The sequence below is a fragment of the Streptomyces sp. NPDC048392 genome, assembly GCF_043200575.1.
Classification (GTDB): Bacteria; Actinomycetota; Actinomycetes; order Streptomycetales; family Streptomycetaceae; genus Streptomyces.
In genome coordinates, this window is record NZ_JBICYB010000022.1 from 56974 (window position 1) to 113798 (window position 56825).

Sequence of the window (56825 nt, forward strand, 5' to 3'; positions counted from 1 at the left end):
AGCCCCTGCTCGAAGGGCAGTTCGATGCCAAGGCCGACCGAGGTGCCCTCCGCCTCGAGGGCGCCCTTGTTGGCCGCCTCCATGGCCCCGGGCCCGCCGCCGGTGATGACGGCGAAGCCCGCCTCCACCAGACCGCGGCCGAGGCGCACGCCCGCGGCGTACTCCGGGGAGTCCACCCGGGTGCGGGCGGAACCGAAGACGCTGATGGCGGGCGGGAGTTCGGCCAGCGTGCCGAAGCCCTCGATGAACTCCGACTGGATGCGCAGGACGCGCCAGGGGTCGGTGTGCACCCAGTCGGTCGGAGCACGCTCGTCCAGCAGCCGCTGGTCCGTGGTGCCCTGCTGGACCTGACCCCGCCGCCGGAGGACGGGGCCCAGCCGCTGTTCGTCCGGTGGCTGCTTCTTGCCCTCGGGGTTGCCGGTAGGCATGGGCGCTCCCTCCAGTCGCGGGTTCGGTTCTGCCACCTCAGCGTAGATCCACGCGGGTTACGTACGAGGGACCTCAGCATGTCCGCCACGCAGCGGCACAAACCCGCCGCGGATCATGCCGTCAGCCACGACCGCAGCCGCTCCTCCCCCGCCAGGACCTTCGCCGCCTCGACCCGCTCGTCGCGCTTGTGCGCCAAGTGGGGGTTGCCGGGGCCGTAGTTGACCGCCGGGACGCCGAGCGCGGAGAAACGCGACACGTCCGTCCAGCCGTACTTGGGCTGCGGGGTGCCGCCCACCGCCTCGATGAAGGCCGCCGCGGCCGGGTGGGACAGGCCGGGCAGGGCCGCGCCGCTGTGGTCGTCGACCACGAACTCCGCGACCCCGCAGTCCGCGAAGACCTCGCGCACGTGGGCGAGGGCCTCCTCGGGGCTGCGGTCGGGGGCGTAGCGGAAGTTGACCGTGACCACGCACTCGTCGGGGATGACGTTGCCCGCGACCCCGCCCGCGATGCCGACCGCGTTGAGGCCCTCGCGGTACTCCAGGCCGTCGATCACCGGGTAGCGGGGCTCGTAGGCCGCCAGGCGGGCGAGGACGGGGGCGGCGGCGTGGACGGCGTTGGCGCCCATCCAGCTCCGCGCCGAGTGCGCCCGCTCCCCCGTCGTCTTGAGCAGCACCCGCAGGGTGCCCTGGCAGCCGCCCTCCACCTGGCCGTCGGACGGTTCGAGGAGCACCGCGAAGTCGCCCTCCAGCCAGTCGGGGTGCGCCTCGGCGATGTGCTTGAGGCCGTTCAGCTCGGCGGCGACCTCCTCGTTGTCGTAGAAGACGAAGGTCAGGTCGCGGTTGGGGGCCGGGACCGTGGCGGCGATGCGCAGCTGGACGGCGACGCCCGCCTTCATGTCGCAGGTGCCGCAGCCCCACAGGACCCCGTCCTCGTCCAGCCGGGAGGGCACGTTGCCGGCGATCGGCACCGTGTCGATGTGGCCGGCCAGGATCACGCGTTCCGCGCGGCCCAGCTCCGTACGGGCGACGACGTTGTTGCCGTACCGCTCGACCGACAGGTGGGGCAGGGCCCGCAGGGCGCTCTCGATCGCGTCCGCCAGGGGCTCCTCGGTGCCGCTCTCGGACGGGAGGTCGACGAGCCGCGCAGTAAGCTCCGCGGCGTCCAGCGTCAGGTCAAGCGGGGTATCGGCCATGGCCCGACCCTAACGCCCCTGCTCCTGGGGGCAGTGTGCGTACCCGGCGTACACAGAACCCTACCCTCCAGTACCTTGTACGCGTGCTTCAGCCGCCTCCACCTCGCAAACGCCGTGGCCGCCTCGCCCGTTCCGGCGCCGCTTCCATGGCCCTGCTCGCGGTCGCCGGATATCTGACGGTGCAGTACGTCGCCGGAGGCGCGGGCGCCCCGGGCTGCAAGGTGGCCGCCGTCGCCGGTGACGGCACGCGGACCACCTACGAGTTCACACCGGAGCAGGCGGTGAACGCGGCGACGATCACCGCCGTCGGCACCGCGCGCAGGCTGCCGGAGCGGGCCGTGGCGATCGCGCTGGCGACCGCGTTGCAGGAGTCGGCGCTGCGCAACCTCGACCACGGCGACCGGGACTCGCTCGGCCTGTTCCAGCAGCGGCCCTCGCAGGGCTGGGGCACGCCCCGGGAGATCATGGACCCGGCGTACTCGGCGGGCCTGTTCTACGACCGTCTGGTCGAGGTGCCCGGTTATCTGGACCTGCCGCTGACCGACGCCGCCCAGCACGTGCAGCGCAGCGGCTTCCCGTACGCGTACGCCAAGCACGAACCGGACGCCGAAGTGCTCGCCGCCGCACTCACCGGACGCTCCGCGGCCACGCTGACCTGCGACGGGCGGCCCGGCGCGACCCGAAAGAAGGGGCCGGACGCGGTACGCGCGGCGCTGGTACGGGACTTCGGGCACGCCGTGCTCCAGCCGGCCGGCGCGGAGGTGGGCGGCGACGCCGCCTCCCCCCGGCCCGCGGCCCCCTCCGACGAACGGACCGTGACGCTGCCCGTGACCGGCGGCACCGGTCCGGGAGCGGAGCGGGAGACCGGGCGGCGCGGCTGGCAGCTGGCGCACTGGGCGGTGGCCAACGCCTCCTCGCTGCACATCCAGCGGGTCTCCTACGCGGGCCGGGCGTGGACCGCGGGCAGCACCGACAGCAAGTGGACTCCGGCGGGCGCCGAAGGCACCCATGGCGCGGAGCGGGCGGCGGGGCCGGTGCGGATCACGTCCACGTGGTAGGGCTCGCCCGTACGAGCCGTCACCCCTGAGAGTTACCCGCGTCGGCCTGGGTCCGGCGCCGGGCACACCTTTGCGCGGCGTCACCCCCGACTGCGCCGGAGCCCGGGAAAATCAAGGGACGTAAGGATTCAGCAGACTTTCCGACCGGCGCCCTTTTGCCCGTTTTTATGGGCACCTGATAATGCGACGCATTACCAACTCTTTACGTCGGGCCGCCGCAACCTTCGTGGCTCTCGAGCGGTAGTCACTGCGTCCGGGCCCGGTCGATCATTCGCCGGGCACGGTGGCAGTACCCATCGTTGACTTCCGTCGAAGGAGCATCATGTCCCTCCCCCTGACCCGCCGGATCGCCCGTGCCGCGCTGCTCGTCGCCGCGGGAGCGGCTGCCGGGGTCGGTGCGGCCGGCTCCGCCAGCGCGGCTCCCGAACTGCCGGCCACCCCGAACCTCGGGGGACTGACCGCCCTGGACGGGGCGAACGTCGGCACCACCGTCGACTCCGCCGCCCAGAACGTCACCGGGACCGCGGGCGACACCGGCGGCAAGGCCGTCAAGAAGGCCGTCCCGGCCGCCGGCAAGACCGGTGGATCGGTCGTCAAGAAGGCCACGCCGGCGGCGCAGAACGCCGCCGGTGACGCGGCGGGCTCCGCCGGGGACCTCGTCGGTGACACGACGAAGACCGCCACGAAGGGCGGCCTGCCGACCGACGCGCTGGGCAAGGGCGGCCTGCCGGTCCAGGGCCTGCCGCTCGGCTGACGGCGGCCGCGCCGGACTTGTGCGGCGCCGGGGCCCGGGGTTCGTTCCCCGGACCCCGGCGCTTTGCGTGACGGCTACAGGCGCCGCACCGCCGCGGCGACGCGTTCGTCCGTCGCCGTGAGGGCGACGCGGACGAAGTCGGCGCCGGCCGGGCCGTAGAAGTCGCCGGGGGCCACCAGGATGCCGCGTTCGGCCAGGTGGGCGACCGTGTCCCAGCAGGACTCGTCGCGGGTGGCCCAGAGGTAGAGGCCGGCGTCGCTGTGCTCGATGCGGAAGCCGTGGCCGAGCAGGGCCTCGCGCAGGGCCGTGCGGCGGGCCGCGTAGCGCTCCCGCTGGACGCGTACGTGCTCGTCGTCGCCGAGGGCCGCCACCACGGCCGCCTGGGTCGGCGCCGAGGTCATCATGCCGCCGTGCTTGCGGATCTCCAGGAGCGGGCCCAGGACCGCCGGGTCGCCGGCCAGGAACGCCGCCCGGTAACCCGCGAGGTTGGAGCGCTTGGACAGGGAGTGGACGGCGACCAGGCCGTCGTACGAACCGCCGTTGACGTCCGGGTGCAGGACCGAGACCGGGGCGGCCTCCCAGCCCAGCTCCAGGTAGCACTCGTCGGAGACGACGAGGACGCCGTGCTCGCGGGCCCAGGCCACGATGCGCGTCAGGTCGGCCTTGGACAGCACCCCGCCGGTCGGGTTCGACGGGGAGTTGAGCCACAGGAGCTTCAGACCCGCCGGGTCCAGCTCGGTCGGGTCCTCGTACGCCTCGTACTCCGCGCGGGCCAGCCGGGCACCGACCTCGTACGTCGGGTAGGCCAGGCGGGGGAAGGCCACCCGGTCGCCGGGGCCGAGGCCCAGCTGGGTCGGGAGCCAGGCGACGAGTTCCTTGGAACCGACGATCGGGAGCACGTGCCGATGGGTGACGCCGCGGGCGCCGAGGCGGCGCTCCGCCCAGCCGGTGATCGCGTCGCGCAGCGCCGGGGTGCCCCAGACGGTCGGGTAGCCCGGGGAGTCCGCCGCGTCGGCCAGGGCCTTCTGGATCAGCTCGGGGACCGGGTCGACCGGTGTGCCGACCGACAGGTCGACGATGCCCTCGGGGTGGGCTGCGGCCGTCTTCTTGTACGGCTCCAGCTTGTCCCAGGGGAACGCGGGAAGACGCTCGGAGATCGCGGACACGGTGGGTGGCTCCCTTTCGTCGTGAGCGCCCGGCGCGGCAAACGCCTCGGTCCCGTGCGGCGCGGATCGGGTGATCAGGCCGTACGGGACCGAGGCGGCGCGTGTGCGGGCCGCTCTTACTGGTTCTGCGGCGGCAGCGCGGCGACGAAGGGGTGGTCGCGCTCGATCAGCCCCAGCTTGCTGGCACCGCCGGGCGAGCCGAGCTCGTCGAAGAACTCGACGTTCGCCTTGTAGTAGTCCTTCCACTCCTCGGGAGTGTCGTCTTCGTAGAAGATCGCCTCGACCGGGCAGACCGGCTCACAGGCACCACAGTCGACGCATTCGTCCGGGTGGATGTACAAGGACCGCTGGCCCTCGTAGATGCAGTCGACCGGGCACTCCTCGATGCACGCCTTGTCCTTCACGTCGACACAAGGCTGCGCGATGACGTAGGTCACGCTGTCGTTCCTCCTCGATTGGGCGCTGGCGGGCCTCCTCAGGCTCCGCCGCCTGGCGCGCGGGAGCGCGGCGTCGTCGATGCCCGCCCCTAGTATCTCCGTTCTTGGGCATGATCCGAACAGGAGGGGTGGACAGACCTGTGGAAATCTCTGCCGCCGGGCGTCTTGAGGTCCGTATCACCGCTGCTGACGTGGGCAAACGAGTCTCCGTACGGCGCTTGAGCGAACCTGGTGTCGCGGATGAGAAGTTCACCGACACGGTCGGCGTTCTCACATCATGGACCGACGGTGTGCTGCTGATCACACGGAAGAGTGGTGAAACCGTCCGTGTCGCGGAGTCGGCCCTCATCGCCGGAAAGGTCGTGCCGTCCGCGCCCGCCCGCCGTCGCGGTCCCGCCGCGTCCTATGAGGAGCTGGCGCGGGTCGCCGCGCGGGCCTGGCGTCCGGTGGAGAGCGAGCTGCTCGGCGCGTGGGAGCTGCGGGCGGCCGCGGGCTTCACGCGACGGGCCAACTCCGTACTGCCGCTCGGCGATCCGGGGCTGCCGCTCGACGACGCGCTGGCGGCCGTACGCCGCTGGTACGGCGAGCGCGGGCTGCCCGCGTACGTCCAGACCGCCACCGGTGCCGCCGGCACGCAGGAGCTGCTGTGCGCGGAGCTGGAACGGCGGGGCTGGGTCAGGGAGGTGACGGCCGAGGTGTGGACCGGTGGACTGGCGCCGGTCGCCGATCTGGCCGAGGGCACCGGCGTGGTCCTGTCCCGGCGGGCCGACGAGGCCTGGCTGGCCCGGTACGGGCGCGAGGGCGTGAGCGAGGTCGCCCTGCGGGTGCTCGGCGAGGGGCCGTCCGTGTGGTTCGCCACGGTGCCCGGGGCGCACGCGCCGGCGGCGATCGGACGCTGCGTCGTGGACGGGCGGTGGGCCTCCTTCGCGGCCGTCGAGGTCGACCCCGCGCAGCGGCGCCGCGGGCTGGCGACCGCCGTGCTGGCCGCGCTGGCCCGGCGTGCGCTCGACGAGGGCGCGTCGGCGGCGTGGCTCCAGGTGGAGACGGACAACACGGGGGCGCGGGCGCTGTACGCCGGGGCGGGCTTCGCGGCGCACCACGCCTACCACCACTACCGGGAGCCCGGGAACGCCGGGACGGACCGGTAACCGATCGTCGCGAAAGGGCACGATCCAGTCATGCGTCACTTGCCACCCCCGCGCCCACCGTCGCCGGAGCGCTCGGCCGAACTGCGGCGACGCTTCGCCGAAGAGGCGCGGTCCGAGCGGCCCGACCTGTCGACGCTGTGCCTCCTGGTGGGCGCGGTGGCGGACGCGGCCCTGGACGACACGGGCCTGGACGCCGCGCAGGTGGAACTGGACCGGCTGGCCGGAGAGCTGCCGTTCCGGCCGGGTACGCCGCGGGCCTGGGCGGCGGCACTGCGGGACCTGCTCGGCGAGCGGTACGGGTTCCACGGGATCGCCGCGGACTACCAGCGGCTGGAGTCGTCGTTGCTGCACGAGGTGCTGCGGCGGCGGCGCGGGCTGCCGATCCTGTTGTCGGTGGTGTGGCTGGAGGTCGCCCGCCGGGCGGGGGCACCGGTGTACGGGGTCGCGCTGCCGGGGCACTTCGTGGTCGGGTTCGGGCCGGAGTCCGGGCCGCAGCAGGAGCGGGTGCTCGCCGATCCGTTCGACGGGGGGCGGCTGCTCAGCGGGAAGGACGCGGAGGTGCTGGTCGCCGGGGCGACGGGGGCGGAACTGCGGCCGTCGATGCTGGAGCCCGCGGCGCCGTTGGAGGTGGTGTCGCGGATCCTGAACAACATCCGGGCGTGGGCGGCGGGCCGGCCGGAGCAGTCGGCGGCCGGGCTGTGGGCGATCGACCTGGCGCTGCTGTTGCCCGCGCATGCGGCGCGGTTGCGGTACGAGCGCGCGCTGTTGCTGGTGCGGCGGGGCGAGTTTCTGGCGGGGGCGCGGGAGTTGGAGGCGTACGCGGAGGTGGTGGCGGCCGTGGACGAGGCGGTCGCGGAGGAGGTGCGGGGGGAGGCGCGGACGGCTCGGGCGATGTTGAACTGAACGTCGGCCGGCACGGGCCGGGCGCGGATCTCGCCCGCCCGGCCGGTACGGGGAGCCGCGTCGGCCGGCACGGGGAGCCGCGTCCGCCGGTACGGGGGGCCGCGTCGACCGGTACGGAAAGCCGCGTCCGCCGGTACGGGCCGGGCGCGGGTCGCGCGGGCCGGCCGCTACGGAGCCTCCCGGTGCCTGAGCGGCCTGGGAGGCACCTCCCTCGCCCACCGTGCCGTCCCGGCGGGACGCCTGCCCGCGGCCGGGGCGGCACGGCGGCCGCCCGCGGCCGGGCGGGGCGTGCGTCTACAGCCAGCCCTTCTCTCTCGCGATCCGGACCGCTTCCGCCCTGTTCCTGACCGCCAGTTTCTGGATGGCCGTGGACAGGTAGTTGCGGACGGTGCCCTGGGAGAGGTGGAGGGCCGTGGCGAGTTCGGCGTTGGTGGAGCCGTCGGCCGCGGCGCGGAGGAGCTCGCGTTCACGGTCGGTGAGGGGGTTGGCGCCCTCGGCGAGGGCCGCCGCCGCCAGCGTCGGATCGATGACCCGCTCCCCCGCCAGCACCTTGCGTACCGCTTCGGCGAGTTGGGCGGCCGGGGCGTCCTTGACCAGGAAGGCGTCGGCGCCGGACTCCATGGCGCTGCGCAGGTGGCCGGGGCGGCCGAAGGTGGTGAGGACGATCAGTTTCACGGCCGGGAGTTCCCGGTGGAGCAGGGCCGCCGCCTCGATCCCGGTCGCGCCGGGCATCTCGATGTCCAGCAGGGCCACGTCCACGCCGTGGGTACGGGCGGCGCCCAGCACCTCGTCGCCGCGGGCCACCTGGGCGACGACCTCGATGTCCTCCTCCAGGCCGAGCAGGGCGGCCAGTGCCTCGCGGACCATCGCCTGGTCCTCCGCCAGGAGTACCTTGATCGTGCGGCTCATGCCCCGGATCCTACGTCGGCCGCGAGACCGGCGGGGACGCGGGCGACCAGCCGGAATCCCCCGCGGAACCGTCCCGTCTCCAGGGCGCCGCCCACCTTCTCCAGGCGCTCGGCGAGACCGGTGAGGCCGTTGCCGGGGGCGTTCGAGGGGGCGGGGCCGCCGGAGCCGTTGTCCTCCACGGACAGTTCCAGCACCGCCCCGTCCAGCGTCTGGCGGCCGAGCAGCTCCACCACGCACCGCCGGGCGCCGCTGTGCCGTACGACGTTGGTGACCGCCTCGCGCAACGCCCAGGCGAGGGCCGCCTCGGATTCCTCGGGGAGACCGGCCAGGTCCGGTTCGTCGGGCAGCTCGGCGACCACCCCCGCCGCCGTCAACGCGACCTTGGCACCCGCGAGTTCGGCGGCGAAGCGAGGCCGGCGGTAGCCGGTGACGGCCTCCCGGACGTCGACGAGGGCCTGACGGCTGACCTGTTCGATGTCGGCGACCTGCTGGGCGGCCTTGTCGGGGTGGGCGGGGAGCATGCGGCCGGCCAGCTCGCTCTTCAGGGTGATCAGGGAGAGCGAGTGGCCGAGCAGGTCGTGCAGGTCGCGGGCGAGGCGCAGCCGCTCCTCGTTGGCGGCGAGCTGGGCGACCGTGGCGCGGGCCTCGCGCAGTGCGATGGTGGTGCGGATCAGCTCCCGCACGCCGGTCATGGCGAAGCCGCCAAGCAGCGCCGGGAGCAGCAGGCCGGCGATGAAGGAGGTCCCGCCGGGCACCGCGAACGCGAGTGCCGTCAGCAGTGCCGAGGCGCCCGGGATCGTCCAGCGGGCCAGGCGCGGCGGCAGGGCGGCACCGGAGGCGATCGAGACGTACACGAAGAGGACCAGCCACTCGCGGCCCAGGGTGAGGGCGAGGATGGTGGACTGGGCCGCGAGGACGGCGAGGGAGCCGAGGACGACGTTGATCCGGTCGCCGCGCCCGGTGCGGAAGAGCAGCAGCATGTACCAGACCACGAAGACGACGAGGCCGAGCCAGCCGAGGACCTGGACCCCCGCCGGGTGACCGCCGTGCAGCAGGTCGCTGACGGGGGCGCCCAGGTAGGCCAGCCAGATGGCGGTCCACATGACCTTGACGGTCTTCTGCCTGCGATTCTCCGGGCGCTGCCCGATGCCGACGCCGCTCACGCCTTCAGCGTGTCCTTCCGGTACAGCCAGGCCGCGCCGCCCGCGAAGAGCACGAAGTAGACGGCGAGGACGGCGAGGTCCTGGGCGTGCGGGGCGTGACTCTGTTCGATCGACTGCCCCAGGCCAGCGTACGCGTGGGTGGGCAGCCACTCGGCGATGTCCCTCAGCCACCGCGGGAAGGTGGTGGTGGGCATCCACAGGCCGCCGAGCATGGAGAGGCCGAAGTAGACGATCATCGTGATCGGGCGGACCGCGTCCCCGGTCGCCAGATAGCCGATGGCGACGCCGAGCGCGGCGAAGACCAGACTGCCGGCCCAGATCACGCCGGTGAGGGCGAACCACTGCCAGGCGTCCAGGCGTACGTCCTTCACGGCCGCGGCGACGACGAAGACGACGACGATGGAGGGCAGGCTGACGACGGCGGCGCTCGCGGTCTTGGCGAGGACGTAGCCGCGGCCCGGCAGGGCGGTCAGCCGCAGCTGCCGCACCCAGCCGCTCTCGCGCTCCTTGGCGATGCGTTCGCTGTTGCCCATGAGTACGGCGGTCAGGGCGCCGAAGGAGGCCATGGAGACCATGAAGAAGGTGGGCAGGGTCAGCCCGGTGCCGTCGACCTCGCCGGTGCCGTCGGCGCTGCCCGCGATCAGCAGGAACAGGGCCGAGGGGTAGATCACCGAGAAGAAGAGGAACTTGCGGTTGCGCAGGGCGCGGGTGAGTTCGAGTCCGATCAGGCTGTTCACGGCTGCTTGGCCTCCTCGGCGGCGGTGAGGGCGACGAAGGCCTGCTCGAGTCCGAGGCCGGCGACTTCGAGGTTGCGGGGGTAGAGGCCGAGCCCGTACACGGCGTGCACGGTGGCGTCGGCGTCGGCGCTCTGGATGCGCACGGTCCGGCCGGACACATCGAGGGAGGTCAGGTGGGGCAGGGCGCGCAGGGACGGCTCGTCGGCGGGGTCGGCCAGGTCGAAGGATATCCGGCGGGCTCCGGCCCTGGCCTTGATCTCGGCGGCGGTGCCGTCGGCCAGCAGCCGGCCCCGGTGCAGGACGAGCACCCGGTCGGCGATGGCGTCGGCCTCCTCCAGGTAGTGCGTGGCGAACAGCACGGTGCGGCCCTTCTCGGCCTGTTCGCGCAGGGTGGCCCAGAAGGCCCGGCGGGCGGTGACGTCCATGCCGGTGGTGGGTTCGTCCAGGACGATCAGGTCACTGTCGCCGGCGGTGGCGAGGGCGAAGCGGACCCGCTGGGCTTGGCCGCCGGAGAGCTTGTCGACCCTGCGGTCGGCGATCGTCGTGAGTCCGGCGCGGGCCAGCACGTCGGCGGCCGGGTAGGCCCTGGGGTGCAGCGCGCAGGCCAGCCGGACGAGTTCGGCGACCGTGACCTCGTCCATCAGGCCGCCGCTCTGCAGCATGGCGCCCACCCGTCCGGCGACGATCGCCTCGCGCGGTGCGGTGCCGAAGACCTGAACGGTGCCGCCGTCGGGGCGCCTCAGGCCGAGCAGGAGGTCGAGCGTGGTCGACTTGCCCGCCCCGTTCGGGCCCAGCAGGGCCACGGTCTCCCCGGGGCGCAGGGCGAGAGTCAGCCCGTCGACGGCCCGGACGTCGCCGTAGCTCTTGGTCACCTGGTCGAACCCGACCACCGCTGTCCTCGTCATGGCACCATCGTGGCCGCGACGGGCACGCACCCGGCAGTGCCGGCGGTCCCGAGTGCCGGATGACGGATGTCATTCGGCCGTCATTCGGCCGTCGTACGGCCGTCGTACGGCCGTCGTACGACGAGCGGGGCGTCCGGCGAGTGCCGGGCGCCCCCCTCGTGGTGCGACGTCAGCTGGGGTCGGTCTCGATGACCGCCACCCGATCGGTCTTGCTCTTCAGGGCCTGGCGCAGGGCGCCGTAGACGTCCTGGGGTGTGACGGGCGTCTTCTCGCCGTTTGCCCGGGTGATGCGGACGCCGTCGAACGTCCCGCCGTACAGCTCCTTGAGGGCGTTGAGGTCGGGCTTGTCGACGAGCCTGCCGTCCACGGCCGTGACCCTGAGGAACTTCCACAGCGACTTCTCCGGGCTCATCGGAACGGAGTGCGCGGCGTCGGTCTGCACGGTCACCTTGGCCGACATCGCCGGCTCGGCGAACTCCTTGAGCATCCGGTCGACCTCGGCCTTGGAGACCGTGGGCTGCCGCGTGGTCGTCGGCACGTTCACCGAGGTGGGGGCGCCCGTCTCGACCTGCGCGCGGTACGCGGCCTGCACGGCCTCGGTCGACTTGGCCACGTCGATGCCCTTGCCGGGCCTCCCGTACACGGGGACGGCCCTGCCGGACTCGAACTCGATGGTGCCCTCGGTCACCGACCCGGCCCCGCCGGCGGCGTTCCCCAGGGCGGCGTGCAGCTTCTCCTCGTCGACGGGCATGACCGGGTCGACGACCCGCTTCCGGCCGAAGAGCGAGCCGATGACGGACATCGGGTTGTAGTCGCTCGTCGCCGCGGCGCTGGCGGTGGCCTGTGTGTCGAGCTGGAGCCCCGCCTGGTCCGGCTTCAGGGACACGGTGTCACCGCCCACCGTGAGCTTGAGCGGCTTGGCCGCGCGGGCGCCGAGGGCGTCGTCCAGCTTCTCGACGGCGTCGTCACGCGTGCCGCCCCCGATGTCGACGCCGAGCACGGTGGTGCCCTTGGGCACGTCGGAGCGGTTCATGAGCAGGCCGGCGCCGTAGGTGACACCGGCGACGACGACCAGGCCGCCGACGAGCAGCGGGAGCTTCCTGCGCCCCTTCTTCCTGGCGGGTTCGGCGGAGCCAGCCGGGGGCGTGGAGACCGGCTCGGGCAGCCTGGGCGGCGTGTGCGGCAGCGGTCCGTCGCCGGACGCCCCCGGGAACGGCGCGTTGCGCTCGCTCGGTACGACGGGGATGCCGCTGGTGACGGTGTTGCCGGAGACGTTGTCCGGGTTGCCGCGGCCGGGGGAGACCGGGCGCTGCGGGGTGAGGATCGCGGTGTCGTCGCTGAGCCCGCCGCCGGGGCCGGGGCGGGCGGCGTCGGGGCCCGCTGCGGAACCGGGGCCCTCCGGCCTGCCGGGGCCGCCCGGGCCGCGCAGGCCGTTCGGTGCGGGCCCGCGCTGCCCGCCCGGGGCCCCGGGGCCACCGGACGTCGTGAGTCCGCCGAGATCGCCGCGATCGCCGGCCGGCGGCGGCGTCAGCCGGCTGTCGCCGGTGGCCGGGCCGCTCGTCGGGCCGGCGGGGCCCTGGGGGCCCCCGCCGTACGGGGACTGGCCGTTCGGGCCGCCCTGCGGGTTCCGAGGGGCACCGGTGCCCCGGTCGGCCCGGCCCTCTCCCGCGAAGTACGGCAGGTCGTCGCGGATCGGCTCGGTGCCGGCGCCGCTGTCCGGCCGGATGCCGTTGCCGCCCAGGGGACCGGCCGTCAGCGCCTCGGTCACGTCGAAGGACCCGGTGCCGCCGCCGTGGCCGGGTGCCACGGGCCCGCCGGTCGCGCCGGAGCGGCCCGCGCCGTCCGCGGCCCCGGGCCGGGAGCCGCCGGGTGCGTTCATGGAGCCGACGACACCACCGGGACGGCCGCTCCCGCCGCCCGGTCGCGCACCGGCACCGGTACCTGAGGGACCCGCGCCCGGTGTGCGGGGGGCGCCCGGGCCACCGGCGGCCGCCGCCGGACCGCCGGGCAGACCGGCGCCGTTGGTGGAACCGCCGCCCTGAGTGCCCTTGCCTGGACCGGACTTGCGGGGCGCGAACCAGTCGCTGGTCGGCTTCCCGTCGGCGGGCTGAGCGGGTTCGGCGGGAGCCTCGGGGACGCCCGTGGGCGCGGCGGCGCTGGGCGCGGGCGCGGGCCGCTCGGCCGTCGTCCCCGTCTCACGCGCGGCGCCCTCGGTGTCCGCGACGGGCTTGCGCACGACGACCGGCGGAATGGGCCGCGACCCGGGGATGTTGATCCGGATCCGGGTCGTCAGCGTCGTCTCGGTCTTGCGCTCCTCCGGCCGCGCGGCCGAACGGCCCGCGTCCGCACCGGCGTCGGAAGCCGCGGGTGTCCCGTAGGGCGGGGTGCCCGACGGGTACGCGGCTCCGCCGCGCCCGTGGGGCCCGGAGGACGGACTGTCAGTTTCACGACTCAAGGCAGGTTCTCCCGGTTGGCTCCGCCGCCCGGCACACCAGCATGCGGGCGGCTCGGCGGCGCGCACCACCATACTGGCCACTTCTCGCGCGTATCCCGTGACCGCCGGGGAAACCCACACCGGACTCGCACGCCCGCGGCACGGCGAAGTGGTACGTCACTTGCGAAGTCGGGCGGAGCCGCCGTCCGGTTGCCGCACCGGCGCGAGGGTGGCGCAGATCACAGCGATGGCGATACCGCCGATCAGGAAGAGATAGGAACCAGCCCCTGCGGCGAAGAGGAAGTCGCCCTCCGGACGGCTCGTGGTGAGCAGCACCACGGCGAGCGCCCAGCCGAGGGCGGGCGCGACGGCCCCTCCCCGGCGCCCCGTGGCCCGGCCCGCACCGACGCACAACCCGGCCTCGGCGGCCAGCGCGAGCAGCAGCCCGCCCGGGAACCAGGCCGGCTGCACCAGCGCGCCCGCCGCCCCGAGGACGGCGCCGAGCGCGAAGAGCCCCACGTACAGGACGGCCCGGCCCGCCGAGGGCGGACGCAGCGGCTGGGCGAGCGCGGAGCTCGCCGGCTCCTCGCGGCCGCTCACGACGCCGCCCCGGTAACGGAGGTCCCGGCGGTTCCGGCGGTTCCGGTGATCCCGGCGGTTCCGGTGATCCCGGCGAACAGGTCGCTCTCGCGCCCGTCCCCGCCACGTTCGCCGCGCACCAGCTCGTAGTACTCGGTGGTGAGGATCGGCTGGGCCAGGTCGTTGGAGAGGACGAAGTACGGTTCGGCGACCGTGATCTGCGTCGCGTGCGCGCGCATGGCGGCGGCCTTGGCGGCGGCGTGCGCGGTGCCCTCGCCGTGGATCTCGGTGGTGATCCGCTCGTCGTCGACGACGCCCGGTACGTCCTCGACGCCGGCCGCCTTCTCGAAGGGCAGACCGGGCAGGTCGGCCCCGAGCCGGGCGAAGGCGTCCTCGGCGTGGGAGCGCGGCACGCGGTTCCAGTAGACCTTGGCGATCGGGCACCCGGCCTCGGCCGCCAGCTCCACCGCCCGCATGGCGATGCGGTGGGCCTGGATGTGGTCGGGGTGGCCGTAGCCGCCGTTCGGGTCGTAGGTGACGAGCACCTGGGGACGCAGCTCGCGGATCACCTCGACGAGCAGCTCGGCGGCCCGGTCGACGTCCGCCTGCCAGAGACAGCCGGGGTCGTCGTTGTCCGGCAGCCCCATCATCCCGGAGTCGGCGAACCGTCCCGGCCCGCCCAGCAGCCGGAAGTCGTCGACGCCGAGGGCGCGCATCGCGGCCGTCAGCTCACCCCTGCGGTGCCCGCCCAGAGCGGCTCCGGACAGGTGTGCGAGCTCCGGCGGGATGACCTCGCCACGCTCGCCGAGGGTGCAGGTCACCAGCGTCACGTGGGCACCCTCGGCCGCGTACCGGGCCATGGTGACGCCGTTGTTGATCGACTCGTCGTCCGGGTGCGCGTGCACCAGCAGCAGACGCCGGGCGGGGAGTTCCGTCATGGGGCCACCCTATGAGGCCCGGCCCCCGTCCTCACGCCCGCCCGGGCAGTACGGAACCGTCCAGCGCTTGTCCAGTGCCGTCGGCACCGTCGACGGCGTCGCTCCGGGGTAGGGCACGGCCGTGCGAGGCGGGACCACGGAGGTGCGCGACCGGTTTCCGAGCCCAGGCAGCTGCGTATCTGGAACTCCGGTAGGGCATCGTCCGGGCGCAGGCCCTCACACCACGTGAGCCCGCCTCGTCCAACGAGCAACTGCCCGGGGAGACATGAGCCGCAAGCCCGCGTCCCGGGAAACCTCCGTCCTGGCGCGGTTCAAGAGCAGCTACAGCAGCAGCGAGGGCGACTCGTGCTGGAGGTCGCCCTCGAGCCCCGGCACCGTCCACGTCCGCGACTCCCAGTGCGCCGCCTCCGGCCCCCGGCTCGCGCCGGCGCCGGAGGCCTGGGGCTGCTTCGTGGCCGGCGCCGTCAGAAGTTGATGCTCCCGATCATCCCCGCGATGTTCGTCGTCACCTCACTGATCGTGGGCGCGACGGTCGAGGAGGCCAGGTAGAAGCCGAGGAGCATGCACACCACCGCGTGCCCCGCCTTCAATCCTGACTTCTTGACCAGCAGGAAGACGATGATCGCCAGCAGCACAACCGCCGAAATCGAGAGTGCCACGGCGGCTCACCTCCAAAGAACCCAGGGACAGGGGAAGGTCGGACGCGGTCGGACTGTCGGAACGCTTCAGTACGCAGGAGCAGATAAATCCACGCAGCGGGCACCTGGTTGATACCCACTATGCGCTAGTGATCATAACTATCCGTGCGCGCGCATCTCTCGGCGCACGGCCGCACAAGGGGGCGCATGGCCAATATGGTCAAGGCATGACGACCGAGTCCGACTCCTTTCCCAAACGGCACGCCCGCACCCAGCGGTTCACGCTCGGCGCGCCGCGTTCGTTCACCGTGGCACCCGATGGTTCACGGGTCGCCTTCCTGCGCTCCGGTACCGGCACTGACCGGGCCAATTCACTGTGGATCCTCGACGTCGAGAAGGGCGCGGAGCGCGTCGCCGCCGACCCGCGGGCCCTTCTGGGCGGCGCCCGGGAGCGCCTGTCGCCCGAGGAGCGGGCCCGGCGTGAGCGCAGCCGCGAGGGCGGCTCCGGGATCGTCGGCTATGCCACCGACTCGGCGGTCGAGCTGGCCTCCTTCGCGTTGTCTGGGCGGCTTTTCGCGGCCGAGCTGCGGGCCGGCACCGCGCGTGAACTGCCCACCCCGGGTCCGGTGATCGACCCGCGCCCCTCCCCCGACGGCCGGCACATCGCCTACGTCGCCCAGGGCGCACTGCGGGTCGTCGGCGCCGAGGGGGACGGGGACAGGGCGCTGGCCGAGGCGGACGGCGAGGGCGTCTCCTACGGGCTCGCCGAGTTCATCGCGGCCGAGGAGATGTCGCGCACCCGGGGCTTCTGGTGGAGCCCGGACTCGGACCGGCTGCTGGTGGCCCGCGTGGACGACACGCCGGTGCAGCGCTGGTGGATCTCCGACCCGGCGCAGCCCGGACGTGCTCCGCAACGCGTGCCGTACCCGGCGGCGGGCACCGCCAACGCGGACGTACGACTGTTCGTGACCGGTCTCGACGGGGGGCGCACGGAGGTCCTGTGGGACCGCGCGCGGTATCCCTATCTGGCGCGAGTGCACTGGTCAGCGGCGGGCGCGCCGCTCCTTCTCGTACAGGCGCGCGACCAGCGCAGCCTGCTGTTCCTGGCCGTGGACACCGAGTCCGGCGCGACCCGGATGGTGCACGCCGACGAAGATCCAGTTTGGCTGGAACTCTTCCCCGGCGTGCCCTGCTGGAGCCCTTCCGGACAGCTGGTGCGGATCGCCGACGAGGGAGGCGCGCGCGTCCTGGCGGTCGGTGAACGGTTGCTCACCGGTGCCCAGTTGCATCTGCGGGCGGTGCTGGACGTCGGCGCCGACGACGTGCTGGTTTCCGCGTCGGCGGGCGAGGAGGCGGCCGACGCGGAGACCGGCGAGGTGCACGTCTACCGGGTGAACGAACTCGGTGTCGAACGCCTCTCGCAAGAGCCCGGCGTGCACTCGGCGGTACGCGCCGGGGGTGTGACCGTGCTCGTCTCCGCGACGCTCGACCGGCCGGGGACGCGGGCGCAGGTGCTGCGGGACGGCGGCCGGAAGGAGGCGGGGGCACCCACGGCCGGAGGCTGCGGGGAGGTGGCGACCGTCGCCTCGTATGCGGAAGACCCCGGTTTGACCCCGCGCGTGACGCTCACCCAGGGGGGCGCACGCCGTGTCCCGTGCGCCGTGCTTATGCCAACGGACTACCACGGTGACACCCCCCTCCCCGTCCTCCTGGACCCGTACGGTGGCCCGCACGGCCAGCGCGTCGTGGCCGCGCACAACGCCCACCTCACCTCGCAGTGGTTCGCCGACCAGGGGTTCGCGGTGGTCGTCGCCGACGGGCGGGGCACTCCGGGGCACTCCCCCGCCTGGGAGAAGGCCGTCAAGGACGACGTGGCCGCCGTCGTGCTCCAGGACCAGGTGGACGCGCTGCACGCCCTCGCCTCCGACTTCCCGCTGGACCTGGACCGCGTCGCCATCCGGGGGTGGTCCTTCGGCGGCTACCTGGCCGCCCTGGCCGCGCTGCGCCGTCCCGACGTCTTCCACGCCGCCGTCGTGGGCGCCCCGGTCACCGACCTGCGGCTCTACGACACCCACTACCAGGAGCGGTACGTCGGTGACCCGGTCGAGCAGCCCGACGTCTACCGCCGGAACTCGGTGATCGACGACGCCGGGCTGGTCGACGCCGCCGAGCCGCACCGGCCCATGATGGTCATCCACGGGCTGGCGGACGACAACGTGGTGGTCGCCCACTCGCTGCGCCTGTCCTCGGCCCTGCTGGCGGCCGGCCGCCCGCACGAGGTGCTGCCGCTGTCCGGCGTCACGCACATGACCCCGCAGGAGTCGGTCGCCGAGAACCTGCTACTGCTCCAGGTGGACTTCCTCAAGCGGTCGCTGCCCGCGCCGTCGTAGCGTCCTGCGCGTCACCCGTACGCCAACGGCCTTAACAAGCGGGCAACTTCAGCGACGCCGTGCCGGTATACGGACGCGCGACGCTGATCCGCGTACGGCCGTGCGGGTGCCGTGAGCGGGCCGGGGTGCGCCATGTCGCCCCGGCCCGCTGCCGTGTCAGCCGCCCTTGCCGTCCTCCCGGTGCGAACCGTGCGGGCCGTGCGGTTCGGGCGGTTCGGGCGGCCGGGCCGGGCCGGGTGGCGGGCCGTGCGGTTCGGACTCCTCGGGCGGCACCACCTGCTTCTCCTCCGCGAAGTGGCACGCCGAGTCGTGGGCCGCGGGGCCGGAGACCGAGCGGAACTCGGCGGGGACGGCGAGGGCCGGCACCTCCAGCGCGCAGCGCTCCCGGGCCTTCCAGCAGCGGGTGCGGAAGCGGCAGCCGGAGGGGATGTTGGTCGGGGACGGGACGTCACCCGCCAGGATGATCCGCTCGCGGTGCTCCCGGGCCTCCGGGTCGGGCACCGGCACGGCGGACAGCAGCGCCTGGGTGTAGGGGTGCGTGGGATGGTCGTAGATCTCCGCGTCCCTGCCCGTCTCCACGATGCGGCCCAGGTACATGACGCCGACCCGGTCGGAGATGTGCCGGACGATCGACAGGTCGTGGGCGATGAAGATGTAGGAGAGGTCGAACTCGTCCTGGAGGCTGGCCATCAGGTTGATCACCTGGGCCTGTACGGAGACGTCGAGGGCCGAGACCGGCTCGTCGGCCACGATGATCTCCGGGCGCAGCGCCAGGCCGCGCGCGATGCCGATGCGCTGGCGCTGGCCGCCGGAGAACTGGTGGGGGTAGCGGTTGATGTACTCCGGGTTCAGGCCGACCACGTCCAGCAGGTCCTGCACCCGCCTCCGCCGGTCGCCCTTCGGCGCCACCTCCGGGTGGATGTCGTAGGCCTCGCCGATGATGTCGCCGACGGTCATCCGGGGGTTGAGGGAGGTGTAGGGGTCCTGGAAGACCATCTGGATGTTGCGGCGTACGGCCTTGAGGGCCCTGCCGGACAGCCTGGTGATGTCCTCGCCCTTGTAGCGGATCTCGCCCGCCGTCGGCCTCTCCAGGTTGACCAGCATCTTGGCGACCGTGGACTTGCCGCAGCCGGACTCGCCGACGATGCCCAGTGTCTCGCCGCGGGCCAGTTCGAAGTCCACGCCGTCGACGGCCTTCACCGCGCCGACCTGCTTCTTGAAGAGGATGCCGGAGGTCAGCGGGTAGTGCTTGACCAGTCCCCTCACCTCGAGGATCGGCTCAGGCATGCAGGCACTCCCTCCAGAAGTGGCAGGCGCTGCCCCGCTCGGCGCCGGACTCGGTGACGTCGTAGAGGGGCGGCACGTCGGTGCGGCAGACGTCCTGGGCCATCGGGCAGCGGGGGTGGAAGGCGCAGCCGGGCGGGATGCGGGTGAGGTTGGGCGGCAGGCCCTTGATGGCGTAGAGCTCGTGGCCCTTCTGGTCCAGGCGCGGGATCGACTCCAGCAGGCCGCGGGTGTAGGGGTGGGCCGGGGCCTTGTAGATGTCGTGGACGGGGGCGGTCTCCACGATCCGGCCCGCGTACATGACGGCGATCTTGTCGGCGACGTCGGCGACCACCCCGAGGTCGTGGGTGATGAGGATCAGGCCCATGTGCAGCTCGCGCTGCAGCTCCGCGAGCAGGTCCATGACCTGGGCCTGGACGGTGACGTCGAGAGCGGTGGTCGGCTCGTCGGCGATGATCAGCTTGGGTTCCAGGGCCATCGCCATCGCGATCATGATGCGTTGGCGCATGCCGCCGGAGAACTGGTGCGGGTACTGGCGCACCCGCTCCTTCGCGGCCGGGATGCGGACCCGGTCCATCAGCTCGACGGCCTTGGCCCGCGCGTCCTTGCGGGACATGCCGCGGTGCACGGTGAACATCTCGCCGAGCTGGTCGCCGACGGTCAGGACGGGGTTCAGCGAGGACAGCGCGTCCTGGAAGATCATCGCCATCTCGGCACCGCGGACCTTCCGGCGTTCCTCCTCCTTCAGCTTCAGCAGGTCCCGGCCCTCGAAGAGGACCTCCCCCGCGGTGATGCGGCCGGGCGGGATGTCGAGGATGCCCATGACGGTCTGCGCCGTGACGGACTTGCCGGAGCCGGACTCGCCGAGCACGGCGAGGGTCTCGCCCGCGTCCACGCCGTAGCTGACACCGTTGACGGCCTTGGCGACGCCGTCGCGGGTGTGGAACTCCACGTGCAGGTCGCGCACTTCGAGCAGCATGCGGCGGCTCACCTCAGCTTCGGGTCGAGGGCGTCGCGCACCGCGTCGCCGAGCATGATGAACGCGAGGACCGTGATGGCGAGCGCCCCGGACGGCCACAGCAGCGCGTGCGGGGCGTTGCGGACGTAGGGGGCGGCGGCGGAGATGTCGATGCCCCAGGAGACGCTGGGCGGTTTCAGCCCGACGCCGAGGAAGGACAGGGTCGCCTCCAGGGCGATGTAGGTGCCGAGCGCGATGGTCGCCACGACGATGACGGGCGCGACGGCGTTGGGCGCGATGTGCCGCAGCAGGAGCCGGGAGTTGGACGCGCCGAGGGCGCGGGCGGCCTGGACGTAGTCGTTCTGCTTGGCGGTGATGACGGAGCCGCGGGCGATGCGGGAGATCTGCGGCCAGCCGAGCAGCACGATGAAGCCGATGACCGGCCAGACGGTGTTGCTGGTGATGACGGAGAGCAGGACCAGCCCGCCGAGCACGACGGGGATGGCGAAGAAGATGTCGGTGATCCGGGACAGGACCGCGTCCCCGGCGCGGCCGAAGAACCCGGCGAGGCCGCCGAGGACGCTGCCGAGGACGGCGACGCCGAGCGTGGCGAGGATGCCGACCGCGACCGACGTGCGGGCACCGTAGACCGTACGGGTGTAGACGTCGCAGCCCTGGCCGTTGAAGCCGAAGGGGTGGCCGGACTGGGAGCCCTCCTGGGCCTTGGCCAGGTCGCACTTGAGGGGGCTGCCTGAGGCGATCAGGGACGGCCACAGGGAGATGACGACCAGGAAGAGGATCACCAGCGCCGAGATGATGAAGACGGGGTTGCGGCGCAGGTCGTGCCAGGCGTCGGACCAGAGGCTGCGCGGCTTGTCCCGCGGGTCCGCCCCGTCCGGCCCCGGTGGCTGTTCGAGGGTGACCGCCTCGCTGGTGCCGAGGTCCATCGTGCCGCCCATGCCGGTGCCGGCGATGGCGCGTTCGGGCTCGTAGGGCTCCTGCTCAGGCATAGCGGATCCTCGGGTCGAGTACGGCGTACAGGAGGTCGACGACGAGGTTGGCGACGAGGAAGACGAGGACCAGGACGGTGACGAAACCGACCACGGTCTGGGTGTTCTGGCGCAGGATGCCCTGGTAGAGCTGGTAGCCGACACCGTGGATGTTGAAGATCCGCTCGGTGACGATGGCGCCGCCCATCAGGGCGCCGATGTCGGTGCCGATGAAGGTGACGACGGGGATGAGGGAGTTGCGCAGCAGGTGCCGGGTGATGACCCGGTGTCTGGGCAGGCCCTTGGCGATGGCGGTACGGACGTAGTCGGAGCGCCGGTTCTCCGCGATGGAGGTACGGGTGAGGCGGGTCACGTAGGCCAGTGAGACGGAGGCGAGGACCAGGCCGGGGACGATCAGCTCGCCGAAGAGCGCCTCGGAGGAGACGGCCGGATCGATCCAGCCCCACTTGACGCCGAGCAGCAGCTGGAGCAGCAGGCCGGTGACGAAGGTGGGCACGGAGATGACGACCAGGGTGAGCAGCAGCACCCCGGTGTCGACGGGCCGGCCGCGGCGCAGACCGGTGACGACGCCGAGGACGATGCCGACGACGATCTCGAAGAGGATCGCGACGAGGGTGAGGCGGATGGTGACGGGGAACGCCGTGCCCATCAGCTCGGTGACCGGCTGGCCGTTGAAGGCGGTGCCGAAGTCGCCGGTGAAGACGTTGCCCATGTAGGTGGCGTACTGCTGCCACACGGGCTGGTCGAGGCCGAACTCGTGCCGCAGCTGGGCGGCGGTCGCCGGGTCGCACTCCCGGTCGCCGCACAGGCCCGCGATGGGGTCGCCCATCACGTTGACCATCAGGAAGATCAGCAGCGTGGCCCCGATGAAGACCGGGATCATCTGGAGCAGCCGCCGGACGACGTAGCGTCCCATGGCGCCCCCTCAGCCGACCTTGATCTCGTTGTAGACCGGGACGCTGAACGGGTTGAGCTTCACGTTGGAGAGCCGGTCCGAGTAGCCCGCGCTGCCGTTCTGGTACCAGAGCGGGATGGCGGCCATGTTGTCGCGGACGACCTCCTCGGCCTGCTGGAAGGTCTTGACGGCCTCGGCGGTGTCGGTCTGGCCGTTGGCCTTGTCGATCAGGTCGTCGAACTTCTGGTTGGACCACTTGCCGTCGTTGGAGGAGGCGTTGGTGTAGTAGAGCGGCTGGAGGAAGTTCTGGATGAGCGGGTAGTCCATCTGCCAGCCGGCGCGGAAGGGGCCGCTCATCTTCCGGTCGGTGATCTGGTTGCGGAAGTCGGCGAAGGTGCCGACCGGGTTGCCGGCGCAGGCGCGGTCGTTGTCCAGGGCGTTGTTGATGGAGTTGCAGACCGCGTCGACCCACTGCTTGTGGCTACCGGTGTCGGCGTTGTACGTGATCTTGACCTGGCCGCCGGGCAGACCGCCGCCCTCCTTGATCAGCTTCTTGGCCTGGTCGGGGTTGTACTCGCAGGCGTCACCGCACAGGCCAGGCTTGTAACCGCCCTCCTCGCCGAGGACCGGCGAGGTCCAGTCGGTGGCCGGGGTGCGGGTCTGCTGGAAGATCGTGTCGGTGATCTGCTTGCGGTCGATCGCCATGGACAGGCCCGTGCGGACCTTTTCGGAACCGGACTTGTTCCAGTCGTTGTCGTAGAACGGGAAGGCGAGGGTCTGGATGATGCCTGCGGGGGTGTTGATGTACCGGTCGTCCAGATCGTTCCTGACGTTCTTGAGCTGCGCGGCCGGGACGTCGTCGACGAGGTCGAGGTTGCCCGCGATCAGGTCGGTGTAGGCGGTGTTGTTGTCGGTGTAGACCTTGAGGTCGACGCCGCCGTTCCCGGCCTTGTCGTCACCCGGGTACTCCTCCCACTTGCGCAGGGACATCCGCGAGCCGCGGGTGTAGTCGTCGACCTGGTACGGGCCGTTGCCGACCGGCTTCTTCAGCCAGGCGTCGTGGTTGTCGAAGAACGCCTTGGGCAGCGGCGCGAAGGCGGCGTAGCCGAGGGTGTCGGGGAAGCTGGAGAACTTCTGGTTGAGCCTGATGGTGAAGGTGCGGGGGCCGGTCGCCTTCAGCCCGGAGAGCGTGTCGGCGCTCTGCTTGCCCCCGTCCTCGGGGTGCGCCTTGTCGTAGCCGTCGATGTAGGCGAAGAAGTACGCGTTGCGCTGGTTGTTCCTGAGGCTCGCGCCGTAGTTCCAGGCGTCCACGAAGGACTGGGCGGTGACCTTCTCACCGTTGCTGAAGGTCCAGCCGTCCTTGACGGTGACGGTGAAGTTCTGCGAGTCGGAGGTCTCGATCTTCTCGGCGAGCATGTTCTTCGCCTCGCCGGTCTCGGGGTCGTACTTCTTCAGACCCCGGAAGATCATGTCGAGGACCTTGCCGCCCTGCACCTCGTTGGTGTTGGCCGGCTCCAGCGGGTTCTGGGGGTCGCCCCAGGAGGAGCTGAGCACGGCGCCGCTGTCTCCGCCGCTGTCCCCGCCCCCGCCTCCGCAGGCCGTCGCCGCGAGGGCTACCGCCGCCGCGCAAGCGGCCCGTCTGGCGTGCGTGGCTCCGCGCATGGAGTGCCTCCTCGTGCCCTGACTCTTCCGCTGGTCCGTTCCCGGTCAGCTTCGGGGGGCGTACTCCGTGGCGCACACCCGTCCGGTCCATACGGGTTGCGGGTGTCCTCCGGACGGGTGCGGGGACGAGGCGGCGGGGAAAAGACCGCCGGCATGCCGAAGGGCGGCGGCGGGATTCCTCCTCCCGCCGCCGCCCGTCGTGCCGGTTCAGCCCTTGGAGACCGCCGTGCTGCCGTCGGCGTCGTCCTCCAGCGCCTTCAGGCCCAGGTCCATGACGACCTCCTCGGCCCTGGCCTGCGTCGTGGGGCCCTCCGGGAAGTGGCAGGCCGTCAGGTGGCCCTCACGGTTGCCGGAGAGTCGCACGAGCGGCGGCTCCTCGGTCGCGCACTTGTCCTGCGCCTTCCAGCACCGGGTGCGGAACCGGCAGCCGGAGGGCGGCGAGATCGGCGAGGGCACGTCGCCCTCGAGCCGGATCCGCTCCCGCTTGTCGGCGTCGAGGTCCGCCTCCGGCACGGCCGACAGCAGGGCGTGCGTGTACGGGTGACGGGGGCGGTTGTAGAGCGAGTCGCGGTCCGCGATCTCCACGATCTTGCCCAGGTACATCACCGCGACGCGCTGCGAGAAGTGCCGCACGATCGCCAGGTCGTGGGCGATGAAGACGAACGCGATCCCCATCTCCCGCTGCACCTCCTGCAGCAGGTTCACCACCTGGGCCTGGATCGACACGTCGAGGGCCGAGACCGGCTCGTCGGCGACGATCAGCTTCGGCTCCAGGGCGACGGCGCGCGCGACGCCGATGCGCTGGCGCTGACCGCCGGAGAACTCGTGCGGGAAACGGTTGTAGTGCTCCGGGTTGAGGCCGACGATCTCCAGGAGCTCCCGGACCCGCCTCTCCCGGCCGCCGGGCGGGTTGATCCCGTTGATCTCCATCGGGCCCGAGATGATCGTGCCGACGGTCTGCCGCGGGTTCAGCGACGCGTAGGGGTCCTGGAAGATCATCTGGATCTCGGACCTGATCGGCGCCAGCTGTCGCCGGCTGGCGCGGCTGATGTCCTGGCCCTTGTACTCGATCGTGCCCTGGGTGGGCTCGTACAGGCGGGTCAGCAGCCGGCCGGTGGTCGACTTGCCGCAGCCGGACTCGCCGACGAGGCCGAGGCTCTCGCCCGGGTAGACCTCCAGGTCGACGCCGTCGACGGCCTTGACGTGGCCGACGGTGCGCTTGATCGGGAAGCCGCCCTTGATCGGGAAGTGCTTCGCCAGGCCGCTGACCTTGAGGAGCGGCGTGGCGTCGCCGTCCCGCTGCTGCGGGAAGGTGCCGGCCACCGCTGTGGTCGTCTTGCTCTTGTCGCTCATGGTGATGCCCCAGTCGCCGGTTTCCGCTCAGCCCAGCCGGGGCTGAATCTTTTCGATGAACACCTGCTGCCGCTGGTCCCCCGTCAGGTGACAGGCGGCGGCGCGGCCCTGGCCGAGCAGCGGGCGCTCGCCCGAGCAACGGCTGCCGGAGACCAGGTCGGTGAAGCCGCACCGCGGGTGGAACGCGCATCCCGAGGGCGGGTTCATCAGCGAGGGCGGCGACCCCGGGATCGGCATCAGCGGCTCGTTGACGTCTGAGGTGAGGTTCGGCATCGAGCTGAGCAGACCCCAGGTGTACGGGTGCTGCGGCGTCTTGAGCACCTCGCGCACCGTGCCGCGCTCGACGGCCCGGCCCGCGTACATGACCATGATGTCGTCGGCCATGTTGCCGACCACGCCCAGGTCGTGGGTGATCATGATGATCGCGGAACCGAACTCCTGCTGCAGGTCCTTGAGCAGGTCGAGGATCTGCGCCTGCACGGTCACGTCGAGCGCGGTGGTCGGCTCGTCGGCGATGAGCAGGTCCGGGTTGCACGAGAGCGCCATGGCGATCATCGCGCGCTGCCGCATACCGCCGGAGAACTGGTGCGGATAGTCGTCGACCCGCTGCTTCGGGTGCGGGATGCCGACCTTCTGCAGCAGGTCGATGGCGCGCACCCGGGCGTCCTTCTTCGACGCGCCGTTGTGCTTCATGAACGGCTCGGCGATCTGCCGGCCGACCGTGTAGTACGGCGACAGCGCGGTCAGCGCGTCCTGGAAGATCATCGCCATCTTCTTGCCGCGCAGCTTCTCCAGCTGCTTCTCGCCGGCGTCGGTCAGCTCCTGGCCGTCCAGGGTGATCGATCCGTCGATCGCGGTCCTGCGGCGGTCGTGCAGGCCGAGGACGGCCAGGTTGGTCACCGACTTGCCGGAGCCGGACTCGCCCACGATGCCGAGGGTCTTGCCTCGCTCCAGGTCGAAGGAGAGTCCGTCCACCGCCTTGACGACGCCGCCCTCGGTGGAGAAGTGGACCTTGAGGTCGCGCACCGAGAGAAACGCGTCCCCCGCGGCGGCGGCCGGGGCCTCTTCGGGCTTGGTCTGAGTGGTCACGGTGGTTCTCCTAGGACAGGCGCACGCGCGGGTCGATGACGGCGTACACGGCGTCCACGATCAGGTTGAAGACAATGATGAGCGCGGCACTGACCAGCATGACGCCCATCAGCATCGGCAGGTCCTTGTCACGGACGGAATCCAGGGCGAGCCGGCCCACCCCGGCCAGGCCGAACGTCATCTCGGTCACCATGCCGCCGCCCATCAGTGCGGACAGGTCCATACCGAGGATGGTGACGATGGGGACGAGCGAGCCGCGCCACGCGTACCGGAAGAACGTGTAGTTGGCCGACATGCCCTTGGCGCGGGCCGCCCTCACATGTTCTTCCTGCAACTGCTCGATCATCGAGGAGCGGCTCATACGGGTGTAGTTGGCGGTGAAGATGGTCGCCATGACCACCCAGGGGATCAGCAGCCCCATGAACCAGCCGCCGAGGTCCTCGGAGAACGGCACGTACTTCGGCTTCTCCAGCCAGCCGGTGCTGTAGACGAACGCCAGCAGCACGAGCGGGCCCAGGAAGTAGATCTGCAGGGAGCTGACGACCAGCGACCCCGAGCTGAACACCTTGTCGATCCAGGTGCCGCGGTTCTTCGCGGCCAGCAGGCCGGCGCCGAGACCGAGGACGAGGAAGACCACCAGGGAGCCGACGGTCAGCGAGACGGTCAGCGGGAAGCGGTCGAGGATCGTGTCCCAGACGTTCTGGTTGTTGGCGAAGGAGACGCCGAAGCAGGGCGCGCTGCAGTGGCCGACGGCGAAGTCCCGGCCGGCGAAGATGCCCACCAGGAAGTCCCAGTACTGGACGGGGACGGGTTTGTCGAGGCCGAGGTTCTGGTGAATGATCGCCAGCGCGTCCGGAGTGCAGTTCTTGCCACAGGCCAGCAGGGCCGGGTCCTGCGGGATCGCGAAGAACATGAAGAAGGTGAAGGCACTGATCAACACCAGGATCAGCACCGCGCCGAAGGACCGGCGAATGAGGAATTGAAGCATGGCAGACAGCTGCTCTCAGGACTGCGGCAGTCGGATGGGGAGGTCTGTGAGGGTTCCGGGCCCGGTGGTGGGCGCTCCGCCGCGCGCCCACCACCGGTTTCCCGACCGGACGGACTACTTCTTGAGGAAGATCCGGGTCACGTCCACGTAGCTCGAGTCCGAGCTGTAGCGGATGCCGCCGATGTTCGAACCGAAGATCTGGAAGACCTTGGTGTAGTAGATCGGGGCGGCCGGGTTGATCTCCTTGGAGATGTACTCGTTCAGCTCGGCCCACGCCTTGGTGGCCTCGGTGGTGTCGGCGATCTGCTGGATGCGCTTGATCTCCGAGTTGACGTGGTCGTCGTTGATGTGCGAGTAGTTCGACGCGCCGTCCTGGATCTGCGTGCCGTCGTACACCGGCGGGATGACCGTGGAGGCGGACGGCCAGTCCTGGCCCCAGCCGGTCATGTACAGGTCGTAGCCGTTCTTGACCTTGCCGACCTGCTCGTACCAGGTGGCGGAGTCGATCTCCTTCTTCTGGATGTCGAGGCCGATCTTTTCCAGCGCGTCGGTGATCAGGACGGCCTGCTTCTGCCGGGTCGGCGTGTTGCCGTAGGCGTACACCAGGCTCTTGCCCTCGAAGCCGCCTTCCTTGATCAGCTTCTTGGCGGCCTCGATGTCACCGTTCGGCTTCGTCAGCCGGTTGAACGGGTCGAACTTGCCGTCGTAGCCCGGGGTCGTGGGCGACATCAGCGAGTTGGCGACCTCACCGCCGTAGGCACCGCCGTCGGCCTGGAAGACCGCCTTGGACGGCAGGGCCAGGGTGATGGCGTCGCGGAGCTTCTTGTCCTTGACGCGGTCCAGGTTGAAGTTGAGCTGCCACACGTAGGGGGCGTAGCCCTGGATCGTGCGGTTCTGCATCGCCTGCTTGTCGCCGACGACCTTCTGCAGCTGGGTGGTGGCGACCTGACCCGTGAACATCATCGCGTTCTTGGCATCGCCCTGGTCGGCGAGGAGGGTCTTGGTCTGGTCCTCGTCGTCGTGGTTCATCGAGATGTTGAACCCGTCGACGTACTGGTGGCGCACCGAGTCGGACTTCGGGTCCCACTGGGCGTTCTTCACCAGCTTCATGGACTTGCCCGGCTTGAACTCGGCGATCTTGTACGGGCCGACGGCGACGGGAGCGGAGTCGTACTTCTCCTTGGTGTCCGTCTCCTCCGGGACGACGCTGTAACCGGGCATGGTCAGCATCTGCGGGACGTCGGGGCGCGCGGTCTTGAAGTGGAAGACGATCGTCTTCTCGTCCGGCGTCTCCAGGACGTTGTCGGGCAGGTGCTTGCCCTTGTCCGGGCCCGCGTAGGCGTCGCGGTAGGTGGTGCCGTCACCGGACAGCCACTGCTGGAGGTAGGTCGGGCCGTCGGTGATGTAGTTGGCGTACAGGCGCTCGACCGTGTGGCGGATGTCCGCCGAGTTGATCGGGTTGCCGTTCGCGTCCTTCAGGTTGTCCTTGAGGGTGTAGGTCCAGGTCTTGCCCCCGTCGGACGCCTTGCCCGCGTCGGTGGCGAGGTCGCCCACGACGGTCAGGTTGCCGTTCTCGTCCTCGTCGTACTGGGTCAGACCGCGGAAGATGAGGCGGCTGAGCAGCTTGCCGTCCGAGACGTAGATCTGGCCCGGGTCCAGGTGGGAGAAGTCCGCCTCCTGGTAGACGGTCGCGATGCCGCCCGACTGGGCGCCCTCGACGTCGGGGGCCGGGCCGGTGGACGCCTGGGCGTCGCCGATCTGGACCGGCTTCGACTGCGACTTGGCGTCCTTCTTCTGCTTGCTGTTGTCCTTGGCGGAGCTGTCGCTGTCGCCACCACCGCAGGCGGTAAGGGTCAGGGCGCCGGCCGCGACCGCGACTATGGCGGCCGTGGCGGTGCGGTTACGGAGAATGCTCATAGGGACGAATCCACCTGCCTGTGAGTAGTGATCACTGCTGGTACTTGGCCGGGGCCGGCTGAGCGGCATTGGACCGGCCGGGCGAGGAAGTGGGGGGCTTCCCCCGGGGTCTCAGCGGTTTCCCTTGGGGTCGAAGGCGTCCCGCACCGAGTCACCGAGGAGGTTGAAGGCCACCATGAAGATCACCATGGCCGCTCCGGGGAAGAGCATGTAGTACGGGTCCTGCTCGACGATGTTGGCGCCGATGGCGAACATCCGCCCCCAGTCCGGCGTGGGCTCGACATATCCCACGCCCACGAAGGACAGGAACGCGATGCTGAGGATGGTGCTCGGCAGCGTGAGCGTCGCCTGCACCAGCGTCGGGGTGACGATGTTGGGCAGCAGCTCCTTGCGCAGGATGCGCCAGGGCGAGGCCCCGGAGATGCGCGCCGCCTCGATGAACTCCCGGTCGCGCAGGGACATCGTGGCGCCCCGGACGATGCGGGCCATGCTCATCCAGCCCAGGAAGGACAGCACGATGATGATCGCGGAGGCGCGCACATAGGTGGGCGTCTCCTTGTCGGGGGCGACGAACACCGTGGTGATGACGGGCATCGCGGCGACGAAGAACAGCTGGCTGGGCAGGGCCATGAAGAAGTCGGTGATCCTGCCGAGCCAGTAGTCGATCTTGCCGCCGAAGTAGCCGCCGGCGAGGCCGATCAGGACGCCCAGCACGGTCATGATGAGGGTCGCCGCCAGCGCGGTGGCCATCGAGTTGCGCATGCCGTACAGCAGCTGGGTGAAGACGTCCCGGCCCAGGCCCGGCTCGATACCGAACCAGAAGTTGCCGTCGATGCCGCCGAAGGGTGCGGCGGGCATGGTGAACATGTCCAGGAGATCGGGGTTCTCCTGCCCGTACAGCGTGTACGGGTCCTTGCCGTAGACCTTCGAGATCAGTGGCGCCGCCGCGGCGACCACGAAGAAGAACAGGACGATGAAGGCAGAGATCACGCCGGCCCGGTCGCGCTTGAAGCGCGCCCACATCAACTGGCCGGGCTTGCGCCCTTCCGGCTCCTTGGGCTTGGGGGCGTCGCTCTGCGGCGCGCTCTCTTTGTCCAAGACGGAAGAGGCTTCAGCACCCTCAATCTCGATTGGACTCGTCATGATTCGTCCATTTCACAGGTAGGAGGTCGTCGGGAGTGCACGCGGCCGACGGCCTTCGCACGGCGTACGTCTTCCGCAGCGCGCGAGGGGAACAACGACGGAGGGGCGGCACCGCCCCTGGAGAACCCTGGCTCGCGGTCGGGGCTACCGACCGGCGGCACACGACGTCAAGGAAGTTCGCGACGCCGGGCCGCTGCCGCATCAACCGTTACGGCACTGAACGCACCCGCGGGGCCTACACCTGCCATCGGGGACGATGCGACCCATATGGCGCTTGTGGCACCTCGCATGGGTTCCTCCTCATGAATCCGCTAGTTCACCGCAAAGAGGAGCACACGACACATTCCGGCCATTCGCCGGTGATGAGATCGTCTGGCGCCCTCACGCTCGCGAGCCTGCGCCCCGTCAGCGCGTGACCCGTTCATCCGAGCTCTACGGGCCTAACTATCTGCCATCCTCCGGGGAACGAACCACAGGTTCGAGGTCTCGGTTCGATCACAGATAGGGGCCAGATCTTCCAAAATCCGGACAAAGGGTTTGGTGCGAGATCGCTGCGAAACGGACTTGTTACACATCTACCGGTGGTGACTGTCCGTATAGCGGACGTCTGCGTCGCAGAAATTGATTGCGCGGAGCGTCTGATCGGTGCAAGCTGAACCGCAGGTCTGTCTCGCGCCCGGTACGTCCGTCGGCGGCGCCTGTCGGCCCCCGGACGCGGCTGTCGGCCGGCGCTCCGGGCGGGGTGCTCCCGCGCAGGCTAGTGCGGGCAGGGCCGCCCGTCGCCCACCCACCGGGAATTCAAGGGTTTTCCCTATACCCGTGCCCACGTGTCCGCGCCCGCGTCATGCCGGACGGCCCCGGACACCACGTCAGCCGTGGTGTCCGGGGCCGTCCCTCGTGCCGTGGGGTCAGCCGTGCTTGGCGCGGCTGGCGGCGCGGGCGCGCTCGCGGGCGTCCAGGTTCACCTTGCGGATCCGCACCGCCTCCGGGGTCACCTCGACGCACTCGTCGTCGCGGCAGAACTCCAGGGACTGCTCCAGCGAGAGCTTGCGCGGCGGGACGATCGCCTCGAACGAGTCGGCCGCGGCCGACCGCATGTTGGTGAGCTTCTTCTCCTTGGTGATGTTCACGTCCATGTCGTCGGCGCGGGAGTTCTCACCGACGATCATGCCCTCGTACACCTCGGTGCCGGGGTCCGTGAAGAGCACGCCGCGCTCCTGGAGGTTGGTCATCGCGAACGCGGTGACGGCGCCGGAACGGTCGGCGACCAGCGAGCCGTTGTTGCGGGTCGTGAGGGTGCCGAACCAGGGCTCGTGACCCTCGTGGATGGAGTGGGCGATACCGGTGCCGCGGGTCTGGGTGAGGAACTCCGTCCGGAATCCGATCAGGCCGCGGGAGGGGACGACGAACTCCATGCGGACCCAGCCGGAGCCGTGGTTGGACATGTTGTCCATCCGGCCCTTGCGCACGCCCATGACCTGCGTGACCGCGCCCATGTGCTCCTCGGGCACGTCGACCGTCATGCGCTCGACGGGCTCGTACGTCTTGCCCTCGACCTCCTTGGTGACGACCTGCGGCTTGCCGATGGTGAGCTCGAAGCCCTCGCGGCGCATCTGCTCGACCAGGATGGCCAGCGCCAGCTCACCTCGGCCCTGCACCTCCCAGGCGTCCGGGCGCTCGGTGTCCAGGACGCGGAGCGAGACGTTGCCGATCAGCTCGCGGTCCAGGCGGTCCTTGACCTGGCGGGCGGTGACCTTGCGGTCCTTGACGGCCGCCTTGTTGTCCGCGCCCTTGCCGGTGGCGCCGCGGCCGACCAGCGGGGAGGTGTTGGTGCCGATGGTCATGGAGATCGCGGGCTCGTCCACCGTGATCAGCGGCAGCGGGACCGGGTTCTCCACGTCGGCCAGCGTCTCGCCGATCATGATGTCCGGGATGCCGGCGACGGCGCAGATGTCACCGGGGCCGGCCTTCTCGGCGGGCTTGCGGGTGAGCGCCTCGGTCATCATCAGCTCGGAGATCCGCACGTTCTGCACGGACCCGTCGCGCTTCATCCAGGCGACGGTCTGGCCCTTCTTCAGCTCGCCCTGGTGGACCCGGAGAAGGGCGATACGGCCGAGGAAGTTGTCGGCGTCCAGGTTGGTCACGTGCGCCTGGAGCGGGGCGTCCTCGTCGTAGGTCGGAGCCGGGATGTAGTCCAGGATCGTCGAGAAGAACGGCCGCAGGTCGGTGGAGTCGGACGGGACCGTGCCGTCGTCGGGCTTGGTGAGGGAGGCGACGCCGTCCCGGCCGCAGGCGTAGACGATCGGGAACTCGATCTGCTCCTCGTCGGCGTCCAGGTCGAGGAAGAGGTCGTACGTCTCGTTGACCACCTCGTCGATCCGGGCGTCCGGGCGGTCCGTCTTGTTGATGCAGAGGATGATCGGCAGCCGCTGGCTGAGTGCCTTGCGCAGCACGAAGCGGGTCTGCGGCAGCGGGCCCTCGGAGGCGTCCACGAGCAGCACGACACCGTCGACCATCGACAGACCGCGCTCGACCTCGCCGCCGAAGTCGGCGTGGCCGGGGGTGTCGATGATGTTGATCGTGATCGGGTCCCCGCCGTCCTTCGGGTGGTACTTCACCGCGGTGTTCTTGGCGAGGATCGTGATGCCCTTCTCACGCTCCAGGTCGTTCGAGTCCATCATGCGGTCGTCGACGGAGTCGAGCTGGTGCGCCGCGAAGGCACCGGCCTGCTTGAGCATTCCGTCGACGATGGTGGTCTTGCCGTGGTCGACGTGGGCGACGATGGCGACGTTGCGGATGTCGTGGCGCGTGGCCATATGAGGCGTACTCCCGGAGGGTGTGAGGACGGCCTCGCGTACGTCCGTGTCACGCGGGCCTGCCGGGCGGTACATGCCACGGCCTCACCCAATGGTACGGGGCCCCGGGGGCTGCGGCTTGCCGGGTGGAGCCCGCCCGGCCCCGGAACGCCGGGTCCGGGCGGGTCGGGCGGGGTCAGGACGGGGTCGATGCGGACGGCCGGGAGCCCTGGGCGCCCTTTTTGAGGAAGCCCATGTCCTCGTAGAGCGGCGTCTCGAAACCGAAGGCTCCCGCGTTGGCGAGGTTCCTGCGGGCCGCCATCAGCTGGGGGCGCTGGTAGAGCGGGATGGAAGCGGCCGTCGCCCAGATCCGCGAGTCGGCCTTGCGCAGCAGGTCCCGGGCGTCCTTCCGGTCCAGCGTGGCCAGGGCCCGGTCGAAGAGCTGGTCGACCTGGTCGGTGCCGACCCGGGTGTAGTTCTGCGCGACGTTCAGGGAGCCGTCGGCGGCGGGGACGGGCTTGGCGTAGATGGGGCGGGCGTCCGTGGCGGGGAAGGCGGAGGCGGGCCAGGAGTAGAGCGCCAGGTCGTACTCGCCGGAGGCGATGTGGTCCTTGAAGTAGCTCTGGTCCGGCACCTTGGTGACATCGGTGCCGACGCCGATCTCCTTCAGCATGTCCGTGACGCGGTCGGCCACCGTGCGCAGCGCCTCGGAGCCCGGGCCGGAGGGGAGCACGAAGCGCAGGGTGAGCGCCTTGCCGTCCTTGGCGAGCGGGGCCGTCGCCGAGCCGGCCGGAGCCGCGGTGCCCTTGGGGGCGTAGGCACCGGGTGCGCCGCCCTGCGCGGTGTTCTTGCCGCTGCTGTGCTTCTCACCGCTCTCCTGGTCGGTGCCGTCCTTGCCGTCCTTGCCGTCGTCACCGGAACCGTTCCTGCCGTCGTTCTCGTTGTCGTTCTTGTTGTCCTCGTTGTCCTCGCCGACGATGTACGTGCCGTCGTCCTCGCCCTCGGACTTCTTCTCGTCCTTGCCGTCCTTGTCCTTCTCGGCGCCGGCCGCCTTCTCCCCCTCTTCGGCGTCCTCGTCCTTCTTCACCGGGCCGCCGGGCACCCATCCGGCGTCCGCGAGCAGGGCCCGGGCCTCCTTGGCGTTCTGTTTGCCGAGCGCGCCGCTGCCGTCGGCGTAGGCGGGCTGGCCGGAGAGCGCGAGGTGGCTGCCCACGGGTTCGGCGGGCAGGCCGAGCGGCTTCAGCACCGCCTCGGCCAGCTTCCCGCGGTCCAGGGCGCGGGCCACGGCCCGGCGGACGCGTTCGTCGGCGAGCGGGCCGTCGGAGCCGTTGAGGGCGAGCTGGGTGTAGGCGGGCTCCAGCGACTTGCGGACCTCGAAGCCGCTGAGCGCCTTCTGCCTGCGTGCGAGCTTCGCCCGGGCCTCGCGCCGTTCCTCGCGGGCGAGGATCTCCTTCTCGGCGGCCTCCTCGTCGGAGCCGTTGGCGACGGCCCAGGAGCGCAGCGCCTGTGCGGCGGACCTGCCCTGCGGGCCCTGGCCCGGTGCGCCGCCGGCTCCCTCGGCCGGGGTGTCCTCCGGGCCCATCAGCGGGGTGCCGGTGGCGGGGCCACGGGGGGCGGCGGCCAAGGTGACCTCGTCGGCGGTCTCCGGGTCGATCTCCGCGAGGTCGAGCTTGCCGGCGGCCAGCTCGGAGACGCGCTTGTCCCGGGCCACGGCGCGCAGCTCGATCCGGTCCAGCTTCGCCGGATCGCCCCACCAGCGCGGACTGCCGGTGAGGACGACCCGATCGGCCTTGGTGTCGACCTTCTTGAGGGCGAAGGGGCCGGCGGTGACCTTGAGCGTCCGCCGCGCGCCGTCGTTGAAGGCGTCGGGGGTGCCCATGACGTCCTTCGGGTACAGGGGCGTGAACAGGGCCTTCCAGTCGGTGTAGGGCCGGCTGAAGGTGACCTTGACCTCCAGGTCACTGGCCCCGCGCTCGATCTTCTCGATGCGGTCGTAGCCGGCGTTGCGGGCGGTCCAGTAGGCGCTGTCCTTGCCGGACAGGGCGCGCCACTGGGCGGCGAAGTCCGCCGCGCCGATCTCCCGGCCGTCGCTCCAGACGGCCCGCTGGTTCAGCTTGTAGACGACGACCTGCTTGGGCTCGGTGTCCACGACCTCGGCCGACTCCAGGTAGTCGGGGTTGCGCACCGAGCCGCCGGTCTCGTCCATCCGGTACATCGAGGGCAGCACGGCCTGCGCCACGCGGGCCGTGGTGGCGTCGGCGTCCGCCTGGAAGGCGTTCAGCGTGTCCGGTACGGAATCCACGGCCCAGCGCAGGGTGCCGCCGTCGGAGATCCCGGCACGGGCCGCGGCGGCGACGTCCTGCTCGGCGAGCGGCTTGCCCGACCGGTCCTCGGAGGTGCAGCCCGCCAGCGCGGTGACCGCGAGGACGCCCGCGGTGAGGAAGGCGACCGAACGCATGACCGCGCGCGGTCCGACGCCGACGTGGGACATCACTGCTACCTCCGGAAGGCCGCGGCCGTGGTGATCGCTGGGGGCGGCGCGGGCGCGGTGCACCTTCTATCGCGATGCGCCGCATACGCCTTATGTGCGGTATTGAAGTTGATCATTTGTATCCGGACGGGGATGCGGCCACTGAAGAGGAAACGGTTCGGCCACGCTGGGAGACACGACGGCGACGGTGCGTAAGGACACCCGTCCGGCGCAACGCCACTGGCGGTGCACCGACACGCCCCGGCCAATCGGTGCACATCCCTTCCCAGCGACTGGTGTGACGCGCGACACTCGCAGGCGCATGAGCGTCGCCACCCAAGGCCGGCTCCCTGCCGTGTCCGGCGGAAGTATCGGCGAAAGTGAGGTCACGTCATGTCCGTGCACGACGACCTGTCATCGGTGCAGCGCAGCCTGGAGGAGCTGTCCCGGTCGGTGACCCGGCTGGAACAGCGGCTGGGCAGCGGCGGCCTGGAGGTACGCCGGGTCCGCACCGACGCCGACCACCTGCGCGAGAGTGTGGCGCTGCTGCGGGCGGCGGCCGCGCCGGACGCGCCCAGGCGCCCGGACCTCGTCCCGATCCCCGACACGCCGTACGACGGCTCGCTGTGGACGGACTCGGACGACGAGGGCCTCGGCGCCCGCGACCGCCGCGCCCCCTGAACCCGACCCGACCGACCGGAGTCGCCCAGTGGCCACTGGTACGGAACCGCCCGCCGCCGAAACCCGCCCCCGAGGCGGTGGCGTCCACACCCCGACGCGCGCCGCCATCCGCGCGCCGCACCTGCGCACCGACCGCTGGTGGCTGGCGCCCGCCGCCACCGCCGCGGGCCTGCTGGCCTTCGTCGCCTACTCGACCTGGCGGGCCTTCGCGAACGCCGACTACTACGCGGCCCCCTACGTCTCGCCCTTCTACTCCCCCTGTCTGGCCGAGAACTGCGAGCCGATGCGCTCGGGGCCCAACTGGGAGCTCCTCGGCACCTGGTGGGGCGTCTCCCCCGCGGTCATCATCCTGATCTTCCCGCTCGGCTTCCGCCTGACCTGCTACTACTACCGCAAGGCCTACTACCGGGGCTTCTGGGCGTCCCCGCCGGCCTGCGCGGTGGCCGAGCCGCACCGGAAGTACACCGGCGAGACCCGTTTCCCGCTCATCCTGCAGAACGTCCACCGGTACTTCTTCTACGCGGCGCTCCTGGTCGCGGGCATCCTCACCTACGACACGGTGCTCGCCTTCCGCGACGAGCACCACGCCTGGGGCCACATGGGCCTCGGAACCCTGGTGTTCCTCGCCAACATCGCGCTGATCTGGGCGTACACCCTCTCCTGCCACTCCTGCCGGCACATCGTCGGCGGCAAGCTCAAGCACTTCTCGCGGCATCCCGTGCGCTACCGGATGTGGCAGCTGGTCGGGAGGCTCAACGCCCGGCACATGCAGCTCGCCTGGGCGTCGCTGGTGAGCGTGGCGCTCGCCGACTTCTACGTGTACCTGGTCGCGTCCGGTGTCTTCGACGATCCGCGCTTCTTCTGATGAGTTCCGACGAGTGAGGCCTTCTGATGTCCGTGGTCGACCGGCAGGAATGGGACGTCGTGGTGGTGGGCGCGGGCGGCGCCGGACTGCGCGCCGCCGTCGAGGCCCGCGAGCGCGGCGCCCGTACGGCCGTGATCTGCAAGTCCCTGTTCGGCAAGGCGCACACCGTGATGGCCGAGGGCGGCATCGCCGCCGCCATGGGCAACGTCAACTCCGGCGACGACTGGCAGGTGCACTTCCGCGACACCATGCGCGGCGGCAAGTTCCTCAACCAGTGGCGGATGGCGGAGCTGCACGCCCGGGAGGCCCCGCAGCGGGTGTGGGAGCTGGAGACCTGGGGCGCGCTGTTCGACCGTACGAAGGACGGCCGGATCTCGCAGCGCAACTTCGGCGGTCACGAGTACCCGCGCCTCGCCCACGTCGGCGACCGCACGGGCCTGGAGCTGATCCGCACCCTCCAGCAGAAGATCGTCTCGCTCCAGCAGGAGGACTTCCGCGAGACCGGGGACCACGAGTCCCGGCTGAAGGTCTTCCAGGAGTGCACGGTGACCCGCGTACTCAAGGACGGCCGGGCGGTCTCGGGCGTCTTCGGCTACGAGCGGGAGACCGGCCGCTTCTTCGTCCTGGAGGCGCCCTCGGTGGTCATCGCCACGGGCGGCATCGGCAAGTCCTTCAAGGTGACGTCGAACTCGTGGGAGTACACCGGCGACGGCCACGCCCTGGCACTGCTGGCCGGGGCACCGCTGCTGAACATGGAGTTCGTGCAGTTCCATCCCACGGGCATGGTCTGGCCGCCGTCGGTGAAGGGCATCCTCGTCACCGAGTCGGTGCGCGGCGACGGCGGGGTGCTCCGGAACTCCGAGGGCAAGCGGTTCATGTTCGACTACGTCCCCGACGTCTTCAAGGAGAAGTACGCCGAGTCGGAGGCGGAGGGCGACCGCTGGTACGACGACCCGGACCACAACCGGCGTCCGCCCGAGCTGCTCCCCCGGGACGAGGTCGCGCGCGCGATCAACACCGAGGTGAAGGAGGGCCGGGGCTCACCGCACGGCGGGGTCTTCCTCGACGTGTCGACCCGGATGCCCGCCGAGGTGATCAGGCGGCGGCTGCCCTCCATGTACCACCAGTTCAAGGAGCTGGCCGACGTCGACATCACGGCCGAGGCGATGGAGGTCGGACCCACCTGCCACTACGTGATGGGCGGCATCGCCGTCGACTCCGACACGGCCGCCGCGCGCGGGGTGCCGGGACTGTACGCGGCGGGTGAGGTGGCCGGCGGCATGCACGGCTCCAACCGGCTGGGCGGCAACTCCCTCTCCGACCTGCTGGTCTTCGGGCGCCGGGCGGGCCGGCACGCGGCCGAGTACGCGGCGGGACGGCCGGACGACGGGGCGCGCGCCCGGGTCGACGCCGCCCAGGTCGACGCCGCCGCCGTGGAGGCGCTGCGGCCGTTCTCCGCCGAGACGCACGAGCCCGGCGGGGGCCCGCCGGAGAACCCGTACACCCTCCATCAGGAACTCCAGCAGACGATGAACGACCTGGTCGGCATCATCCGCCGCGAGCCGGAGATGAAGCAGGCCCTGGAGAAGCTGGCGGAGCTGCGGGTGCGTGCCCGCCGGGCCGGCGTGGAGGGGCACCGGCAGTTCAACCCGGGCTGGCACCTCGCCCTGGACCTGCGCAACATGCTGCTGGTCAGCGAGTGCGTGGCGCGGGCCGCGCTGGAGCGCACCGAGTCGCGCGGCGGGCACACCCGCGAGGATCATCCGTCGATGGACCGGCGCTGGCGCCCGGTCAACCTGCTGTGCTCGCTGGCCGACCCGGCGGGCGAACTCGCGGCGACGGACCCGGAGCGCGGCCGGATCAGCCTGGAGCGGCGGGCCACCGAGCCCGTCCGACCCGACCTGCTCGCCCTCTTCGAGAAGGAGGAGCTGGTGAAGTACCTCGCCGACGAGGAACTGGAGGACCTGTCCGAATGAGCGGCTACGAGGCCCGCTTCAGGGTGTGGCGCGGCGACGCGGAGGGCGGTGGCCTGGAGGACTTCACGGTCGGGGTGAACGAGGGCGAGGTGGTCCTGGACATCATCCACCGCCTCCAGGCCACCCAGGCCCCCGACCTGGCGGTGCGCTGGAACTGCAAGGCGGGCAAGTGCGGTTCGTGCTCGGCCGAGGTCAACGGGCGGCCGCGGCTGCTGTGCATGACCCGCATGTCCGTGTTCAGCCGCGAGGAGACGATCACCGTCACGCCCCTGCGCGCCTTCCCGGTGATCCGCGACCTGGTGACGGACGTCGGCTTCAACTACACCAAGGCCCGCGAGGTCCCGGCCTTCGTGCCGCCCGCCGAGCTCGGTCCTGGCGAGTACCGGATGACGCAGGAGGACGTGGACCGTTCGCAGGAGTTCCGCAAGTGCATCGAGTGCTTCCTGTGCCAGGACACCTGCCATGTGGTCCGCGACCACGAGGAGAACAAGCCCGCCTTCGCGGGCCCGCGCTTCCTCATGCGCGTCGCCGAGCTGGACATGCACCCGCTGGACGCCGCCGGTGACACCGGTCTCGACCGGAGCCGCACGGCCCAGGACGACCACGGCCTCGGCTACTGCAACATCACCAAGTGCTGCACGGAGGTGTGCCCCGAGGGCATCAAGATCACGGACAACGCCCTGATCCCCCTGAAGGAGCGGGCCGTCGACCGCAAGTACGACCCGCTGGTGTGGCTGGGGTCGAAGATCCGGCGCCGGTCCTAGCCTGTCGTCGGACTCGCGTCGTCGCCCGGAGGGCGGCCCCGCGGCGCCGGGTGCGTGCTCTCGGCGCGCCGGGTCCCGGGCCTCGTACCGGATGTACCCGGGTCAGGGCCCGGTACGGCGAGAATGCGTGCATGACGCCGCCGGGCAGACGGGAGTTCGACGACAGGACCTAGCGGACCCAGCCCTCGCGGTACTCCGCCCAGTTCGTCTCCGTCGCCGCGAAGTCGATGTACGCGGCGACGCCGAAGAGTTCGCGGTCGGCGTCCGTCCGGGACAGGCCCAGGCGGACGCCGCGTACGGCGGCGGCGACGGTCTCGGCGTGGCCCCAGTGGTCGAAGTTGCTCTCGTAGTAGAAGGGCAGGCCCATCAGCAGGTGGGTCGTGGGCGGAGTGACCTCCAGGGCGAGCGAGGTCTGCTGGGCCACGTAACCGCCGTAGGTGCCCTCCAGCGGCTGCGCGGTGTCGTACGACATCACGGCGATCTGGTCGACGCGCCGGGCGACCTGGCCGAAGAACTCCTGCGACCACCACTTGGGGTGCTTGGTGAACAGGCCGAAGACGGAGTGCAGGGAGGGGAGCGGGTCGATCTGGTGGGCGGCGACGGAGAGCTGCGCGCCCCGGGGGCGGGTGACCGCGCGTACGTCGTCCAGGAGGGAGAGGTAGTCCCCGTCGTCCGAGTGCAGCGGCTCCAGGTCGAGGTGGACTCCGTCGTAGCCCGCGTCCAGGACCTGGCGGGCGGAGTCGACGACGGCGGCGCGGGTGCCGGCCTTCGCCAGGCGCATTCCGTCGGGGCCCTCGGTGGCGAGGACGTCGCCCAGGAAGGCCTGGACGCGGACGCCGGGCAACTGTCGGTGCACGGCGTCGATCAGCCGGCGGGCCTCGGGGTAGCGGGACTCGGGAAGCGTGCCGTCGTGCTCCAGCGGGCCGGTGTGGACGTAGAGGTCGCGGATGCCGGTGGTCTTCAGGCTGCGGGCCAGCGCGGTGAGGTCCGCGTCGTCCTTGCGGCCGTCGACCCAGGCGTGGCCGAGCCAGATCGCGTCGCGGTTCCTGGTGTGGGTGCCGTCGGCGGGGTCGCCCAGGTAGTTGACCCGCAGGGCGGTCTCGGCGGTGAGGAGGGGGAGGAGCAGGACCAGGAGGACGGCGAGGGCCGTCCGGCGGATGCGGCGGCCGCGGGTACGGCGGCGGGTGTGTTCCGTGGTCTCGGCCCCGCCCTCGGCCTCCGGCTTCCCACCGGCACCTGCCGTGCCGCTCTCCTGGTCGGGTGCGGGTGGCTCCTGTGGGTCCCGGGCACCGTCGGCGGCTGCCGGTTCAGCTGTCGGCCCGGCGGGCTTCGGATCGGTGGTCTCCGGATCGGTGGCCATCGGTTCCGTGGCCTTCGGATCGGTGGTCTCCGGATCGGTGGCCATCGGTTCCGTGGCCACCGGATCCGTGGCCACCGGATCCGTGACCATCGGATCCGTGGCCTCCGGTTCCGTGGCCTCCGGTTCCGTGTCCTCCACTGTGTCCCCTCCCTGTGGCGCGGGCCCGGTCGCGGTGGCCGGTTTCCGCGCGTACGCTCCCAGCGTGTTGCCAGCGGGGACGACTCGAACCGGTGTTCCGGTTGCGGTCAGGGGTGCGTGGCGATGATCTCCGCCGATCTGGTGCCGCCCCTGGTCACGGCCGGGGCGGCCCTGCTGCTGGCCGGGTACGGCCATGTGCGCCGCACCCGGCGGACCCGGACCCGCACGACGCCTGACCGGGTCAGAACAGGCTCAGCAACGCCTCCGCCGGGTCGGTGAGCCGGGTGTCGGCGCCCGGCAGGGGCAGTTCGAACCAGACCGTCTTGCCGCGCGGCGTACGGCGTGAGCCCCAGGCCGCGCTGAGCAGGCCGACCAGTTGCAGGCCACGGCCGCCCTCGTCGGTGTCGCGGGCGCGGCGCCGGCGGGGCTGGACCAGGCCGGAGTCCCAGACCTCGCAGACCAGGGTGCGGTCGAGGAGGAGGCGGAGTCTGATCTCGCCCTCGCCGTACCTGAGTGCGTTGGTGACGAGTTCGCTGACGAGCAGTTCCGTCGTGTCGACCAGCGGCTCCATGTCCCAGGCGAGCAGCTGGGCGCGGGCGTACTCGCGGGCCCGGCCGACGCTGCGCGGCTCGCGCGGCAGGGTCCAGTCGCCCACACAGTCGCTGGGCAGGCCCTGGACGCGGGCCATCAGCAGGGCGATGTCGTCCTCGCCGTGGTGACTGTCGAGGGTGTTGAGGACCTGGTCGCAGACGTCCTCCAGGGGCTGGGTGGGATCGGTGAGGGCGCCCACGAAGGCCTGGAGGCCCTCGTCGAGGGGATGGTCGCGGCTCTCGACCAGTCCGTCGGTGTAGAGCGCGAGCAGAGCACCCTCGGGCAGTTCGACCTCCACCTCCTCGAAGGGTTCCCCGCCGACGCCGAGCGGCAGGCCGGGCGGTACGTCCAGCATCAGCGCGGTCTCGCCGGGCTCGACCAGGACGGGCGGCAGGTGGCCCGCGTTGGCGAAGGTGCAGCGCCTGGTCACCGAGTCGTACACGGCGTACACGCAGGTCGCCAGGTACACCTCGGACAGATCGGCCTCGCGGGGACGGCGGGCGGCCCGGGTGGCCTGCTGGACGCCGCCCGGCGCGCCGAGGCCGCGGGCGATCTCGTCCAGCTGGGCGAGCACCTCGGCCGGTTCGAGGTCGAGCTGGGCCAGGGTGCGCACCGCGGTGCGCAGTTCGCCCATCGCGACGGCGGCGCGCAGGCCGCGGCCCATGACGTCGCCGACGACCAACGCGGTGCGGTGTCCGGGGAGTTCGATGACGTCGAACCAGTCGCCGCCGACCTCGCTGGCCCGGCCGGTGGCCGCCTCGCCGGGCAGGTAGCGGCAGGCGATGTCGAGGCCGGAGGCCTCCGGGTCGCCGGGTGGGAGCAGCGAGCGCTGCAGTATCAGGGCGCGTTCGTGCTCGCGCCGGTAGAGGCGGGCGTTGTCGATGCAGACGGCGGCGCGCGCGGCCAGTTCCACGGCGAGGTCGCGGTCGCGGTCGCCGAAGGGTTCGCTGCCCTTGGCGCGGGCGAACTGGGCGAGTCCGACGACCGTGTCGTGGGCGACCATCGGCACGGCGAGCGTGGACTGCACGAGGCCGCCGTCCTCGGCGGGGACGGCACGCGGGCGGGCGGTACGCAGGGCGTCCGCGCACGGCGAGTTGAAGGGGTAGTGGTGGACGGCGCCCAGCTGGACCCGCTCGCCGGTGCCGTGGAAGGGGGCGTCGGAGACGGCGCTGGAGAAGGCGACGCGGCGCAGTTCCGCGCTGCCGTCGGCGAGGCCGGGCGGGGTCTCGTCGCCGACCAGCAGGCCCTGGTAGAGGTCGACGGTGGCCAGGTCGCAGAAGCCGGGGACGACCACGTCGAGGAGTTCGCGGGCGGTGGTCTCCAGGTCGAGGGAGTTGCCGATGCGGGCACCGGCCTCGTTGAGGAGGGCGAGGTTGCGCCGGGCGGCGGCGGCCTCGCGGGCGGCCTGACGGCGGGCGGTGATGTCGGTTCCGAGCCAGGCGACGCCGATGGGCCGGCCGGAACCGCTGTGTACGCGGTAGAGGTTGACGGACCAGTGGCGGCGTTCTTCCGAGCCCGGCGCGAAGCCCGTGACGTGCATGTCCGTGATGGAGTCGCCGGTCTCCAGCACCCGGCGCAGGGTCGCGGAGACCCGGTCGGCCTCGGCGCGCGGCAGGTAGTCGTACACGCCCTTGCCGCGGTGGTCGTCCGGCGTGCCGCCGAAGGTGGAGGCGAACCGCTGGTTGGCGCGGCGCACCGTCAGGTCGGGGTCGATCAGCAGGAAGCCGAACGGAGACTGGCCGAATATGGCCTGCGAGGCGGCGAGGTCGGTCTCGATGCTGCGCAGCACGCGGACGTCCACGACGATGCAGACGGCGGCCTTCTCACCGTCCTCGGTGCGCGTCGGCATGACGTACACCTCGGCGAGACCGCGCCGTCCGCCTCCGTGCCGCCCGGCTTCGGTCTCGCCGTCCGTCGCCCGGAAGGGGACCACGCCGGTCCACTCCCGGCCGTCGAGGATCTCGGCCATCTTGCGCTGGCCGCGCTCGCGCAGGTCGGGATCGACGAAGGCCTCGATGGGGTCGGTGCCCACGGCGTGTTCGGCCCGGATGCCGAGCAGTTGCTCGGCACGCAGGCTCCACTGGTCGACGAGTCCGTCGGGGCCGATGGAGAAGGAGGCGGCTTTGATGTAGTCGTAGATGGAGCCGGGCGGGCTGCTCTGCCACACGGCGTCACCGAGTGGCGCGCCTTCCGACGGGCCCTCGGAATCCATGGACTCCGTGGCCCTCGCTGGTATCTCGCTCACGCGAACCGTCCCCTCCAGCTCACCGCGTCCGGCACCGGTCACCGGAGGCGGCTGCCCGCAGTATCCAGCACTACGGGGCCGCACGACACGGTGTTCACGATCACAGCACGGTCCCGATGGCTTTCGGTCCGGACCGTGACAACACTTCCAGTCTTCTAACCAGCGGACACGGCATCGAATCACGCAGTTCGACAACTGCCACCGGCCTGAACCGGTTGACGGCCGGGAGCGGGTGGGAAGTCGGGACATTTCGACGCGATGGCAACGGTGTGTCACCCCGCTGTGGCGCTAGCGCGGGAGCGTGAGTTCGAACCACACCGTCTTGCCCGCCTCACCGGGCCGGGTACCCCAGCGGCGTGTGACGGACGCCACCAACTGCAGACCCCGGCCGTCCTCGTCGTCGGGGCGGGCGACGCGCTCGCGGGGCGGGTCGGGCAGCGGGTCGGAGACCTCCACCAGCAGGACCCCGGCGACTCCGGCGGGGCGGCGCACCAGGCGGACACCGATGGGGCCGGTGGCGTGCCGCAGGGCGTTGGTGACCAGCTCGCTCACCAGCAGGGCGGCGATGTCCCCGACGCTGTCGAGCCGCCACTCGCCCAGGGTCCGGCGGACCAGGGAGCGGGCGGTGCGCACGGCGTCCGGCGCTGCGGGAAAGACCCACTCGGCACAGCCGTCCTCGCTGTCGATCACGCCGATCACTTCCCCGGCCGACGACCCCCACCACTGTCCTTTTTGGTGTGGTTAATGGGCACATACCCCTTATCCGGGCCGGATACCGTCTGGCGGGCGCACTGTGGCACAGGCGGCGCGGGAGGGCGCCCGCAGCGGCCCGTTCATACGCCCCGCACGCCCGTCGGACCCGTCGCGTCCGCCTCCTCCGCCACGCCGCCCGCATCCCTCGCGTTCGGCGTGTCCGGCGCGTGCGCCGTGCCCGGCGTGTCCGGCGCGTGCGCCGTGTCCGGCGTGCCCTTCGCTTCGAGCCCCAGGTGTGCGAGTACCCGTTCCACGGCCGGCACGTCCTGGTCGAGCCAGGGCACGTCCCAGACCTGGGCGGGGGCCAGCCAGCGCAGGTCGTCGTGGTCCTGGAGGGGTTCCGGTGCGGCGGAGCCGGGGAGCAGGCGCGCGGTCCACACCCGCAGGACGAAGGGGTGCCTCAGGGGCCACTGCCCCGGAACGCGCTCACCCGGCTCGGCCGCCACCCCCAGTTCCTCGCGCAGTTCGCGTGCGAGGGCCGCCTCGGGTGTTTCGCCCGCCTCGACCTTGCCGCCCGGCAGCTCCCATCGTCCGGCCAGTTCGGCCGGTGCGCTGCGGCGCGCGGCGAGCAGGCGCCCGCCGTCGACCAGGGCGGCGCCCACCACGATCCGTTCCGTCATGCGCCGGAGCCTACGGCCTGTCCGGCCGGGCCGCCCGGCCCGGCCTCCGGCCGCCCGGCGTGGTCAGTCCGCCGCGCCCGTGCCGGTCGCGCCGAGCCTCTCGACCCAGTAGAGCTGCTCGTGTCCGCGGCCGTCGAGGGTGTCCGCGATCTGCTGGGCCTCGGCCCGGGTCGCGTACCTGCCCACGCGATAGCGATTGCCGTTGTCGTCCTGCCGGAAGACCAGCCAGGGAAGAGTGACCGTGCTGTCGTTCATCGCGCCCCTCCACTTCCCGCCCACGACCCGCGCCGTGCCCCGCCCGCCAAGGAAACCGCAATCCGCATATGCCCGAGCCTACGCCCCACCTTCACGGAGCGAATACGGCTTCGCACAAAGAGGTACGCAACCAGCCAGAACGCAGGGGGCGCACGATGCGGAACGCGCCGCCTCCGCGCGCCGATGCCTCCGGTCAAGGGCATGACGGACCTCAGGAAGGCGACCTGCGGGAACGACCGGTTCTGGTGCCACGCGAAGGGCGGCGCCGACTACGGACAGGGCTGCGAGCGGAAGAGGAAGACATGGGAGGCGCGCGACGGGCGTGCGCCATCTCACACCGCGGGGGGAGCGCGAACTCGCCCGGCAGCGCCGTTACTTGACGGCCTATCTGACGGGCAGGTGGTACGCCACCCGGTACCGGTCGGCCGGGACGACCACGTCGGCGGTCTCGACCGCGCGGCCCGAGGCGTAGAACGTGCGCTGGACGACCAGGACCACGTGCCCGGGCACGCCGCCCAGGGCGAGCAGTTCCTCGGCGAGGCCGGGGCGGGCGCCGACCTCCTCGGTGACGTTGTCGACGACGACGTCGATGGCGGCCATCCGGTCGACGACACCCATGCCGCCGAGCGGTCCCTCCTCGGGCAGCATCACCGGCGTGCGGCCGGTCAGGTCCAGCGGCTCCCAGGAGGTGGAGAGCATGACGGCCTCGCCGGCCTCCCGGAAGACGTACCGCGTGCACATCACCCGGTCGCCCGGCTTGATCCCGAGCCGCTCGCCCACGGCACCGCTCGCCTCGGCCTGCTCGCTGCGCGACTCCCAGGTGCCGCGCGCGTCACCGTCGGCCTGCTCCTGCCGGAAGGGCGTGGCGCCGCCGGCCGGCCGGTACCCGGAGCGGGCGACGCGCCGGGGGACGGGCCGCTCACGCACATAGGTGCCGGAACCGGAGCGGCCCTCGACCAGACCCTCGGCCATCAGCACCTTGCGGGCCTCCAGGGCGACGGTGTCCGAGACTCCGTACTCCTCGCGGATCCGCGCCTGGGACGGGAGGCGGGTATGGGGCGGCAGCAGGCCGTCGGCGATCTTCTTGCGGAGATCACCCGCGACACGCAGATACGCCGGCTGCTCACCGAATGTCACTGGCCGCTCCCATCAGGTTGTACAGACAGCAACAGCGTGGCAACCGTAGGTTGTACCAGGCAAGCAAAGGCCAAAGAATCACTCGATGTGATGACTTGCATGGCCGGAGGGCTTTGCGCAGGCACTTTCTCCCCGCTACGGCCGCCCTCACACCTCCAGGCCGGGGTCTCCTCCCCCGCCGTCGCCGCCGCGCCCGGAGTCCGGCGGCGTGGTGGCCAGGCCCAGAGCCTTGCGGGCGGTGACCGTGGTGTCGGCCACGACGAGGTCGTACCCCTTGCCGTAGTGCTCGAAGTACGCGTCCAGGTCGGCGGCCCTGGCCGCCAGGCCCCACTCCTTCCGCGCCGCCTTCAGGTCCTCGGTCAGCTCGGCGACCGGGCGCTCGGCGCCGGCGGGCCAGCCGTGCCCGTCCAGCGTCGCGATCTCTCCCCCGAGCGCCTCCGACACCTGTCCCGCCCAGACCCGGTAGCCCGCGAAGTCGCTCTCGACTGCCTCGGCCGCGGGCATCTCGTCCATGGCCCGGTTCAGACAGCCCTCCGCCAGCAGGTACGTGTGCTGGTCCGGGTCGAGCCGCGGGCCGTCGTTGCGCAGCGAGCCGGTCAGCGTGCCCCGCTCGTCCGTGTTCCCGAACAGGCAGGTGATCTCGCGGTCGCCGGTCCGCCAGCTGCCGGAGGTCGGGGTCAGGTAGTACACGTCGACGTCGGCCGGCAGCGCCCACCGGTCCATCGCGTAGGCGTCCTGGAGGGCGTAGCACCTGTCGTCGGCGGCCCGGGTGATCTCTCCGTCGCCCGGGTAGGAACCGTCCGGCAGTTCGAAGGAGGCGAACACCTCGCCGTCGTGATCCGCTGCGCAGGGCACCTGGTCGACGTCGTACGTCACCCCCCGGAGGGAGCCGTCGGGGGTGGTGAAGCACTGGCCCTTCTGGAGGGAGTAGGCGGTGCCCTCACCGCGGGCGGCGTCCCGGAAGCCGTCCCAGAAGTCGGCGGCGGCGCCCGTGGAGAGCGACAGCGCCCACAGGGCCAGCCCCACGCAGGACAGCACGGAACCGGCCACCGCGAACCCCTTGCCCCGCTCGCCCCGCTTCCGGATCCGGGCCAGCGCGACCAGCCCCAGCACGAGTCCGGCCGCCGGCACGAGACACAGGACGCCGAGCACGAAGGCGGCGATGGCGAGCCCGTTGACGGGCGCCTGCCGGGCCCGGGGCCCGTAGGGCTGCTGCCCCCAGGCAGCCGGATGCGGCCCCTGCTGCGGCGGCTGCCCCGGCGGGTACGGCCCCGGCGGGTACGGCCCCTGGGAGTACGGCCCCTGGGAGTACGGCCCCTGGGGGCCGGGCGGCGGCGGTATGGACACGGGTTCCGTGCTCCTGGTTCAGGCTTGGGGCGGGCGGTCGGCCGGTCGCCGATCACTGAGCGCATGGTATGCGCGCGGCGGTCTGGCTCGGTGAGCCGGCGGGGGTTCCGGCGGTGAGGAGCGCCTCCGAGCTGTCCGCCCACGGCGTAGCCGAGCACGCGGGTCACCAGGATCAGGCTGGTGGCGATGCCGGTGTCGCTCCGGTCGACGGAGGTGGGGGTGCTGGTCGTCATCGCCGTGACGCACAGGCCGTTGGCCAGCGCGCTCAGCGCCTTGCCGACGACGAGGTGCCAGACCTCGTGGTGTACGGCCGCCAGGGCGATCAGCGCGGCCGTCATGGTGACGATCCCGGCGTTCACCACCGCACGCGAGCCGAAGCGCCGCTCCCCGAGCCCGCCGACCGGCCCGGCCAGCGACGCGGCCACGGCGCCGGGCAGCAGGAAGAGCCCGATCTCGGTGGCGCCGGCGCCGAAGCCGTAGCCGTCGCCGGACACGTCGAGCAGCTGCGGAACGAGATAGACCGTCATCGACGTACCGGCTCAGATCACGAGAGTCAGCACGCACGCCTTCCACATCGCGGGCCGTGCCAGCATGCGTAAATCGATCATCGGGGCGGCGGCACGCCGTTCGACGGCCACCCATCCGGTGACGAGGGCGGCCAGGGCCACGACGAGGGCGCTGAGCACGAGCGGGCGCGAGCCGAGGTCGGGCGCGAGCGCGAGCGCGATGACCAGCATGAGCGTGACCAGCGTCCCGCTCAGGAGAAGCAGGCCGGGCCAGTCGAACCCGGCGCCGTCCGGCCGGCCCGGTGGATCGGCGGGCATCAGTCTGTTCACCAGCAGGGTGGCCCCGATGACCGCGAACGTCGGCAGGGCGAACATCCAGGGCCGGGAGCCACGTACCAGGCCCGCAGCGGACGGAGGACGGCGAGCAGCAGGGGCGCCGCCTGTGCGACGGCCAGGGCGCTCGCGACGCCGCCGTTCAGGCCGTAGTCGGCGGTGAGCACCCGGATCGTGGTGGGCAGCAGGGCGACGCTCAGCACGAACGCCAGGCCCCACGGCAGCAGCCGCACCCACCGCCGCGAGGCACCCGCGAGCAGCGCACGCGGGCGTTCCTCCTCGACGGGGGTCATGAGCACCAGCGTAAGTGCCGCACGACGGGCTCAGGAGGCACGCAGCGGCTCCCCCACCTCGTGCAGGTGCCGCAGCACCTGCCGGTAGGAGTCGACGAACCCGGTCTCCGTGTAGGGGATGCCGAGCTCGCGGCAGCGGGCCTTCACCGCGGACTGGGCGAGCCTGAGGTGGGGGCGGGGCATGCTGGGGAAGAGGTGGTGCTCGATCTGGTAGTTGAGGCCGCCGAGGAACCAGTCGGTGAGGTAGCTCCCCTTGATGTTGCGGGACGTGAGGACCTGGCGGCGCAGGTGCCCCCACCTCTCGCCGTCGGGGTCGGGCGTTTCCATCCCCTTGTGGTTGGGCGCGAAGGCCATGCCCAGGTGCAGTCCGAACAGGGCCTGGTGGAGCGCGGCGAAGACGAGTGCGTGCGTGAGCGGCATGGTCGTCAGGAGCAGGGTGACGTAGCCGGCGACGTGGGCGACGAGGAGCGTGCTCTCCTGCAGGCGTTCGCGGCCGGTCTGGCGGCGCAGGTCCCGGAAGCCGTAGAGCTTCAGGGCGAGGCCCTCCAGGAGGGTGAGCGGGAAGAACAGCCAGGCCTGGTGGCGGGTGAACCGGGCGCGGACGCCGACGCGCGTGGCGGCCTGCCCGCTGGTGAAGGCGAGCACGTCGGGGGCGACGTCGGGGTCCTTGTCGACGTGGTTGGGGTTGGCGTGGTGGCGGTTGTGCTTGTCGTTCCACCACGCGTAGCTCATGCCGAGCAGCAGATTGCCGTGGATGACCCCGATACGGCGGTTGGTGGCGCGGTTGCCGCTGATCTGGGCGTGGCCCGCGTCGTGGCCGATGAACGCCGTGCGGGCGCACAGGACGGCCAGGACGGGGGCGAGAGCGAGCACCCACCACGAGTCCCCGACGAGGGCCATGCCGGCGACGACACCGGCCAGACCGAGCGCGTTGGTCACTATGGTCCGCGCGTACCAGCCGGTGCGCCGGTCGAGCAGCCCCTGTTCCTTGACGTCGCGCAGCAGGGGGGTGAACTCGCTGCCGGTGTCGGGCCGGGAGGGCCTCGCGGCGGGCTTCTCGGCGTGCGGCGGAGCGGATTCGCCGGTGAGGGACATGGTGGTACTCCCGTGTTGGGTGAACGGTGTCGGTGCGGCGCCGCGCAGCCGGCGCTCGTGCCGCCGGCGGGAAGGAGCCGAGGCCCGCACCGGCGCCCAGCGCGATGACTTCGTCACGAGCATGCCGCGCGAACATTCTGACGACGAAGTCGCTCGCGTTGGCGGCGGCGGCGACGGGGCCGCGCACCACCGAGCCGAGGCTGTGGCGGAAGAGTGCGGGGTCGGTTCGGCCGACCGCGTCCAGGCCGTTGACGAAGGGGGAGGGTGGCGCTCGGCGCCGGCCTCGGCGAGTCGGTCCATCGCCAGGTCCAGGCCGGTACCGTAGGACGTGGTGCAGCCGACCCGGGCGACGACGGCCGTGTCGTCACCCGCCTCTTCCTGGCGGCCGACGGCCTACCGTACCGTACGGCCGAACGCCGCAACGTCTCCCTACGCCCTCTGTCCGGTTCGCGGTGACGAGAAGAAGGCAGGGAGACGATGGACGTCGGGGCGTCGTACCGGGGAGCCAAGTCGCGGTGATACCCGGGTAGGGGGTGGACCGGGGAGTCCGCTCGCCGGGGGCGGGTCCTCGCCCCCGGATCACCCCAGTCACTCCGACGGCTGCCTGCGCGACAGGTCGATCATGAACCACCTGGGTACTGAGAAGCAACGTGTCGTGTCGACAGCGGTGGCTGCGGGTGTGCGTACCGCGGCCACAACTGTGCTCCCGAGCAGTGCCCTTGGCGCAGGTGCAGGTGTAGAGGCACGATTCGGCACATGGCCCCTCTGCCGGAGCTGACGCTGAAGACGCTGACAGACCGCGGGTTCAGCGGGTTCGTGCCCTTCAGCGGGTTGAGTGACGGCGCAGTTCCCCGAGAAGCCGGGATCTACGTTGTGCTCCGCCCGAGTACGTCCGCACCGAGCTTCTTGTCCCTCAGTCCCGCGGGGCACCTCAAGGGGCGAGATCCGTCGGTGACGGTTGACGTGCTGAGGGCCGCCTGGGTGGACAGAGCCACGATCTTGTACGTGGGCAAGGCATCGGCGGGCAAGGACGGCCGACGCGGGCTCCGTAAGCGACTCGACGAGTACCGTCGGCATGGAGCTGGCCAGGCTGTGGGCCACTGGGGCGGGCGCTGCATCTGGCAGTTGGAGGACTCGGGCGCCCTGCCCTGGCACGGCATGCGCGTTCCCGGCTCAGTCGGCGGTGCCGGGGTCCACGACCCACTCGGCTTGCAGCCCGCTCACCGAGGCGATCATGTCGAAGTCGCCGTCGTAGTGCAGGACCGTGGCCCGGTGCCGTTCGGCGCTTGCCGCGATGAGGACGTCGGCCAGCGACAGCGCCCGGTGAAAACCAGCGTTCAGCGCCAGTGCCTGGATCGCGAGTGCCCGCTCGAACTCCTCGTCATTGCAGGGCACGTAGTCGAAACCACGGAGCAGAGTACGCAGGCGCAGCGCCTCGCGCTTTCCGCGCGCCGAGTACAGAACCTCGTACTCGGTCGGGGCGCACAGCGCTAGGAGCCCGTCACGGTCCAGCGCATCCAGCCGCGCCCGCACCGCCGGCTTGCCCCGGCGGGCCAGCGCGGACTTGTCGATGAGGTAGCGCCCCTTCACGCCGCCGAAGCCCCGCCTTCGCGCTTTAGCGAGCCGTCCGGATTCCGTGGCCCCGTCTGCGACCGGATCTCCGCGAACGCGTCCTCGAACTCACCCTCGTCAATGGCATCGAACAGCTCCCGGCGCAGCCGCAGCCTCACCCCCTCCTCCATGGCCGCCCGCACTGCGGCGGCCTTCGTCTTCACCCCGTACACCCGCATCGCCTGCTCGACGATCTCCTCGTCCAGATCGATCACAGTCCTGGCCATCAGTTGTCCCTCCACAGTCCGACGACCCGCCGATGATATCAATTCATACTTAGAAACGACATCAGGAAGCTGAGGCGTCCCGAGGGCACCCAGATCAGGGGCCGAGTCGCTCCGGGCAGACCAGTCCTGTATTCGCCCTCACCGGCCCCATCGGCTGCCTGAGGCAGGCAGGCGGGAGGCGGCGGAGGGCCACATCCGTTGCTGCGGCAAGTTGTACTCGCGGGGCAGCCCATACCGCCGGGCCTCAGCGGAGTGAGCGATGAGGGCGCGGAAGACCGCAGCCTGACCGCCCCAGTACCTGGCGTTCGCCTCAACCCAACCAGTTCTCTCCCTGACCTGCCGCGCGAAGAGAGCGCAGACAGCGGGGTGGACCTATGCACCGGACCGTAAGACTGGAACTCCTGGGGCTTGCTGACACAGACGATGACGAGTTGCTGCGCCTTGGAGGACAGCTGCGGCGCTCGCTCCAGGAGTTGGACGTACTGGACGTACGGTCCGGGCGCTCGGCAGGCCATATCCCGGAGGGAGCGAAGAGCAGCAAGCTGATCGCCGCTGGGTCGGTTGTCGTTACGGCCGCGTCGCTTGCTCTGCGTCAAGTCCTCCTACTCGCCGACACCTGGTTGAAGAACCGGCCCGTGCGCGGCATCAAGGTGGAGACGGAAGGCCGCGTGATCGAGTTGAGTGATGCCACGGCGGCCGAGCGGGCTCGTTTGATCGACGAGTTCCTCGCTCACCGCGAAATTCCGGCCGAGGGCCCGATGTCCTGGCCGCCGAACGCAAGGAGCGCGCCCGCATCCGCAGCGAGAAAGGGATCCGCTGGGGCGGACGCCCCCCTCGCCACCGCAGGCTGAACGATCCAACGAATCTACGCGGTCACAGCACTGGCGAGCAGGGGTTCAGCAGGGGTTCACCGGGCAGGCGAACAGCTCGTGACCATGGACTCATGCGGGCTTAGAGCATCTCCTGAAGGATGCGCTGCAGCTCGGTGCGGTCCCGCGGAGTGATCCTCGCCAGTCTGCGGTCGTACTCCGCCGCGAGGGCTGCAAGTGCGCGATCCCGTGCCTCTGTGCCCTCAGCGGTTAGTACGAGCCGGTGACGCCGCAGGTCCGCGTCGTCGATCTCGCGCCGGATGAACCCCTTGGCGACGAGGTTGCGGACGTAGACCGTCACGCTCGCTTTGGGGAGCAGCAGTGCCGTCGCGATCTCGGCCGGGTACGGCGAGGCTTCCACCTCGGCCAGGACGAAAAACTCCTTCGTCTCCAACCCGAGCTCGGCCAGCTCCCCCGTGCAGGCATCCATCACAACGCCCAGCAGCCGCTGGTTCAGCGTCCACAGCTGCGCTCCGTCGACTGACATGCGACCCCTCCATCCATGTGGTACAGTTTCGTATTAAGTAAAGATCGTACAATACATTGTCTCGTACTGGACTCCTATGGAACAACAGTCTCACGAAGGAAGCCAGGCATGCTTAAGCACCTCACGATCCCGCGCGGTCCCGTCAACCTCGCCGCGGACCTCCACCTGCCCGACAACGCCGACAGCAGCGCACCGCTGCGCGCCGTGGTGCTCTCCACCCCGGGCAGCAGCGTGAAGGAGCAGATCGGCGCCAATTACGCCTCCCGTCTCGCCGCCCGCGGCATCGCGGCGCTCGTCCTCGACCCCGCCCATCAGGGTCAGAGCGAGGGCGAGCCCCGCGACCTCGAAGACCCCTACCGCCGAGGTGAGGACATCTCCTACGCCATCGACGTGCTCACCACGACCCCCGGCATCGACCCGCAGCGCATCGGCGTCCTCGGCATCTGCGCCGGTGGCGGCTACGCCGTGCACACCGCTCGCACGGACCACCGCATCAAGGCGGTCGGCACGGTCGTCCCCGTCAACATCGGCGCCGCGTTCCGCAGCTTCTCCCCCGACGGTCCGGCCGCAGCACTCGACGCCCTCGCGGACGCACGGACCGAAGAGACCCGCTCCGGCGAGACGACCCGCGTGAACTGGCTGCCCGACACCCTGGAGGACGCCACAACAGCGGGCCTGACCGACATCGACACCACCCAGGCCGTCACCTACTACCGCACCGAGCGCGGCCGTAACGAACACTCCACCAACCGGCGCCTCTTGCGCAGCGACTCCCTCCTGCTGGGCTACGACGCGTTCCACCTGGCCGATCGGCTCATGCCCCAGCCACTTCAGGTCATCCTCGCCGGACGCATCGGCAACACCGGCTCCTACGACACCGGCATGCAGCTGTGGAAACTGGCCCCCAACCCGGTCGACCTCATGGTGATCGACGGCGCCGGCCACTACGAGATGTACGACGAACCCGAATACCTCGACACTGCCGTCGAACGACTCACCAGCTTCTATGCAAACAACCTGTAAGCTTGTCGTTTATGGTCCGGGGTCGAACGCGGCTCGAACTTGGTCGGCGTTTTCGCAGTTCAGCGGACGTGGAAGCGGCCGTCGGCTGATCCTTTGCTCCGTCACAGAGGCAGAGGAATCAGCGCAAAGGCCGTGGTCGTGAGTTTGGTGTATCAGGGCGTCCTGCGGGATGCGTTCGCGGAAGCGTCACACTTCCGGTCGGAGTTGTACGCGTGTCTGACCGCTCGGGGCGACGCGCTGTTCGACCTGTGCGACGCGCTGTTGTGTACGGACGGCCCGGTCAAGACGCTGGTCGACCTGGCTCTGGCGCCTGAGCACCAGCGCGGACACGGCGCCCTGTACGGAGCGCTCAACCAAGGGCAGATCGATGTCGCCCGGCTTCGCCGGGCCCTGGCCGGGGTGCCGTTGCCGAGGGCTGCGGACGGTCGGCTCGTTCTGGCCGTCGACGTCTCACCTTGGCTGCGGCCGGATGCCAACACGTGTGCTGACCGTGCCTTTTGCCACACGTTCGGCCGCGGCGAGGGCAAGCATCAGATGGTGCCGGGCTGGCCGTACTCGATCGTGGCCGCGCTGGAGACCGGCCGTACCTCCTGGACTGCGGTGCTGGACGCGGTCCGCCTGGATCCCGGGGCGGACGTCGCCGCGGTGACCACGGTGCAGATCCGCGAGGTCATCGAGCGGCTGGTGGACGCCGGGCAGTGGCAGCCGGGCGACCCGGAGGTGCTGGTGGTGATGGACGCCGGCTACGACGCTCCCCGCATCGCTCACCTGCTGGACGGCCTGCCAGTGCAGGTCCTTGGCCGCCTTCGCTCCGACCGTGTGATGCGGCGCCCGACGCAACGCCACCGCGGGTCTACGACCCGAAAGGTGGCCGACCACCCAAGCACGGGGGCGAGTTCGTCTTCGGTGACTCTGCCACCTGGGGCACTGAGCAGGCCGTGACCGTCACGGACACCCGTCTCTACGGGAAGGCAACCGCGCAGGCGTGGGACCGGCTGCACCCGAGGCTGACCCGCCGGGCGGCCTGGCTGGAGCACGACGGACCGCTGCCCATCATCGAGGGCACCGTCGTTCGCCTGGTCGTCGAGAAGCTGCCCTCCGGCGGGGTCAACAAGCCCGTCTGGCTGTGGTGGTCGGAAACCGGCGCCACCACTGACGACGTGGACCGCTGCTGGCAGTCATTCCTGCGCCGTTTCGACCTGGAGCACACGTTTCGCCTGTTCAAACAGACCCTCGGCTGGACGAAACCCCGGCTTCGCAGCTCAGAAGCGGCCGACCGGTGGACGTGGCTGGTGATCGCCGCCTACGCCCAGCTCCGGCTCGCCCGCCCGCTGGCCACCGACCTCCGCAGACCCTGGGAGAAGCCGACCGATCCGAACAAACTCACCCCTGCCCGCGTCCGCAGGGGGTTCAGGAACCTGCGCGCGAAGACCGGTTCCCCGGTAGGTGCACCGAAACCGACCCGCCCCGGCCCAGGTCGGCCACTCGGCTCGAAGAACCACCGCACGGCAACCCGCTACGACGTGGGGCGAGTCCTCGCCACTGGTCAGGCATACACCCGCCCCGCACACCACAAGACAGGAACCAAGCCCCGCCGCACTGGATGAACCCGCAGCCCACAGCACCTACGACGACCAAGTGGGTCTCGCACCGGGCAAGATGAGCGACATGGGCAATGAGGGAAACACGGGCTTCACGCTGCCGCGGGGTGCGACAGGCTTCTTCGTACCGAAGGACGGCCCCCTACCGGAAACCGACCTGCGGGCATTCCGGGCCGCTTTGTATGCCGCTGCCCGAGCCGTCGAAGGCCAAGTGGGCGAGATCGAGGGCCAAGAGTACCCCCGGACCTTCCACACCGCGTCGGTCGTCAGCCGCACTGGCGAGTGCGTCATCCTGTGTCACGCCCATCACCCCTGGATCGCCTTCGTACAAGAACGCCGGAACTGGTACGCAGAGGAGTTTCTCCCCCCTCCACCGTGGGCTTCTGCCTTTGCTGAAGCAGGCTTCATGGTTCTGAGTAGCGAGCAGCTCGCCACACCACTCTCCGACGTGGACACCTCGGTGCTTGCACAGAGCGAGTGGCGCCAAATCCGCTCCTACGGCATCGCCACGCTGGGCGGAACGCTCTTCAACGCATGGGCCTGATGACCAGCAGAGTCGTTAAACGACAAGGTAAGGCATCCGAACCGGCGAACCCATGCGGTCACAGCACTAGTACTCCAGCAGTACTTCGTGGCTTGACCTGGGGGAACGTGGAGCGGTGGGAGTGTAGCGGGCAGGATGCCGTCACGGACGACTTCCGCCC

At 71.1% G+C, this 56825-nt stretch carries 47 protein-coding genes and 4 pseudogenes (1 of these 51 running past the window's edge); 14 read left to right on the forward strand and 37 right to left on the reverse strand.

Going from position 1 to position 56825, the window contains the following annotated elements; genetic code table 11:
- Both ACGFYH_RS25740 and dapE read right to left on the reverse strand, forming a co-directional pair.
- Positions 1-428 carry the 5' portion of a TIGR00730 family Rossman fold protein gene (locus ACGFYH_RS25740; RefSeq protein WP_393805534.1) on the reverse strand. Its footprint begins 331 nt before the window's first position, so 428 of the gene's 759 nt are visible here — the first part of the coding sequence; its start codon is at positions 426-428; the stop codon falls past the left edge of the window.
- Between the two features lie 113 nt (positions 429-541).
- Positions 542-1621 carry a succinyl-diaminopimelate desuccinylase gene (gene dapE / locus ACGFYH_RS25745; RefSeq protein ID WP_393805535.1) on the reverse strand — a complete coding sequence of 360 codons (1080 nt, stop codon included), beginning with the start codon at positions 1619-1621 and terminating at the stop codon, positions 542-544.
- An 83-nt stretch (positions 1622-1704) separates the two neighbouring features.
- Between dapE and ACGFYH_RS25750 the strand changes: the two genes are divergently transcribed.
- The gene (locus ACGFYH_RS25750; protein ID WP_393805536.1) at positions 1705-2679 is read left to right on the forward strand and encodes a heavy metal transporter; all 975 of its coding nucleotides are present in this window, start codon (positions 1705-1707) and stop codon (positions 2677-2679) included.
- A 322-nt stretch (positions 2680-3001) separates the two neighbouring features.
- The gene (locus tag ACGFYH_RS25755) at positions 3002-3433 is read left to right on the forward strand and encodes an ATP-binding protein (protein WP_393805537.1); all 432 of its coding nucleotides are present in this window, start codon (positions 3002-3004) and stop codon (positions 3431-3433) included.
- Between the two features lie 74 nt (positions 3434-3507).
- Here ACGFYH_RS25755 and ACGFYH_RS25760 read toward each other — a convergent pair whose 3' ends face one another.
- Complete coding sequence (locus ACGFYH_RS25760) at positions 3508-4599, reverse strand: bifunctional succinyldiaminopimelate transaminase/glutamate-prephenate aminotransferase (RefSeq protein ID WP_393805538.1); 1092 nt, start codon at positions 4597-4599, stop codon at positions 3508-3510.
- Positions 4600-4715: 116 nt separating this feature from the next.
- Positions 4716-5036, reverse strand: coding sequence for a ferredoxin (gene fdxA / locus ACGFYH_RS25765; protein ID WP_003973842.1), 321 nt, complete (start codon positions 5034-5036; stop codon positions 4716-4718).
- Between the two features lie 140 nt (positions 5037-5176).
- Here fdxA and ACGFYH_RS25770 point away from each other — a divergent pair, with 140 nt between their 5' ends.
- Both ACGFYH_RS25770 and ACGFYH_RS25775 read left to right on the forward strand, forming a co-directional pair.
- Positions 5177-6184 (forward strand): GNAT family N-acetyltransferase, encoded by a 1008-nt coding sequence (locus ACGFYH_RS25770; protein ID WP_393805539.1) that lies wholly within the window; start codon positions 5177-5179, stop codon positions 6182-6184.
- Between the two features lie 30 nt (positions 6185-6214).
- Entirely contained in the window at positions 6215-7087 is an 873-nt protein-coding gene (locus ACGFYH_RS25775) for a transglutaminase-like domain-containing protein (RefSeq protein WP_393805540.1), read from the forward strand.
- 294 nt (positions 7088-7381) lie between these two features.
- On the opposite strand, the gene ACGFYH_RS25780 is transcribed toward ACGFYH_RS25775, so the two are convergent.
- The 7 genes from ACGFYH_RS25780 to mshB all read right to left on the reverse strand — a co-directional run bounded on the left by ACGFYH_RS25780 (position 7382) and on the right by mshB (position 14752).
- Positions 7382-7996, reverse strand: a complete 615-nt coding sequence (locus tag ACGFYH_RS25780) for a response regulator (RefSeq protein WP_393805541.1) — start codon at positions 7994-7996, stop codon at positions 7382-7384.
- Positions 7993-9159, reverse strand: a complete 1167-nt coding sequence (locus ACGFYH_RS25785; protein WP_393805542.1) for a sensor histidine kinase — start codon at positions 9157-9159, stop codon at positions 7993-7995. Before ACGFYH_RS25785 ends, ACGFYH_RS25780 begins: the two co-directional genes overlap by 4 nt.
- On the reverse strand, positions 9156-9896 hold the full coding sequence (locus tag ACGFYH_RS25790) for an ABC transporter permease (protein ID WP_393805543.1): 741 nt from the start codon (positions 9894-9896) through the stop codon (positions 9156-9158). The genes ACGFYH_RS25785 and ACGFYH_RS25790 overlap by 4 nt, the downstream gene beginning before the upstream one ends.
- Complete coding sequence (locus tag ACGFYH_RS25795) at positions 9893-10801, reverse strand: ABC transporter ATP-binding protein (RefSeq protein ID WP_393805544.1); 909 nt, start codon at positions 10799-10801, stop codon at positions 9893-9895. The genes ACGFYH_RS25790 and ACGFYH_RS25795 overlap by 4 nt, the downstream gene beginning before the upstream one ends.
- Positions 10802-10970: 169 nt before the next feature.
- Positions 10971-13256: a hypothetical protein gene (locus ACGFYH_RS25800; protein WP_393805545.1), complete on the reverse strand. Its 2286-nt coding sequence runs from the start codon at positions 13254-13256 to the stop codon at positions 10971-10973.
- Positions 13257-13412: 156 nt separating this feature from the next.
- On the reverse strand, positions 13413-13835 hold the full coding sequence (locus ACGFYH_RS25805) for a DUF6113 family protein (protein WP_393805546.1): 423 nt from the start codon (positions 13833-13835) through the stop codon (positions 13413-13415).
- Positions 13832-14752 carry an N-acetyl-1-D-myo-inositol-2-amino-2-deoxy-alpha-D-glucopyranoside deacetylase gene (mshB, locus tag ACGFYH_RS25810; RefSeq protein WP_393805547.1) on the reverse strand — a complete coding sequence of 307 codons (921 nt, stop codon included), beginning with the start codon at positions 14750-14752 and terminating at the stop codon, positions 13832-13834. The genes ACGFYH_RS25805 and mshB overlap by 4 nt, the downstream gene beginning before the upstream one ends.
- A 265-nt stretch (positions 14753-15017) precedes the next feature.
- Between mshB and ACGFYH_RS25815 the strand changes: the two genes are divergently transcribed.
- A complete protein-coding gene (locus ACGFYH_RS25815) occupies positions 15018-15227 on the forward strand; it encodes a DUF397 domain-containing protein (RefSeq protein ID WP_393805548.1) in 210 nt (69 codons plus the stop codon).
- Here the strand turns inward: ACGFYH_RS25815 and ACGFYH_RS25820 are convergent.
- Positions 15217-15411 carry a hypothetical protein gene (locus ACGFYH_RS25820; protein WP_393805549.1) on the reverse strand — a complete coding sequence of 65 codons (195 nt, stop codon included), beginning with the start codon at positions 15409-15411 and terminating at the stop codon, positions 15217-15219. The genes ACGFYH_RS25815 and ACGFYH_RS25820 overlap by 11 nt on opposite strands.
- 206 nt (positions 15412-15617) lie before the next feature.
- On the opposite strand from ACGFYH_RS25820, the gene ACGFYH_RS25825 reads away from it, so the two are divergent.
- On the forward strand, positions 15618-17780 hold the full coding sequence (locus ACGFYH_RS25825; RefSeq protein ID WP_393805550.1) for a prolyl oligopeptidase family serine peptidase: 2163 nt from the start codon (positions 15618-15620) through the stop codon (positions 17778-17780).
- 156 nt (positions 17781-17936) lie between these two features.
- Here the strand turns inward: ACGFYH_RS25825 and ACGFYH_RS25830 are convergent, their stop codons facing one another.
- From ACGFYH_RS25830 to ACGFYH_RS25885, 12 genes are all read right to left on the reverse strand, one after another.
- Positions 17937-19067, reverse strand: a complete 1131-nt coding sequence (locus ACGFYH_RS25830) for an ABC transporter ATP-binding protein (RefSeq protein WP_393805551.1) — start codon at positions 19065-19067, stop codon at positions 17937-17939.
- On the reverse strand, positions 19060-20043 hold the full coding sequence (locus ACGFYH_RS25835; protein ID WP_393805552.1) for an ABC transporter ATP-binding protein: 984 nt from the start codon (positions 20041-20043) through the stop codon (positions 19060-19062). Before ACGFYH_RS25835 ends, ACGFYH_RS25830 begins: the two co-directional genes overlap by 8 nt.
- Positions 20044-20051: 8 nt before the next feature.
- Positions 20052-21032: an ABC transporter permease gene (locus ACGFYH_RS25840; protein ID WP_393805553.1), complete on the reverse strand. Its 981-nt coding sequence runs from the start codon at positions 21030-21032 to the stop codon at positions 20052-20054.
- The gene (locus tag ACGFYH_RS25845; protein ID WP_393805554.1) at positions 21025-21948 is read right to left on the reverse strand and encodes an ABC transporter permease; all 924 of its coding nucleotides are present in this window, start codon (positions 21946-21948) and stop codon (positions 21025-21027) included. The genes ACGFYH_RS25840 and ACGFYH_RS25845 overlap by 8 nt, the downstream gene beginning before the upstream one ends.
- Positions 21949-21957: 9 nt before the next feature.
- The gene (locus ACGFYH_RS25850; protein WP_393805555.1) at positions 21958-23589 is read right to left on the reverse strand and encodes an ABC transporter substrate-binding protein; all 1632 of its coding nucleotides are present in this window, start codon (positions 23587-23589) and stop codon (positions 21958-21960) included.
- 207 nt (positions 23590-23796) lie between these two features.
- On the reverse strand, positions 23797-24942 hold the full coding sequence (locus ACGFYH_RS25855) for an ABC transporter ATP-binding protein (RefSeq protein ID WP_393805556.1): 1146 nt from the start codon (positions 24940-24942) through the stop codon (positions 23797-23799).
- Positions 24943-24969: 27 nt separating this feature from the next.
- The gene (locus tag ACGFYH_RS25860; protein WP_393805557.1) at positions 24970-26031 is read right to left on the reverse strand and encodes an ABC transporter ATP-binding protein; all 1062 of its coding nucleotides are present in this window, start codon (positions 26029-26031) and stop codon (positions 24970-24972) included.
- Between the two features lie 10 nt (positions 26032-26041).
- The gene (locus ACGFYH_RS25865) at positions 26042-27019 is read right to left on the reverse strand and encodes an ABC transporter permease (protein ID WP_393805558.1); all 978 of its coding nucleotides are present in this window, start codon (positions 27017-27019) and stop codon (positions 26042-26044) included.
- Positions 27020-27133: 114 nt separating this feature from the next.
- Entirely contained in the window at positions 27134-28936 is a 1803-nt protein-coding gene (locus tag ACGFYH_RS25870; protein ID WP_393805559.1) for an ABC transporter substrate-binding protein, read from the reverse strand.
- Positions 28937-29047: 111 nt separating this feature from the next.
- On the reverse strand, positions 29048-30079 hold the full coding sequence (locus tag ACGFYH_RS25875) for an ABC transporter permease (protein ID WP_393805560.1): 1032 nt from the start codon (positions 30077-30079) through the stop codon (positions 29048-29050).
- 908 nt (positions 30080-30987) lie between these two features.
- The gene (gene typA / locus ACGFYH_RS25880) at positions 30988-32895 is read right to left on the reverse strand and encodes a translational GTPase TypA (RefSeq protein ID WP_393805561.1); all 1908 of its coding nucleotides are present in this window, start codon (positions 32893-32895) and stop codon (positions 30988-30990) included.
- 175 nt (positions 32896-33070) lie between these two features.
- Positions 33071-35365 (reverse strand): ABC transporter family substrate-binding protein, encoded by a 2295-nt coding sequence (locus ACGFYH_RS25885; protein WP_393805562.1) that lies wholly within the window; start codon positions 35363-35365, stop codon positions 33071-33073.
- A gap of 372 nt (positions 35366-35737) precedes the next feature.
- Between ACGFYH_RS25885 and ACGFYH_RS25890 the strand changes: the two genes are divergently transcribed.
- The 4 genes from ACGFYH_RS25890 to ACGFYH_RS25905 are packed head-to-tail and all read left to right on the forward strand — an operon-like array spanning position 35738 to position 39630.
- Positions 35738-36025 carry a hypothetical protein gene (locus tag ACGFYH_RS25890; RefSeq protein ID WP_393805563.1) on the forward strand — a complete coding sequence of 96 codons (288 nt, stop codon included), beginning with the start codon at positions 35738-35740 and terminating at the stop codon, positions 36023-36025.
- 28 nt (positions 36026-36053) lie between these two features.
- The gene (locus ACGFYH_RS25895) at positions 36054-36890 is read left to right on the forward strand and encodes a hypothetical protein (protein ID WP_393805564.1); all 837 of its coding nucleotides are present in this window, start codon (positions 36054-36056) and stop codon (positions 36888-36890) included.
- 26 nt (positions 36891-36916) lie between these two features.
- Positions 36917-38866 (forward strand): fumarate reductase/succinate dehydrogenase flavoprotein subunit, encoded by a 1950-nt coding sequence (locus tag ACGFYH_RS25900; protein WP_393805565.1) that lies wholly within the window; start codon positions 36917-36919, stop codon positions 38864-38866.
- Positions 38863-39630, forward strand: coding sequence for a succinate dehydrogenase/fumarate reductase iron-sulfur subunit (locus ACGFYH_RS25905; protein WP_393805566.1), 768 nt, complete (start codon positions 38863-38865; stop codon positions 39628-39630). The genes ACGFYH_RS25900 and ACGFYH_RS25905 overlap by 4 nt, the downstream gene beginning before the upstream one ends.
- Before the next feature lie 169 nt (positions 39631-39799).
- On the opposite strand, the gene ACGFYH_RS25910 is transcribed toward ACGFYH_RS25905, so the two are convergent.
- The 12 genes and pseudogenes from ACGFYH_RS25910 to ACGFYH_RS25965 all read right to left on the reverse strand — a co-directional run bounded on the left by ACGFYH_RS25910 (position 39800) and on the right by ACGFYH_RS25965 (position 52141).
- Positions 39800-41035, reverse strand: coding sequence for a hypothetical protein (locus tag ACGFYH_RS25910; protein ID WP_393805580.1), 1236 nt, complete (start codon positions 41033-41035; stop codon positions 39800-39802).
- A gap of 334 nt (positions 41036-41369) precedes the next feature.
- Entirely contained in the window at positions 41370-43964 is a 2595-nt protein-coding gene (locus ACGFYH_RS25915) for a SpoIIE family protein phosphatase (RefSeq protein ID WP_393805567.1), read from the reverse strand.
- A 288-nt stretch (positions 43965-44252) separates the two neighbouring features.
- On the reverse strand, positions 44253-44663 hold the full coding sequence (locus ACGFYH_RS25920; RefSeq protein WP_393805568.1) for an ATP-binding protein: 411 nt from the start codon (positions 44661-44663) through the stop codon (positions 44253-44255).
- Between the two features lie 134 nt (positions 44664-44797).
- Positions 44798-45337 (reverse strand): (deoxy)nucleoside triphosphate pyrophosphohydrolase, encoded by a 540-nt coding sequence (locus ACGFYH_RS25925; RefSeq protein WP_393805569.1) that lies wholly within the window; start codon positions 45335-45337, stop codon positions 44798-44800.
- A 63-nt stretch (positions 45338-45400) separates the two neighbouring features.
- On the reverse strand, positions 45401-45592 hold the full coding sequence (locus ACGFYH_RS25930; RefSeq protein ID WP_393805570.1) for an SPOR domain-containing protein: 192 nt from the start codon (positions 45590-45592) through the stop codon (positions 45401-45403).
- Between the two features lie 384 nt (positions 45593-45976).
- Positions 45977-46729 carry a GntR family transcriptional regulator gene (locus ACGFYH_RS25935; RefSeq protein WP_393805571.1) on the reverse strand — a complete coding sequence of 251 codons (753 nt, stop codon included), beginning with the start codon at positions 46727-46729 and terminating at the stop codon, positions 45977-45979.
- A gap of 147 nt (positions 46730-46876) precedes the next feature.
- Complete coding sequence (locus tag ACGFYH_RS25940) at positions 46877-48076, reverse strand: DUF4190 domain-containing protein (protein WP_393805572.1); 1200 nt, start codon at positions 48074-48076, stop codon at positions 46877-46879.
- A 91-nt stretch (positions 48077-48167) separates the two neighbouring features.
- Positions 48168-48969, reverse strand: a pseudogene (locus tag ACGFYH_RS25945) (MFS transporter); the annotation flags it as partial.
- A gap of 2 nt (positions 48970-48971) precedes the next feature.
- A pseudogene (locus ACGFYH_RS25950) lies at positions 48972-49208 on the reverse strand (sensor histidine kinase); the annotation flags it as partial.
- 30 nt (positions 49209-49238) lie between these two features.
- Complete coding sequence (locus ACGFYH_RS25955) at positions 49239-50303, reverse strand: fatty acid desaturase family protein (protein WP_393805573.1); 1065 nt, start codon at positions 50301-50303, stop codon at positions 49239-49241.
- A 1173-nt stretch (positions 50304-51476) separates the two neighbouring features.
- Positions 51477-51893, reverse strand: a complete 417-nt coding sequence (locus tag ACGFYH_RS25960; RefSeq protein WP_393805574.1) for a PIN domain nuclease — start codon at positions 51891-51893, stop codon at positions 51477-51479.
- On the reverse strand, positions 51890-52141 hold the full coding sequence (locus tag ACGFYH_RS25965; protein WP_062781983.1) for a type II toxin-antitoxin system VapB family antitoxin: 252 nt from the start codon (positions 52139-52141) through the stop codon (positions 51890-51892). The genes ACGFYH_RS25960 and ACGFYH_RS25965 overlap by 4 nt, the downstream gene beginning before the upstream one ends.
- A 742-nt stretch (positions 52142-52883) precedes the next feature.
- Here ACGFYH_RS25965 and ACGFYH_RS25970 point away from each other — a divergent pair.
- A pseudogene (locus ACGFYH_RS25970) lies at positions 52884-52973 on the forward strand (IS630 family transposase); the annotation flags it as partial.
- A gap of 119 nt (positions 52974-53092) precedes the next feature.
- Here ACGFYH_RS25970 and ACGFYH_RS25975 read toward each other — a convergent pair.
- Positions 53093-53497: a MarR family winged helix-turn-helix transcriptional regulator gene (locus ACGFYH_RS25975; protein WP_393805575.1), complete on the reverse strand. Its 405-nt coding sequence runs from the start codon at positions 53495-53497 to the stop codon at positions 53093-53095.
- A gap of 15 nt (positions 53498-53512) precedes the next feature.
- On the opposite strand from ACGFYH_RS25975, the gene ACGFYH_RS25980 reads away from it, so the two are divergent.
- From ACGFYH_RS25980 to ACGFYH_RS25990, 3 genes and pseudogenes are all read left to right on the forward strand, one after another.
- A complete protein-coding gene (locus ACGFYH_RS25980) occupies positions 53513-54520 on the forward strand; it encodes an alpha/beta hydrolase (RefSeq protein WP_393805576.1) in 1008 nt (335 codons plus the stop codon).
- Between the two features lie 138 nt (positions 54521-54658).
- Positions 54659-56127: pseudogene (locus ACGFYH_RS25985) on the forward strand (NF041680 family putative transposase).
- Between the two features lie 31 nt (positions 56128-56158).
- Complete coding sequence (locus ACGFYH_RS25990; protein ID WP_393805577.1) at positions 56159-56665, forward strand: hypothetical protein; 507 nt, start codon at positions 56159-56161, stop codon at positions 56663-56665.
- Positions 56666-56825 lie beyond the last annotated feature (160 nt).

What these genes read in the sequence shown, in the direction of transcription:
- dapE (WP_393805535.1), bottom strand. Translation starts at nt 1,621, where the DNA reads ATGGCCGATACCCCGCTTGACCTGACGCTGGACGCCGCGGAGCTTACT.
- ACGFYH_RS25755 (WP_393805537.1), top strand. Translation starts at nt 3,002, where the DNA reads ATGTCCCTCCCCCTGACCCGCCGGATCGCCCGTGCCGCGCTGCTCGTC.
- ACGFYH_RS25775 (WP_393805540.1), top strand. Translation starts at nt 6,215, where the DNA reads ATGCGTCACTTGCCACCCCCGCGCCCACCGTCGCCGGAGCGCTCGGCC.
- ACGFYH_RS25780 (WP_393805541.1), bottom strand. Translation starts at nt 7,996, where the DNA reads ATGAGCCGCACGATCAAGGTACTCCTGGCGGAGGACCAGGCGATGGTC.
- ACGFYH_RS25795 (WP_393805544.1), bottom strand. Translation starts at nt 10,801, where the DNA reads ATGACGAGGACAGCGGTGGTCGGGTTCGACCAGGTGACCAAGAGCTAC.
- mshB (WP_393805547.1), bottom strand. Translation starts at nt 14,752, where the DNA reads ATGACGGAACTCCCCGCCCGGCGTCTGCTGCTGGTGCACGCGCACCCG.
- ACGFYH_RS25815 (WP_393805548.1), top strand. Translation starts at nt 15,018, where the DNA reads ATGAGCCGCAAGCCCGCGTCCCGGGAAACCTCCGTCCTGGCGCGGTTC.
- ACGFYH_RS25825 (WP_393805550.1), top strand. Translation starts at nt 15,618, where the DNA reads ATGACGACCGAGTCCGACTCCTTTCCCAAACGGCACGCCCGCACCCAG.
- ACGFYH_RS25830 (WP_393805551.1), bottom strand. Translation starts at nt 19,067, where the DNA reads ATGCCTGAGCCGATCCTCGAGGTGAGGGGACTGGTCAAGCACTACCCG.
- ACGFYH_RS25835 (WP_393805552.1), bottom strand. Translation starts at nt 20,043, where the DNA reads ATGCTGCTCGAAGTGCGCGACCTGCACGTGGAGTTCCACACCCGCGAC.
- ACGFYH_RS25840 (WP_393805553.1), bottom strand. Translation starts at nt 21,032, where the DNA reads ATGCCTGAGCAGGAGCCCTACGAGCCCGAACGCGCCATCGCCGGCACC.
- ACGFYH_RS25845 (WP_393805554.1), bottom strand. Translation starts at nt 21,948, where the DNA reads ATGGGACGCTACGTCGTCCGGCGGCTGCTCCAGATGATCCCGGTCTTC.
- ACGFYH_RS25850 (WP_393805555.1), bottom strand. Translation starts at nt 23,589, where the DNA reads ATGCGCGGAGCCACGCACGCCAGACGGGCCGCTTGCGCGGCGGCGGTA.
- ACGFYH_RS25855 (WP_393805556.1), bottom strand. Translation starts at nt 24,942, where the DNA reads ATGAGCGACAAGAGCAAGACGACCACAGCGGTGGCCGGCACCTTCCCG.
- ACGFYH_RS25865 (WP_393805558.1), bottom strand. Translation starts at nt 27,019, where the DNA reads ATGCTTCAATTCCTCATTCGCCGGTCCTTCGGCGCGGTGCTGATCCTG.
- ACGFYH_RS25870 (WP_393805559.1), bottom strand. Translation starts at nt 28,936, where the DNA reads ATGAGCATTCTCCGTAACCGCACCGCCACGGCCGCCATAGTCGCGGTC.
- ACGFYH_RS25875 (WP_393805560.1), bottom strand. Translation starts at nt 30,079, where the DNA reads ATGACGAGTCCAATCGAGATTGAGGGTGCTGAAGCCTCTTCCGTCTTG.
- typA (WP_393805561.1), bottom strand. Translation starts at nt 32,895, where the DNA reads ATGGCCACGCGCCACGACATCCGCAACGTCGCCATCGTCGCCCACGTC.
- ACGFYH_RS25885 (WP_393805562.1), bottom strand. Translation starts at nt 35,365, where the DNA reads ATGTCCCACGTCGGCGTCGGACCGCGCGCGGTCATGCGTTCGGTCGCC.
- ACGFYH_RS25890 (WP_393805563.1), top strand. Translation starts at nt 35,738, where the DNA reads ATGTCCGTGCACGACGACCTGTCATCGGTGCAGCGCAGCCTGGAGGAG.
- ACGFYH_RS25900 (WP_393805565.1), top strand. Translation starts at nt 36,917, where the DNA reads ATGTCCGTGGTCGACCGGCAGGAATGGGACGTCGTGGTGGTGGGCGCG.
- ACGFYH_RS25905 (WP_393805566.1), top strand. Translation starts at nt 38,863, where the DNA reads ATGAGCGGCTACGAGGCCCGCTTCAGGGTGTGGCGCGGCGACGCGGAG.
- ACGFYH_RS25910 (WP_393805580.1), bottom strand. Translation starts at nt 41,035, where the DNA reads ATGGCCACCGATCCGGAGACCACCGATCCGAAGGCCACGGAACCGATG.
- ACGFYH_RS25925 (WP_393805569.1), bottom strand. Translation starts at nt 45,337, where the DNA reads ATGACGGAACGGATCGTGGTGGGCGCCGCCCTGGTCGACGGCGGGCGC.
- ACGFYH_RS25930 (WP_393805570.1), bottom strand. Translation starts at nt 45,592, where the DNA reads ATGAACGACAGCACGGTCACTCTTCCCTGGCTGGTCTTCCGGCAGGAC.
- ACGFYH_RS25955 (WP_393805573.1), bottom strand. Translation starts at nt 50,303, where the DNA reads ATGTCCCTCACCGGCGAATCCGCTCCGCCGCACGCCGAGAAGCCCGCC.
- ACGFYH_RS25965 (WP_062781983.1), bottom strand. Translation starts at nt 52,141, where the DNA reads ATGGCCAGGACTGTGATCGATCTGGACGAGGAGATCGTCGAGCAGGCG.
- ACGFYH_RS25975 (WP_393805575.1), bottom strand. Translation starts at nt 53,497, where the DNA reads ATGTCAGTCGACGGAGCGCAGCTGTGGACGCTGAACCAGCGGCTGCTG.
- ACGFYH_RS25980 (WP_393805576.1), top strand. Translation starts at nt 53,513, where the DNA reads ATGTGGTACAGTTTCGTATTAAGTAAAGATCGTACAATACATTGTCTC.